This window comes from Blastococcus sp. SYSU D00669 (genome assembly GCF_054050715.1).
Window position 1 is genome coordinate 170,328 of record NZ_JBJGZV010000001.1, and the last position, 55,476, is coordinate 225,803.

General features: G+C 73.4%; 53 protein-coding genes and 2 tRNA genes (1 of these 55 cut by a window edge). 33 read left to right on the forward strand and 22 right to left on the reverse strand.

Features of this window, described 5'->3' with window-relative positions:
* The first annotated feature begins 149 nt into the window (after window positions 1–149).
* The gene (locus ACI8AF_RS00800) at window positions 150–1,379 is read left to right on the forward strand and encodes an O-antigen ligase family protein (protein ID WP_456538034.1); all 1,230 of its coding nucleotides are present in this window, start codon (window positions 150–152) and stop codon (window positions 1,377–1,379) included.
* Entirely contained in the window at window positions 1,342–2,280 is a 939-nt protein-coding gene (locus ACI8AF_RS00805; protein WP_456537750.1) for a glycosyltransferase family 2 protein, read from the forward strand. The genes ACI8AF_RS00800 and ACI8AF_RS00805 overlap by 38 nt, the downstream gene beginning before the upstream one ends.
* Here ACI8AF_RS00805 and ACI8AF_RS00810 read toward each other — a convergent pair.
* Window positions 2,275–3,081: a WecB/TagA/CpsF family glycosyltransferase gene (locus ACI8AF_RS00810; protein ID WP_456537751.1), complete on the reverse strand. Its 807-nt coding sequence runs from the start codon at window positions 3,079–3,081 to the stop codon at window positions 2,275–2,277. The genes ACI8AF_RS00805 and ACI8AF_RS00810 overlap by 6 nt on opposite strands.
* A gap of 95 nt (window positions 3,082–3,176) precedes the next feature.
* Window positions 3,177–4,190, reverse strand: coding sequence for a GDP-mannose 4,6-dehydratase (gene gmd, locus ACI8AF_RS00815; protein WP_456537752.1), 1,014 nt, complete (start codon window positions 4,188–4,190; stop codon window positions 3,177–3,179).
* Between the two features lie 89 nt (window positions 4,191–4,279).
* On the opposite strand from gmd, the gene ACI8AF_RS00820 reads away from it, so the two are divergent.
* From ACI8AF_RS00820 to ACI8AF_RS00850, 7 genes are all read left to right on the forward strand, one after another.
* The gene (locus ACI8AF_RS00820; RefSeq protein ID WP_456537753.1) at window positions 4,280–5,245 is read left to right on the forward strand and encodes a GDP-L-fucose synthase family protein; all 966 of its coding nucleotides are present in this window, start codon (window positions 4,280–4,282) and stop codon (window positions 5,243–5,245) included.
* A gap of 196 nt (window positions 5,246–5,441) precedes the next feature.
* The gene (locus ACI8AF_RS00825) at window positions 5,442–6,812 is read left to right on the forward strand and encodes a polysaccharide biosynthesis tyrosine autokinase (RefSeq protein WP_456537754.1); all 1,371 of its coding nucleotides are present in this window, start codon (window positions 5,442–5,444) and stop codon (window positions 6,810–6,812) included.
* A gap of 194 nt (window positions 6,813–7,006) precedes the next feature.
* Entirely contained in the window at window positions 7,007–8,509 is a 1,503-nt protein-coding gene (locus ACI8AF_RS00830; protein ID WP_456537755.1) for a sugar transferase, read from the forward strand.
* Window positions 8,510–9,008: 499 nt separating this feature from the next.
* Window positions 9,009–9,662, forward strand: a complete 654-nt coding sequence (locus tag ACI8AF_RS00835; protein ID WP_456537756.1) for an arsenate reductase/protein-tyrosine-phosphatase family protein — start codon at window positions 9,009–9,011, stop codon at window positions 9,660–9,662.
* Window positions 9,663–9,803: 141 nt separating this feature from the next.
* Entirely contained in the window at window positions 9,804–11,507 is a 1,704-nt protein-coding gene (locus tag ACI8AF_RS00840) for a hypothetical protein (RefSeq protein ID WP_456537757.1), read from the forward strand.
* Between the two features lie 90 nt (window positions 11,508–11,597).
* A complete protein-coding gene (locus tag ACI8AF_RS00845; RefSeq protein ID WP_456537758.1) occupies window positions 11,598–11,753 on the forward strand; it encodes a hypothetical protein in 156 nt (51 codons plus the stop codon).
* 72 nt (window positions 11,754–11,825) lie between these two features.
* Window positions 11,826–12,671 (forward strand): hypothetical protein, encoded by an 846-nt coding sequence (locus ACI8AF_RS00850; protein ID WP_456537759.1) that lies wholly within the window; start codon window positions 11,826–11,828, stop codon window positions 12,669–12,671.
* A gap of 287 nt (window positions 12,672–12,958) precedes the next feature.
* Here the strand turns inward: ACI8AF_RS00850 and ACI8AF_RS00855 are convergent, their stop codons facing one another.
* The 3 genes from ACI8AF_RS00855 to ACI8AF_RS00865 form a co-directional block, all read right to left on the reverse strand.
* The gene (locus ACI8AF_RS00855) at window positions 12,959–14,074 is read right to left on the reverse strand and encodes an LCP family protein (protein ID WP_456537760.1); all 1,116 of its coding nucleotides are present in this window, start codon (window positions 14,072–14,074) and stop codon (window positions 12,959–12,961) included.
* 88 nt (window positions 14,075–14,162) lie between these two features.
* Window positions 14,163–14,366 (reverse strand): hypothetical protein, encoded by a 204-nt coding sequence (locus ACI8AF_RS00860; RefSeq protein WP_456537761.1) that lies wholly within the window; start codon window positions 14,364–14,366, stop codon window positions 14,163–14,165.
* 51 nt (window positions 14,367–14,417) lie between these two features.
* Window positions 14,418–14,678 carry a hypothetical protein gene (locus ACI8AF_RS00865; protein ID WP_456537762.1) on the reverse strand — a complete coding sequence of 87 codons (261 nt, stop codon included), beginning with the start codon at window positions 14,676–14,678 and terminating at the stop codon, window positions 14,418–14,420.
* A 247-nt stretch (window positions 14,679–14,925) separates the two neighbouring features.
* Between ACI8AF_RS00865 and ACI8AF_RS00870 the strand changes: the two genes are divergently transcribed.
* Window positions 14,926–15,606 (forward strand): hypothetical protein, encoded by a 681-nt coding sequence (locus ACI8AF_RS00870; RefSeq protein WP_456537763.1) that lies wholly within the window; start codon window positions 14,926–14,928, stop codon window positions 15,604–15,606.
* 71 nt (window positions 15,607–15,677) lie between these two features.
* The gene (locus ACI8AF_RS00875; RefSeq protein WP_456537764.1) at window positions 15,678–17,015 is read left to right on the forward strand and encodes a UDP-glucose dehydrogenase family protein; all 1,338 of its coding nucleotides are present in this window, start codon (window positions 15,678–15,680) and stop codon (window positions 17,013–17,015) included.
* A 160-nt stretch (window positions 17,016–17,175) separates the two neighbouring features.
* On the opposite strand, the gene ACI8AF_RS00880 is transcribed toward ACI8AF_RS00875, so the two are convergent.
* Complete coding sequence (locus tag ACI8AF_RS00880) at window positions 17,176–17,307, reverse strand: hypothetical protein (RefSeq protein ID WP_456537765.1); 132 nt, start codon at window positions 17,305–17,307, stop codon at window positions 17,176–17,178.
* 496 nt (window positions 17,308–17,803) lie between these two features.
* On the opposite strand from ACI8AF_RS00880, the gene ACI8AF_RS00885 reads away from it, so the two are divergent.
* Window positions 17,804–19,066 carry a hypothetical protein gene (locus tag ACI8AF_RS00885; protein WP_456537766.1) on the forward strand — a complete coding sequence of 421 codons (1,263 nt, stop codon included), beginning with the start codon at window positions 17,804–17,806 and terminating at the stop codon, window positions 19,064–19,066.
* Window positions 19,067–19,345: 279 nt separating this feature from the next.
* Window positions 19,346–21,085, forward strand: a complete 1,740-nt coding sequence (locus ACI8AF_RS00890) for a sugar transferase (RefSeq protein ID WP_456537767.1) — start codon at window positions 19,346–19,348, stop codon at window positions 21,083–21,085.
* Here ACI8AF_RS00890 and ACI8AF_RS00895 read toward each other — a convergent pair.
* Window positions 21,079–22,125 carry a glycosyltransferase family 4 protein gene (locus ACI8AF_RS00895; RefSeq protein ID WP_456537768.1) on the reverse strand — a complete coding sequence of 349 codons (1,047 nt, stop codon included), beginning with the start codon at window positions 22,123–22,125 and terminating at the stop codon, window positions 21,079–21,081. The two genes, ACI8AF_RS00890 and ACI8AF_RS00895, sit on opposite strands and share 7 nt — an antisense overlap.
* Window positions 22,126–22,271: 146 nt before the next feature.
* On the opposite strand from ACI8AF_RS00895, the gene ACI8AF_RS00900 reads away from it, so the two are divergent.
* From ACI8AF_RS00900 to ACI8AF_RS00910, 3 genes are read left to right on the forward strand one after another with little or no spacing between them, the layout of a single operon-like run.
* Entirely contained in the window at window positions 22,272–23,513 is a 1,242-nt protein-coding gene (locus tag ACI8AF_RS00900) for a cytochrome P450 (protein WP_456537769.1), read from the forward strand.
* Window positions 23,510–24,676, forward strand: a complete 1,167-nt coding sequence (locus ACI8AF_RS00905; protein WP_456537770.1) for a GNAT family N-acetyltransferase — start codon at window positions 23,510–23,512, stop codon at window positions 24,674–24,676. The genes ACI8AF_RS00900 and ACI8AF_RS00905 overlap by 4 nt, the downstream gene beginning before the upstream one ends.
* Window positions 24,677–24,690: 14 nt before the next feature.
* The gene (locus ACI8AF_RS00910; RefSeq protein WP_456537771.1) at window positions 24,691–25,419 is read left to right on the forward strand and encodes a polysaccharide deacetylase family protein; all 729 of its coding nucleotides are present in this window, start codon (window positions 24,691–24,693) and stop codon (window positions 25,417–25,419) included.
* A gap of 9 nt (window positions 25,420–25,428) precedes the next feature.
* Here the strand turns inward: ACI8AF_RS00910 and ACI8AF_RS00915 are convergent, their stop codons facing one another.
* Genes ACI8AF_RS00915 through ACI8AF_RS00925 form a run of 3 tightly spaced genes read right to left on the reverse strand, consistent with a single transcriptional unit; the run spans window position 25,429 to window position 28,948 of the window.
* Entirely contained in the window at window positions 25,429–26,685 is a 1,257-nt protein-coding gene (locus ACI8AF_RS00915) for an oligosaccharide flippase family protein (RefSeq protein ID WP_456537772.1), read from the reverse strand.
* Window positions 26,686–26,693: 8 nt separating this feature from the next.
* Window positions 26,694–27,590, reverse strand: coding sequence for a glycosyltransferase family 2 protein (locus ACI8AF_RS00920; RefSeq protein ID WP_456537773.1), 897 nt, complete (start codon window positions 27,588–27,590; stop codon window positions 26,694–26,696).
* On the reverse strand, window positions 27,587–28,948 hold the full coding sequence (locus tag ACI8AF_RS00925) for an O-antigen ligase family protein (RefSeq protein WP_456537774.1): 1,362 nt from the start codon (window positions 28,946–28,948) through the stop codon (window positions 27,587–27,589). The genes ACI8AF_RS00920 and ACI8AF_RS00925 overlap by 4 nt, the downstream gene beginning before the upstream one ends.
* A gap of 146 nt (window positions 28,949–29,094) precedes the next feature.
* On the opposite strand from ACI8AF_RS00925, the gene ACI8AF_RS00930 reads away from it, so the two are divergent.
* A complete protein-coding gene (locus tag ACI8AF_RS00930) occupies window positions 29,095–29,832 on the forward strand; it encodes a hypothetical protein (RefSeq protein ID WP_456537775.1) in 738 nt (245 codons plus the stop codon).
* A 7-nt stretch (window positions 29,833–29,839) separates the two neighbouring features.
* Here the strand turns inward: ACI8AF_RS00930 and ACI8AF_RS00935 are convergent, their stop codons facing one another.
* On the reverse strand, window positions 29,840–30,460 hold the full coding sequence (locus ACI8AF_RS00935; RefSeq protein ID WP_456537776.1) for a hypothetical protein: 621 nt from the start codon (window positions 30,458–30,460) through the stop codon (window positions 29,840–29,842).
* Between the two features lie 192 nt (window positions 30,461–30,652).
* Between ACI8AF_RS00935 and ACI8AF_RS00940 the strand changes: the two genes are divergently transcribed.
* The gene (locus ACI8AF_RS00940) at window positions 30,653–31,807 is read left to right on the forward strand and encodes a hypothetical protein (RefSeq protein WP_456537777.1); all 1,155 of its coding nucleotides are present in this window, start codon (window positions 30,653–30,655) and stop codon (window positions 31,805–31,807) included.
* A gap of 173 nt (window positions 31,808–31,980) precedes the next feature.
* Window positions 31,981–33,090 carry a GNAT family N-acetyltransferase gene (locus tag ACI8AF_RS00945; protein ID WP_456537778.1) on the forward strand — a complete coding sequence of 370 codons (1,110 nt, stop codon included), beginning with the start codon at window positions 31,981–31,983 and terminating at the stop codon, window positions 33,088–33,090.
* Window positions 33,091–33,093: 3 nt separating this feature from the next.
* Here ACI8AF_RS00945 and ACI8AF_RS00950 read toward each other — a convergent pair whose 3' ends face one another.
* On the reverse strand, window positions 33,094–33,996 hold the full coding sequence (locus tag ACI8AF_RS00950; protein ID WP_456537779.1) for a glycosyltransferase family 2 protein: 903 nt from the start codon (window positions 33,994–33,996) through the stop codon (window positions 33,094–33,096).
* Between the two features lie 295 nt (window positions 33,997–34,291).
* Between ACI8AF_RS00950 and ACI8AF_RS00955 the strand changes: the two genes are divergently transcribed.
* From ACI8AF_RS00955 to ACI8AF_RS00965, 3 genes are all read left to right on the forward strand, one after another.
* A complete protein-coding gene (locus tag ACI8AF_RS00955; protein WP_456537780.1) occupies window positions 34,292–35,590 on the forward strand; it encodes a hypothetical protein in 1,299 nt (432 codons plus the stop codon).
* Between the two features lie 108 nt (window positions 35,591–35,698).
* A complete protein-coding gene (locus ACI8AF_RS00960) occupies window positions 35,699–36,091 on the forward strand; it encodes a hypothetical protein (protein WP_456537781.1) in 393 nt (130 codons plus the stop codon).
* Complete coding sequence (locus ACI8AF_RS00965; RefSeq protein WP_456537782.1) at window positions 36,088–37,140, forward strand: glycosyl hydrolase family 18 protein; 1,053 nt, start codon at window positions 36,088–36,090, stop codon at window positions 37,138–37,140. The genes ACI8AF_RS00960 and ACI8AF_RS00965 overlap by 4 nt, the downstream gene beginning before the upstream one ends.
* 122 nt (window positions 37,141–37,262) lie before the next feature.
* On the opposite strand, the gene ACI8AF_RS00970 is transcribed toward ACI8AF_RS00965, so the two are convergent.
* From ACI8AF_RS00970 to ACI8AF_RS00980, 3 genes are all read right to left on the reverse strand, one after another.
* A complete protein-coding gene (locus tag ACI8AF_RS00970) occupies window positions 37,263–38,312 on the reverse strand; it encodes a PHP domain-containing protein (RefSeq protein WP_456538035.1) in 1,050 nt (349 codons plus the stop codon).
* Entirely contained in the window at window positions 38,309–38,887 is a 579-nt protein-coding gene (locus ACI8AF_RS00975; RefSeq protein WP_456537783.1) for a DoxX family protein, read from the reverse strand. Before ACI8AF_RS00975 ends, ACI8AF_RS00970 begins: the two co-directional genes overlap by 4 nt.
* Window positions 38,888–38,951: 64 nt before the next feature.
* The gene (locus ACI8AF_RS00980; protein WP_456537784.1) at window positions 38,952–40,025 is read right to left on the reverse strand and encodes a glycosyltransferase; all 1,074 of its coding nucleotides are present in this window, start codon (window positions 40,023–40,025) and stop codon (window positions 38,952–38,954) included.
* 61 nt (window positions 40,026–40,086) lie between these two features.
* Between ACI8AF_RS00980 and ACI8AF_RS00985 the strand changes: the two genes are divergently transcribed.
* A complete protein-coding gene (locus ACI8AF_RS00985; RefSeq protein ID WP_456537785.1) occupies window positions 40,087–40,821 on the forward strand; it encodes a hypothetical protein in 735 nt (244 codons plus the stop codon).
* Here ACI8AF_RS00985 and ACI8AF_RS00990 read toward each other — a convergent pair.
* Together ACI8AF_RS00990 and ACI8AF_RS00995 are read right to left on the reverse strand one after the other, a co-directional pair.
* Window positions 40,790–41,290, reverse strand: coding sequence for a GAF domain-containing protein (locus ACI8AF_RS00990; protein ID WP_456537786.1), 501 nt, complete (start codon window positions 41,288–41,290; stop codon window positions 40,790–40,792). The two genes, ACI8AF_RS00985 and ACI8AF_RS00990, sit on opposite strands and share 32 nt — an antisense overlap.
* A gap of 119 nt (window positions 41,291–41,409) precedes the next feature.
* On the reverse strand, window positions 41,410–42,843 hold the full coding sequence (locus ACI8AF_RS00995) for a phosphatase PAP2 family protein (RefSeq protein WP_456537787.1): 1,434 nt from the start codon (window positions 42,841–42,843) through the stop codon (window positions 41,410–41,412).
* Window positions 42,844–42,898: 55 nt separating this feature from the next.
* Between ACI8AF_RS00995 and ACI8AF_RS01000 the strand changes: the two genes are divergently transcribed.
* From ACI8AF_RS01000 to ACI8AF_RS01010, 3 genes are read left to right on the forward strand one after another with little or no spacing between them, the layout of a single operon-like run.
* Entirely contained in the window at window positions 42,899–43,639 is a 741-nt protein-coding gene (locus ACI8AF_RS01000; protein WP_456537788.1) for an alpha/beta fold hydrolase, read from the forward strand.
* Window positions 43,636–45,159 (forward strand): Mur ligase family protein, encoded by a 1,524-nt coding sequence (locus tag ACI8AF_RS01005; RefSeq protein ID WP_456537789.1) that lies wholly within the window; start codon window positions 43,636–43,638, stop codon window positions 45,157–45,159. The genes ACI8AF_RS01000 and ACI8AF_RS01005 overlap by 4 nt, the downstream gene beginning before the upstream one ends.
* A gap of 31 nt (window positions 45,160–45,190) precedes the next feature.
* Window positions 45,191–46,303 carry a hypothetical protein gene (locus ACI8AF_RS01010; protein WP_456537790.1) on the forward strand — a complete coding sequence of 371 codons (1,113 nt, stop codon included), beginning with the start codon at window positions 45,191–45,193 and terminating at the stop codon, window positions 46,301–46,303.
* Window positions 46,304–46,382: 79 nt separating this feature from the next.
* Here the strand turns inward: ACI8AF_RS01010 and ACI8AF_RS01015 are convergent, their stop codons facing one another.
* Entirely contained in the window at window positions 46,383–47,363 is a 981-nt protein-coding gene (locus ACI8AF_RS01015) for a D-alanine--D-alanine ligase family protein (protein WP_456537791.1), read from the reverse strand.
* A 23-nt stretch (window positions 47,364–47,386) separates the two neighbouring features.
* Window positions 47,387–47,917 carry a CGNR zinc finger domain-containing protein gene (locus tag ACI8AF_RS01020; protein ID WP_456537792.1) on the reverse strand — a complete coding sequence of 177 codons (531 nt, stop codon included), beginning with the start codon at window positions 47,915–47,917 and terminating at the stop codon, window positions 47,387–47,389.
* A gap of 107 nt (window positions 47,918–48,024) precedes the next feature.
* Here ACI8AF_RS01020 and ACI8AF_RS01025 point away from each other — a divergent pair, with 107 nt between their 5' ends.
* The gene (locus tag ACI8AF_RS01025) at window positions 48,025–49,230 is read left to right on the forward strand and encodes an MFS transporter (protein WP_456537793.1); all 1,206 of its coding nucleotides are present in this window, start codon (window positions 48,025–48,027) and stop codon (window positions 49,228–49,230) included.
* A gap of 159 nt (window positions 49,231–49,389) precedes the next feature.
* A tRNA-Ser gene (locus ACI8AF_RS01030) sits at window positions 49,390–49,478 on the forward strand.
* A gap of 30 nt (window positions 49,479–49,508) precedes the next feature.
* Here ACI8AF_RS01030 and ACI8AF_RS01035 read toward each other — a convergent pair.
* On the reverse strand, window positions 49,509–50,819 hold the full coding sequence (locus ACI8AF_RS01035; RefSeq protein WP_456537794.1) for a flavin monoamine oxidase family protein: 1,311 nt from the start codon (window positions 50,817–50,819) through the stop codon (window positions 49,509–49,511).
* 211 nt (window positions 50,820–51,030) lie between these two features.
* On the opposite strand from ACI8AF_RS01035, the gene ACI8AF_RS01040 reads away from it, so the two are divergent.
* The 5 genes from ACI8AF_RS01040 to ACI8AF_RS01060 all read left to right on the forward strand — a co-directional run bounded on the left by ACI8AF_RS01040 (window position 51,031) and on the right by ACI8AF_RS01060 (window position 54,196).
* Window positions 51,031–51,936, forward strand: coding sequence for an ABC transporter ATP-binding protein (locus tag ACI8AF_RS01040; protein WP_456537795.1), 906 nt, complete (start codon window positions 51,031–51,033; stop codon window positions 51,934–51,936).
* Window positions 51,933–52,751, forward strand: a complete 819-nt coding sequence (locus ACI8AF_RS01045; RefSeq protein WP_456537796.1) for an ABC transporter permease subunit — start codon at window positions 51,933–51,935, stop codon at window positions 52,749–52,751. Before ACI8AF_RS01040 ends, ACI8AF_RS01045 begins: the two co-directional genes overlap by 4 nt.
* A gap of 25 nt (window positions 52,752–52,776) precedes the next feature.
* Window positions 52,777–53,727: a zinc metalloprotease HtpX gene (locus tag ACI8AF_RS01050; protein WP_456537797.1), complete on the forward strand. Its 951-nt coding sequence runs from the start codon at window positions 52,777–52,779 to the stop codon at window positions 53,725–53,727.
* 76 nt (window positions 53,728–53,803) lie between these two features.
* Window positions 53,804–53,876 (forward strand) — tRNA-Arg (locus ACI8AF_RS01055).
* Window positions 53,877–54,019: 143 nt separating this feature from the next.
* Entirely contained in the window at window positions 54,020–54,196 is a 177-nt protein-coding gene (locus tag ACI8AF_RS01060) for a hypothetical protein (protein WP_456537798.1), read from the forward strand.
* Here the strand turns inward: ACI8AF_RS01060 and ACI8AF_RS01065 are convergent.
* Entirely contained in the window at window positions 54,172–54,954 is a 783-nt protein-coding gene (locus tag ACI8AF_RS01065) for an alpha/beta fold hydrolase (protein WP_456537799.1), read from the reverse strand. The two genes, ACI8AF_RS01060 and ACI8AF_RS01065, sit on opposite strands and share 25 nt — an antisense overlap.
* Window positions 54,955–55,018: 64 nt before the next feature.
* Window positions 55,019–55,476, reverse strand: the end of a protein-coding gene (locus ACI8AF_RS01070; protein ID WP_456537800.1) for a DegT/DnrJ/EryC1/StrS family aminotransferase. Its footprint extends 757 nt past the window's final position; the window shows 458 of its 1,215 coding nt (coding positions 758–1,215); its start codon lies beyond the right edge, outside the window — the gene reads right to left on this strand; its stop codon occupies window positions 55,019–55,021.

Below are 55,476 nucleotides of genomic sequence, written 5' to 3' on the forward strand. Positions count from 1 at the left end.
GATGAATGCTCCATACCCTGGGGCGGCATCGGGACCTGTACCTGGTGGCGGTCCTGCTCATCCTTGCGTCTGGCCTAGCTTTGGCCGGCTCTCTCAGTGACTTGGGCGCAGTGGTGGCGCTAGCCGCTGCTGGAGCGCCGTTGTTGTTCGTGCTGCCCTCGCACTGGCTCTTGGTCAGTGCTCTAGGACTGGCCTTGGTCGAGCCGACCGTCCAAGAGCTGCTCGGCGCCCCGACGTCCGTGACGAAGGCGCTGGTCATCGCACTGGCCGGTGTCGCCGTGTTGCGCTGCGGGTTGGCCCGGCTTGGGCCGCCTGCCCTGGCGTTCATGGCTCTGTGGGTGTTTGCGCTCGGCTGGTCGCTGCTATCCCCAGATCCGTACCGACTTGGAATCGTTGGCATGGTCACTGCCTGGTTGGGGTTCCTCTCCGGCTGGGTGTTCCTCTTGCCACGGATCAGCCCTTCAAGCAGAGCTGTCGTGCTCAAGGCGCTGGCCTTCGGACCATTGCTGATAGGCGGCCTTGGTTTCCTGATCTGGCCGGTGACCGGTCGTAGCCCGTTGTCGCTCGACGAAACAGGGGTGCTACGACTGCAGGGCTTGTCGATAGCCCCCCACCTCGCCATGGCTGCTTTCGTCGCAGCAGCGGCCAGCCTGTACGGCATGAAGGTAGGGGTGATTCGTCGGGGCTACCTGTGGGCGCTGGTCAATGCCGCAATCGCCAGCGCCACTTTGTCCCGCGGGGCGATCGCGGCAATTGCCGTCCTTCTCCTGTTCGGGGTAGTCCTTCGGGCCGCACCGGCGCACCGTCGCGGCGCCAAGGCGGTAGCCGTCATCGCACTCGGGGCGATCGGCGTGGCTGCCACGGTCGGCGCGGTGCAGAGAAATGCCGGCAACTCCTATGAAGGCAGCTTCAACACGAGCGGGCGGCTGCAAGCTTGGCAGTTCTTCCTTGCTGTGGCAGAGCGGCATCCTTTCGCGGGCAACGGACTGGGAGCCAGTTCGGTAGCCAACGCGGCAGAGAGTCCCGTGGGTGTCCAGCCCGCGTTCATCGCGCCCCACAACGAATACATCCATCTCTTCGTGGATGTCGGTTGGCTGTTCGCTGCCCTTCTAATGGGCAGTGTGGCATGGTTGGTTATCAGCGCCTTCTGGCGGGCGATGGGTTGGCAGGTGGTCGTCGGAATCCTGGGGGGACTCGCGGTCCTGGCGTCCGTCGACAACCCCCTGTCGACGCCGAGCATCCCGCTCATGCTGGCACTGCTGCTCAACCTTGTCGGGGAGTGGAACGAGGAGGGACATGTCCGAGCACCCGGACGGCTCCGCGTCGAGGGAGCCCATCACCGTGTTGCTTCCCGTGCGCAACGGCTGGCCCCACATTGAAGAGGCGCTGCGTAGCTGCCTCGAGGACCTCAACACTGACGACCGTCTGTTGGTCCTCGACAACGGGTCGACGGATTCCACCGTGACCTTCGTCGGCCGAGTAGCAGCCGAGGACGCCCGGGTGCAATTGGTACTCACGGGTGCAGCCGGACTGGCGGAGGCGTTGAATGTCGGGCTGCGCCTCGCGGACACCGCTCTTGTCGCGCGGCTGGACGCTGACGACGTCGTGCTCTCAGGCCGGTTCAGCGCGCAAGTCGCTGCCCTGATGGCGGATCCAGAGCTGGTGCTCTGCGGCACGCAGATCAAGCGCTTCGTCCGAGACGTCGACCAGAGTACGTCCGTGAGCGCCCTGCCATCGGAGCACGAGGACATCGTCTCTGCTCTGCGGCGCGGCCGGCACGCGCTCAGCCATCCGACGGTCATGTTCCGCCGCGAGGCTGCGCTGCGAATCGGCGGCTATTGGACGCACGGAGTGAGCGAGGATTGCGACTTCTTCCTAAGATTGAGCCGGGTCGGCAAGCTCAGCAATCTTCCCGTGTGCGGACTTGGGTACCGATTCCATGGTGGCAGTCTGAACGCGCGACGGCAGGTCGACATACTGATCGGGATGCGCTATGCGGCAGCAACCTATGAACAGCCTCGAGAGTCCGCAACACCATATGACACGTTCCGCGAAGCAATACTGTCGAGCCCGTGGGAACGGTTCCGGCTGAGAGTCGCCGCGGCGAGCGACCGCCTGTACCGCGATGCGCAAGTGCGACTCCTGGAATCCAGGTTCTCGGCCGTTGGCGGCGTTCAGTTGGCAGCGGCGGGTCTTCTCCGGGCCGACAAGGCTATCGAGCGCATGCTGCGGTCGCTATCTCTCCTCGTGCGACCATCCCGCCCGCAGCATCACTCATGACCGGATGCTTCGACGAAACTTCCGCTGGGCGCCGTGGCGTAGCAGTAGGCCGATAAAGAAGGTGTTTCCGAACAGATAGCGCCGCCATAGTCGAGAGGGCTCGCTGTACAAGCGGAAGACCCACTCAAGGGCCAACGCCTTGAGAATACGAGGCGCCTCCGGCTTTCGGCCCGCGGAAAAGTCGAACGCGGCACCAACCGCTACCGAAGTGATGCGCAGCGAACGCGTGAGGTCGGCAGCTTCCACATCTTGCTTCGGTGTGCCCAGGCCGACCCAGACGATGTCCGGATCTGCTCGCCGGACATGGTCGCGAAATTCTTCTCGGTCATCCTCCTCTAGTCTCTTGAAAGGGGGGCTGTAAGAGCCGGTGATCAAGATGCCGGGATACCGTTGCTCCAGGGCATGGATGAGTTGCTCGAGCAGATCTGGGGTGCCACCCAGGAGGAAGTGCCGTAGGGATGCACTGCGTCCCTTGTCCAAGCAGTACTCGAACAGACTCGGCCCGCGCACCTGCTCGACGTTGCGGCCCTTGTTCCAACGCCTCATCGCCAGCGCCAGTGGCTTGCCATCGATGAAGTTCACGCCAGGGCCACGGAGTACATCCCTGTACATGGGCGTCTGATCCGCGCAGTACAGGCTGTAGGCGTTGATGAGGCGAAAGGAGGTCGATTGTGCGGCACCCGGGTTCGAGAGCACCATCTGAGCGGCCTCTTGAAGGCTGCCGAGCCACAGAGGGATGTCCCCGAACTCCGTCACCGAGGAGGGCGGCAGTGGAACTTCCTTCCAACGGTCCGGTTGCATCGTCCGTCCTTCTGTGAGCGAGCACATGATCTGAGCGCCCCGCGGCTGGTGCGGGTGGATCTCGGCGCGACAGGAAAGCTGCACGCCAAGTGCATTCAGCGGTCGACTCGTACGCGTCGCCCGGAACGCTCGTCGTCGAGGAGTTGGACGTCTGCCTCGACCATGATCTTGACCAGTTCCGGTGTGAGGACCTTGGGCTCCCAGCCGAGTTCCTTCTTCGCCTTCGAGTAGTCGCCGATGAGAGCGTCCACCTCGGTCGGCCGCTCGTAGCGCGAGTCGTGCTCGACGTACTTTTCCCAGTCGAGGCCGACGTGCTCGAACGCCATCTGCACGAAGTCGCGCACGGAGTACGCGGTGTTGGTGGCTAGCACATAGTCGGCCGGCAGCGGGGCCTGGAGCATCCGCCACATGCCCTCGACGTACTCCGGCGCGTAGCCCCAGTCGCGGACGGCGTCGAGGTTGCCCATGTAGAGCTTCTCCTGGATGCCGGCCTGGATGCGGGCCACGGCGCGGGTTACCTTGCGGGTCACGAACGTCTCGCCGCGACGAGGGGACTCGTGGTTGAAGAGGATGCCGTTGACTGCGTAGATCCCGTAGGCCTCGCGGTAGTTGCGGGTGGCCCAGTACGCGTACACCTTGGCCACGCCGTACGGGCTGCGCGGGTAGAAGGGGGTCTCCTCGTCCTGCGGTGGGGGGGTGGCGCCGAACATCTCCGAGCTCGACGCCTGGTAGATCTTCGTCCGCAGCCGTGCCGCTCGGACCGCCTCAAGCAACCGCATCGCAGCGACACCCGTGACGTCACCGGTGAAGACGGGCTGATCAAAGGACACCCGGACATGCGACTGCGCGCCCAGGTTGTACACCTCGTCAGGGTTGACGTCCCGCAGGAGGTTCGTCAGGGTCGCGCTGTCGTTCAGGTCGCCGTAGTGCAGGTAGAGATGCCTATTGGAGACATGGGGGTCCTCGTAGATGTCATCGAGGCGGCCGGTGTTGAACGTGGACGACCGGCGGATGAGCCCGTGGACCTCGTAGCCCTTACTCAGGAGCAGTTCCGCCAGATAGGAGCCATCCTGGCCGGTGATACCGGTGATCAGAGCCGACTTCGCCACAGAGCCATTCCTCACTTTCGAGTGCATCCCGGGCCACCCGGGATCCCCGCAGTTAGCCTAGGGAGCCAGCAATCGCGGGGAGGACAGATATGGCAATAGCACCACTCGACCGGGGTGCTCGCACGTTCGTCGCCGGACACCGTGGTCTCGTGGGGGGCGCCGTGCTGCGGAACTTTCGCGACGCCGGCTTCACCTCCTTGGTGACCAGGACTTCTACCGAGCTGGATCTTCGCGACCCGGCCGCCGTCGAGGCCTTCTTCGCCAGCGAGGAGCCGGCAACCGTCGTCATGGCTGCCGCCAAGGTGGGCGGTATCGTGGCTAACAACACGTACCCGGCCGATTTCATCAGCGACAACCTGCGCATGCAGGTCAACGTGCTCGACGCGGCCGCGCGGCATGGAACGACCAAGCTGCTGTTCCTGGGCTCCAGCTGCATCTACCCGAAGTTGGCCGCCCAGCCGATCCGCGAGGACAGCCTGCTCACTGGTCGGCTTGAGGAGACCAATGACGCCTACGCGATCGCCAAGATCTCCGGCGTTCTACAGGTGCAGGCTCTACGACGGCAGTACGGCGTCCACTACATCTCGGCGATGCCGACCAACCTGTACGGACCTGGCGACAACTTCCACCCGACCAACTCGCATGTGCTGCCTGGCCTGATCCGCCGCTTCCACGAGGCGAAGGAGCAGGGTGCCCCGACGGTCACCGTTTGGGGCACTGGCACGCCTCGGCGAGAGTTCCTGCACGTCGACGACCTGGCCCGAGCGTGTCTGCACCTCCTCCAGCACTACGACGAGCCCGAGCCGATCAACATCGGCGTCGGTGAGGACCTCTCCATCCGGGAGCTGGCGGAGCTCGTGGCCCACGTCGTCGGCTATGAGGGCGAGTTGCAGTTCGACACCAGCAAACCTGATGGAACCCCGCGCAAGCTGCTCGATGTCAGCAAGATTCATGACCTCGGATGGCGAGCGGAGATCGGGCTTCGCGAGGGGCTCGAGCAGACCTATGCCTGGTACGTCGAGCAGTTGGCTGCAGGGGCCCTACGGGCGGCGTGATCAGCCGAGGTCTGGGGGAGAGTGCTCGCTCGTACGGGCCGGTACCTGCTCGGAGTAGGGCTGCCGTCTACCCGTTTCGGGGTAGGTCTGCTGTCCGGACAATAGATCCCGCCCTCCAGCGTCACCTATCGTCCGGAGATCGGGCGCAGGAGCGCCGTCTTGGCCACCGCGGGCCGGCCGAGGAAGCGGGGGAAACGTGGAACTGAGAAATGTCCTTTCAGCCCTGCGTGCCGCCTGGTGGCTACCGGTGCTCGGACTCTTGGTCGGGGGCGCGGCGGCGCTGCTCGCAAGCCTGCTGCAGACGCCGCAGTACACCTCTTCCACACAGCTGTTCGTCTCCACCCGCGACACTGCAACGACCTCTGACGTGTTCCAGGGCAGCCAGTTCTCCCAGCAGCGTGTGGCGTCGTACGCACGGCTGCTTACAGGAGACGAGCTCGCCGGGCGGGTGATCGACAGGTTGGACCTGGATCTATCCCCCCAGGAGCTGCGGGAACGGGTCACGGCAACGGCGGTGACTGACACCGTCCTCATCGACGTCACTGTGACCGACCACTCGGCAGAGGGGGCCCAGGCCATCGCTGAGGCCTTCGGTGATGAATTCACGGACTTCGTCACGGAACTAGAAACGCCGGAGGACGGCGGCGCGTCACCCGTCAAGGTCGTTGTCACCGACGCACCTGAGGTTCCGACCAGGCCAAGCTCGCCGCAGACTACGCGCAATGTCGCGCTCGGGCTGCTCGTGGGACTTCTTGTGGGTGCCGGTCTAGCGATTGCCCGGGCAGGGTTTGACCGGTCGGTCAAGGATCCTGATGAGGCGGCTGAGCTGGCCGGTGCACCAGTGATCGGTTTCGTCCTGAGAGACGACGGCCTCGAAAAGCAGCATGTCATCGATCGGCGCAGTGCCACACGCACGGCCGAGGACTACCGGCAACTGCGCAACAACCTGCAGTTCCTCAATGTTGACCACCCGCCCACCGTCATCATGGTTAGCAGCGCCATCCCGTCGGAGGGAAAATCGACGGTTGTCGTGAACCTCGCACTGGCGCTGCTCGACGCTGGTCGCAGGGTCACCATCATCGAAGCGGACCTTCGCCGCCCGAAGGTGACTCGCTACCTCGGCATGGTGGGCGGCGTGGGTCTCACCAACATTCTCGCGGGCAACGCCGAGTACGACGAGGTCGTCCAGCGCTACGGCGACGGAGATCTTTCTGTCGTCGGCGCCGGCCCGCTCGCACCGAACCCGGGCGAGCTGCTTGCCTCGTCGCACATGGCGGAGCTCATCGACAAGCTCCGCGGCGAGAACGATTTCGTCCTCGTCGATGCGCCGCCCTTGCTTCCCGTTGCGGACGCATCGGGGCTCGCGGTTCATACGGATGGCGTGCTTCTTTCTGTGCGCTACGGCAGCACCCGCAAAGAGCAACTGCGGCAAGCCGCCGCCACTCTCGACCGAGTCGGGGCCAAGGCGCTCGGCGTCATCCTCAATATCGTGCCGCCGAAGGCTCAGATGGCGACCGCCTACGGCTATGGGTACAGCTATGGCTACGACGCCAAGCACGGGGCCTGAGGAAGACGAACCGCGTCTTCTGTCCCCCCGAGAGGGGACAGGGCAATCTGCAGGTTGTGTGAAGGCTGTCTCGCTCTCAGGTCGTGCAGGCGTTACCTTGGGGTAGGACTGGTTGAACTGCGTAGTTCCCAGTCTGTCCGGGGGGATCGCAAGGGCGCGCCGGCGCCCGACTGGCACGGGGGCCTTCCATTTCCATGCTCGACGTTCGTGACGGATCCGTCCGTCCCCAAGCGCTGTCGCCCGGCCGCGGTTGGTATCCGTTTGCCGCGCGCCTTCGTGGGGAGGGCACGGTTGCCCGCCGCGCCTGGCGCGACCGGTACGTCCGCAACTCGGTCATCGGCGACGCCGTCTGTGCCGGCTTTGCCGGCGCCGTCGGCTACCTCCTCCGCTTCGGCCCAGTAGCCGAGGCGAAGGTTGCTCTCGCGATCGCGCTCCTGCTGCCTCTCGTCTGGGTCGCGGCCATGCTGGTCGCCCGCAGCTACGAGCAGCGCTTTCTCTGGATCGGGGCCGAGGAGTTCCGGCGCGTTTTCGCGGCCGCCGTCATGCTGCTCGCCACGGTCGGCACGGTATCGTGGGCGTTCAAGCTCGACGTCGCTCGTGGCTTCGTCGTCATGGCGTTGCCGCTGGCGACCGTCCTGACGCTGGCCCAGCGTTACGTGCGCCGGCAGCGGCTGCACCGCCAACGCGCGCACGGGCGCTTCCAGCAGACGACCCTGCTGGTCGGCCATCGGAGCGGCGTGGGCGCCCTCGACGAGCAGCTCGACCGCGAGGCCTACCACGGCTACCGGGTCATCGGTTGCTGCCTCCCAGCGGACCAGCAGCGACCTGGCGAGGACGTCTTCAACGGCCTGCCAGTCCTCGGCGACCTCACCGACGTCGCCGAGGTGGTGGCCCGCTACGAGGTCGACACCGTCGCAGTGCTGCCCTGTCCGGAGCTCGACGGCCCGGCCCTCCGCCGGCTCGGTTGGGAGCTCGAGGACACCGAAGCCGAACTGCTGCTCGCGCCGGCCGTCACGGACGTGGTCGGTTCGCGAGTCCGGATCCGACCGGTGAGCGGCCTGCCGCTCATGCACATGGAGCGTCCGGAGCTGAAGGGCGTTCGCCGGCTCACCAAGGATCTCTCCGACGCCGCCGCATCCTGCCTCGGCATCCTCTTCCTGTCGCCGCTGCTGCTCGCCATCGCCTTGGCCGTGCGGACGACCAGCAGCGGGCCGGTGCTCTTCCGGCAGGAGCGCGTCGGCAAGGACGGTCGCACGTTCTCGATGCTCAAGTTCCGCAGCATGGTGACCGGCGCCGATCGCATGGTGGAACAGCTGGCGGCGGACAGCGACGGCAACGGCGTCCTGTTCAAGAAGAAGGACGACCCTCGGGTGACGCGCGTCGGCCGGGTCTTGCGGCGGTACTCCCTGGACGAGCTGCCCCAGCTGTTCAACGTGCTCCGTGGCGAGATGTCGCTCGTCGGTCCGCGTCCCCCGTTGCGGTCCGAGGTGGAGAAATACGGTCGCGACATGCACCGCCGCTTCCTCGTCAAGCCCGGCCTGACCGGGCTGTGGCAGGTGAGCGGGCGCTCCGATCTGTCCTGGGACGACTCGGTGCGCATCGACGTCCGGTACGTGGAGAACTGGTCGTTGACCTTCGACCTGATGATCCTCTGGAAGACCATCGGCGCCGTCATCCGCGGGTCGGGCGCGTACTGACCCGGGGCGAGCGGAGAGCCCCCGACCGGATCGGCCGGGGCTCTCCGCCTAGGTGGGACTCAGATTCCGGGGCGCACGGTGCCGCAGCGGCAGGCGTACAGGCTGGACCCGCTGAACGGGTCTTCCGACTGCCAGCGGAACCAGTGGACGTGCAGAGGGCTGTGCCGGGCCGAGGAGTCCCGGCGACCGTCGGGACGGGCAGCCAGGCGCCGTTCCGGTCTCCGCGCCCACTCGTGGCGCGTGGAGACGGTGTCGGTGAGGCGCTGTCTGTCCGTGCCCCGCTGACCGCTGGTGTCCACGGTCGCCACCTCCTCGTGCCGGCCGAGTATTCGCTGGATCGGGTGATCGAGAGTCGCCCGTGAACGGTAACGCCGGTAGCTCACAGTGGCCACGGCACGAGGAGGGTGCAGGGGGAATGCCACATCCCCATCCGTCCCATCAGCCCGAGGCGTTTGGCAGATTCCGTGCTCAACCAGTGCGGGAGTCGCACACTGTCCTGGTGTCGACTGCCGTGTCCCCGAGGGACGTCTTCACCGTCCTCCTCGTCTGCACGGGCAACATCTGCCGGTCCGCGCTCGCCGAGCGGCTCGGCCAGGCCTACCTCGACGAGGTTCTCGGCGACGACGCCCACCTGATCCAGTTGCACAGCGCCGGCACCGGCGCCGTCGTCGGTTCCGCCATGCATCCCGACAGCGCGCTCGTCCTCGCCGGCTTCGGCGGTGATCCGGGCGGCTTCGTCGCCCGGCAGCTCGAGGTCGAGCACACGCTCGGCGCGGACCTGATCCTCGCGATGACCCGCCCGCACCGGCAGCACGTACTGCAGCTGGCCCCCCGGGCGCTCGCCCGCACGTTCACCCTCCGCGAAGCAGCCGGGATCCTCGCCGAGCTGGGCGACGCCGACCCGCAGGGCGACGACCTCCCGGGGCGGGCGCGCGACCTGGTGCGGGCCATGGCGACCGCCCGGTCGCGGCACACCAGCAGCGAGGACGACGACGTCCCCGACCCGATCAACCGCCCGCTCGAGGCGCACCAGACGGCCGGGGACCTGATCGCCGAATCGCTGCTGCCCCTGCTCCAGCGCTTCGCCGAGCTCGCCGGCGAGCCGTCGTTGGCTGGTAGGGCCGGCGACGACGGCCGAGCGGGCGTCGCCTGAGGCCCCCACCTCACCCGCACGGTTCACCCCGATCTTCACCCGATCGGGGACAGTTGATCACCCGAGCCCGTGACCGGCTCGGATCACGCTCCGTCACCGGTATCTTCCGGCCGCCGTGCCGCCGATACGCAGGAGACGCTCGTGACTGCTGGGACCACCTTCGAGGAGGTCGCCGGGGCGCCACGCTCATCCCGCCTGGGCCGCTCCGCTCTGCGCTGGTACGTCGGCTGCGGCCTCATCGGTGCGCTCCTGGGCGGCGGCATCGCCTACGCGATCACGCCGCTGCTGCCCGCTGACTACGCCGCCTCGTCACAGGTCGTCGTCCGCAGCCCCGGCGAGGTGGTGCTGTTCGGCGGCGCGGCCGGCGCCAACGGAGCCCTCAACTCGCAGACCGCCGCGCAGATCCTCGCGTCGCCCGAGGTCGCCCGCGCCGCGAGCGAGCTGCTCGACGGGCGGCTGACCCCCGGCGAGGTCGGTGCGCAGACCGTCGTCGACCCGATCACGAACTCATCCGTCATCACCATCGAGGCGCACGCCTCGAGCCCGGCGCTGGCCGAGGACCTCGCGAACGCGCTCCCGCAGGCCTACCTCCAGGTCGAGGCCGGCTCCTACGCGCAGCGGGCCGCGCAGATCACCGAGGTGCTCACCGACCTGCGCAGCAGCCAGGAGGCGCGGTTGACCGAGGTGCAGCAGGCCCTGGCCGACGAGGTCGCCTACGTCACCGGGTTCGCCGGCGCGATCGTCAGCCCGACCGAGCGGGCCAACTGGATCCAGGCCACGCTCGAGACCGACGTCGAGTACCAGCGTCTGCAGAACGAGGCCGTCGCGATCACCGCGAGCATCAACGACACCAACGACACCATCCAGCAGGCGACGGCCGACTACACGATCCTCGAGTCCGGCGTCGACCGGGTGATCGCCGCCGAGCGTCCTCAGGCCACCACCACGCCGGCGGTCGAGAACCTGGCCGCCGGCATCCTCGGCGGGCTGCTGCTCGGCCTGGCCGTCGCCTACAGCTCGGTCGAGCGGCGCCGCGGTGTCGACCTCAGCCAGGCCGCGATGATCCTCGGCGCCCCGTTGCTCGGCACGGTCGGGCACGACCGCAGGCTGCGCAAGGGACCCGGGTTTGCCGACCTCGGCGACGACACCCGCCTCAGCAACGAACTCAAGGTGCTCTCGTCGTCGATCGTGCTCAGCGCGCGGCGCCGCGGCCTCGGCTCGGTCGTCGTCACCAGCGCCCACCGGCGGGAGGGCACGAGCGTGCTCACCCGCAACCTCGCCGCAGCGGCCGAGTACATCGGCCAGCCGGTCGCCCTGGTCGACACCGGCTTCGGCTGCCCGACCACCACCGACCTGCTCGAACTGCAGGACTCCCCGGGGCTGGCCGAGGTGCTCGAGGGCGGCCCGCTCGCCCAGGTCCTCCACTACATCCCCTACGGGGGCGGGCGTGTGCCGGTCGTGCCGATAGGCCTCAACGGGTTCGCCACCGAGCGCGGCCGGCGGCTGAGCGATCACCGGCGTGGGAACTGGGCCCGTGTGTTCGGCGGTGGCGACCGGCTCCTCGCACTGGTCGACTCGCCGGCCGTCAACGACCACCCGCTCGCGCTGCAGCTCGCGTCGGCCGGTGGCCTCGTGGTCATCGCCTCACCGCGCACCACGCTGCACGACCTCGAGGTGATCCGGAACCGCGCCGAGGTTGCCGACGTCCCGGTGCTCGGCTTCGTCGTCAACGAGCACCGCACCGGTCGCCGCAAGGGCCGCAGGGGCAAGGCAGTCGCACGTCCGGCCACCGGCAACCCGCGCGACCTGGTGCTCGACGACGGGGACAAGGTTCTCGCCGGCTGACAGGTGGTGTCCGTGCGGCAGGAGTGCCGGACGGGTCAGGAGGGGACGGCGACGGTGCCGTCCGGGCTCCGGCCAGCCGATGACCACGGCATGTGGATGCTCTGGGTCCTCGCCGCCTGGCTGCTTGTCGCCGTGCTGGTCGGTGTGGTCATCGGCCGCGGCATCCGCCTGGCGGACCGGCGGACCGAGGAAGGTGCCGTCCTGACCACGGCCGACCTCCCGGTGGGCTTCGTCGCCGTCCCCTGAGACTCATTCGTCACTTACGGGCGTTGCCGTTCAGGATTCTCGCGCGATCTGCCGATAGTTCGCCTCGTGTGGATGTGGTGGGTTCTGGGCGGGCTGCTGGTGTGGCTCGTCGTCGGTGCGCTCGTCGCCGTTGTGATCGGTCGCGGTATCCGGCTCGCTGAGCGTCGCGAGCTGGGCACCGAGGCGCTCGCGGAAGCTGACCTCACCGCCGCCGTGGCGGCGCCTCGTCGGCGCATCCCGCTGCCCCCGATCGGCGTGGCCCTCGCCGCGACCGCCGTCGCGCTGGAGACCGTCGGCTTCGTCCTGCGGCTCACCGGCAGCTCCTCGCGGTCGCTGTCGATGGACGCCCCGTATTCGGCGCCGCGCCTGTTCGTCGCCCTGCTCTTCGCCGCCGCCGCGCTGGCCGCGCTCGCCGGAGCCGGCGCCATCCCGGGTCGCCGCACCTGGTGGACCGGCGTCGGGCTCGTCGGCGGCGTGATCGCCGCCGTGAAGGCCGGGAGCACGGTCCACTCCGACGCCATGTCGGGCCTGAACGACGCGGTCGGCACGGCCGCCGCCACAGCGCTCAGCGTCGCCGTCGCCGTCGCCGTGGTCGCCGCACTCTGGTTCCTCAGCCGCACCGAGCGGCGTGACCGCCGGCGCGTTCTCGGCTCGCTGGTCGGCTACGCCGTCGCCGCCGTCGGCCTGTCCGCCGTCTCGGCCGTCGCCGGCCCCGGCTGGTACGTCACCGCCACCTATGTCGAGGAGTCGGGGGAGGCGCTGGCCGCTGTCGCCTTCCTCATGGCCGTCCTCGCCGGCGTCGCCCCGCGCGTCGTCCTGCCGGCCGGCTGGCCGCTGCGCCGCGAGGTCGACGCGCGGACCCTCGACCTCCCGGAGTCGTTGCCCCGCCGCGCCGCGCCTCGTTCCGTCGAGCGCTGAGCCGGTACTCGGGGTCCGCGTACGGGCTCCTTGGCGGTAGGTGGGAGCGGCCCTATCCTTCCGCTCTGTGCAGCCGCAACGGCGTCGCGTCGAGCGCGGGGTCGCCGGGCTGCCGTGTGCGCTCTGCGGGAGCGCGGACGTGGTGGCCGTGGAGTCCCGGCCCGTCCCGCGGGGAGTGGCTCGGCTGGTGCCGGTGCCGCGCGAGGCGGTGCGGACCTATGACCTCTGCCGCGCATGCGGCGCCAAGCACACGACCGTGAACGGCCGGCGCGTCTGACGCGGTGCCGTCAGCGGGGGACGTCGGGCAGCGCCTGCTTCTCGAACTCCGCGGCGTTCTGCCCCAGCGAGTCGCTCCGCAGGTAGGTCCACATGCGCTCGCCGGTGACGCTGTCGAGGTAGACCACGCTGGCGGCGCCCTCCATGCCGGTCCCGAGCACCGGTGCGGTGAAAGACGCGACGTTGTCGGGCGTGAGCCCGCGCATCGAGTACGCCAGCTGCAGCAGGTCGGTGCTGCTGAGGGTGTCGCTGATGCTCACCGAGCCGGTGAGCGCCCGCAGCGCGGCGTCGAGCTTGCCCGGGTCGGTGAACGTGTCGGAGCTGAACAGCTTCTCGAACACCGCCTGCAGGTACTGCTGCTGTCGCCTCACGCGGTCGAAGTCGCCACCCGGCAGGTCGTAGCGCTGGCCCAGGTACCAGCGGGCCTCCTCGCCGGTGATGTGGTTGACCCCGGCCTCGAAGGTGTAGTCGCCGTTGGTCGTGGTCTCGGCGACCTCGACGTCCACACCGCCCAGCGCGTCGGTGACCTCGGCGATGCCCTCGAAGTCGATGGCGACGTAGTGGTCGATGCGCACCTGGGTGAGCTGCTCGACCGTCTGGATCAGCAGCGTGGGTCCGCCGAACGCGTAGCTCGCATTGATCTTGTTCATCCCGTGCCCGGGGATCGCCACCCACGAGTCGCGGGGGATCGAGATCAGCTGGGCGTGCTCCCGGTCGGCCGAGAGGCGGACCAGCATGATGGCGTCGGAGCGCCCGCCCGGGTTCTCACCGTCGGCCGTCGACGCGCGGGTGTCGGAGCCGACCAGCAGGAAGGTGACCGGGGCGCCGGCCGGGTTTTCCACGGTGGAGGTGGCCGGCGCCGGACGGTTGCTCTCCTCGAGGCCGCCGAAGACGTCCTCGATGCGGTCGACGTTCCCGGCGTAGCGCTGGGTCACGAACCACAGGCCGCCGCCGATGAGCACCACGAGCACGAGCACCAGCACGCCGGCACTGACCAACGCCCGGCGCACCAGCTTCCGACGTCGTCTGGGCGAGAGGTCCTCGTCGGCCTGCTCGGCGGGGGACGTCTCCTCGACCTCGGTCGCGAGTGCCGCGGAGCCGCGCTCGTCCGACTCGTCGGTGTTCATGGGATCCCCCGTCGTCCAGGCTGTGGATCGAGGGTACGAGCGGGATGAGCTGCGCGAACGACCTTCCCACCCGGAGGGGTGACCCGGCCTACCGGTGCAGTGCCTCGAACGACCGCCGGATCCGCCGCCCCAGCAGGACGCAGGCCAGCAGCGCGACGACGAGCATCCCGGCGCCGACGGCGATCGTCTCGGGCGAGCCCATCCAGAACAGCACGCCGGCGATCACGATGACCGCGAGCAGCTCGAGGACGACGACGAACCCGAACAGCGTCATCGCCAGCTTCGTGCCCACGGCCCGACTCTCGCGCACGGGATGGCCGTCCGCCATCCCCTGGTCGTGGGGTCAGCTGTTCCCGGGGGTCCGGGTGTGCGGGGAGCGTTCGTGAGCCCGGGTCGGATCGGCCGCGGGTGCCTCGGGCGACAGCAGCGTCACCGAGCCGTCGGGGTGGCCCAGCAGGACGAGGTCACCGGAGGGCAGGCGCTCGACGGAGTCAGCGGTCTCGCGCTGCCGGCGCTCGGCCACCTGGATGGCGCGCGCGATCACCCGGGCCAGCACGGCGGCGATGGCGAGCCACGCGGCTCCCACGATCAGCAGCCAGGTCATCGCGCGTTCCTCGGTCGGGCGGGCGGCGCTGCGGTCGTCCGTCGGGAAGATCCGTCGGTGCTGTCCCTGCCAGCTTGTGCCCGGGAAGGGACGTGTCCAACCGCGCGCGGATGAGCATCGTGTGAACGATGGGGAAGCTGGTGCGGTGCCCGGCTGCGGGTCGGCGCGTCAGAGCCCGCAGTCATGGCTGCCTGGATAGACAGCGGATGTGAACCGGTCCGTCCCAGTGCATCCCGCCGTGCCGCCGGTGGCCGCCCTCCTGGCCGCCGTCGCCGCGCTCTTGGAGACCACCGGCCTGGCGATGCGCCTGCTCGACGTGGACGGCGACTTCGGCCGGCTGCTCTCCATGGACGGGCCCGGCTCGCTGGCCCGCCTGTTCGTGGTCGGCGTCCTGCTCGCCGCGGCGGTCGTGTCGGCGGTCGCGGCCGTCCGTCGGCCCGGACGGCGGGCGTGGTGGTCGGCGGTGGCGACGGTCGCCGCGCTGCTCGGCGTCGTCAAGCTCAGCAGCGAGCTGCACGTCGGCCTGGTCCACGTGCTCGGCTCGGGGGTGGGCGTGTGGCGCGGGGCCGCCGTCCTCGGCGCCGTGGGGGTGGCCGGGCTGGTCGCCTTGGGCCAGCTCAGCGGCGAAGAGTGCCGCGCACGACGTCGGCTCGTGCTGGCACTGGCGGCGCACGCCGTCGCGGCGATCGGGCTCTCCGCCGTCTCCGCCTACGCCCGGCTCACCGGCGGACCGGTGTCGGCGGCGTTCGCCACCTTCGTCGAGGAGAGCGGCGAGGCGCTGACCGCAGCGGGAGTCCTGGTGGCCGTGCTCATGGCGGTGCTGCCGCGGCTGACCGTTTCGGCGGCAACGCTAGCCCGCCGTGGCGACGATGACGCACCCGCGAACTTCCGGCCTCTCGCCGGTGTCGCCTCGGTGCACGCCGCCTAGCCCGGCGTTTCCCCGCCCTGCAGCAGGCTTGCCGTCGTGATCCACTTCGGGTGCGAAGTGACTCGCGGCGGATGGCAGGGGAGGCGGCGTTGCGGATCTCGGTGGTGGGCTGTGGCTACCTCGGAGCCGTCCATGCGGCGGCGATGGCCGAGCTCGGCCACGAGGTGGTCGGCATCGATGTCGACGAGCTGAAGGTCAAGTCGCTCCGCCGGGGCGTCGCGCCGTTCTACGAGCCCGACTTCAGTGACCTGCTGAACCACTCCCTCGCCTCGGGCAGGTTGAGTTTCGGCACCGACATCACCGATGCCGCCGGAGCGAAGGTCCACTTCATCTGCGTGGGCACCCCGCAGAAGCACGGGGAGTACGCCGCGGACATGCGGTTCGTCCAGGCTGCGGCGGAGTCCCTGCTTCAGGTCGTCCACGACGGCGACCTGGTGGTCGGCAAGTCCACGGTGCCGGTCGGGACGGCGTCCAACCTCGCGGCGATGTTCGGCGAGAAGGTCCCGGGCACGATGCTCGCCTGGAACCCGGAGTTCCTCCGCGAGGGCTTCGCCGTGCGGGACACGCTCCACCCTGACCGGCTGGTCTACGGCCTACCGCCCGGCCGGGACGGCGAGATCGCCGGGACGCTGCTGGACGAGGTGTACGCGCCGATCGTCGCGCGGGGGATTCCGCAGGTCCGCACCGACTTCGCCACCGCGGAGATGGTGAAGACGGCAGCCAACTCCTTCCTGGCCACGAAGATCTCGTTCATCAACGCCATGGCCGAGCTCTGCGAGGCAACGGGTGGTGACGTCAAGCAGCTCGCCGACGCGATCGGCTACGACGACCGGATCGGGCGGAAGTTCCTCAACGCCGGGCTGGGCTTCGGCGGCGGGTGCCTGCCCAAGGACATCCGGGCGTTCATGGCCCGGGCCGGGGAGCTGGGGGCGGACCAGGCGCTGACGTTCCTGCGCGAGGTGGACAACATCAACATGCGCCGCCGGATCCGGATGGTCGAGCTGGCCCGGGAGGTCTGCGACGGGTCGCTGCTGGGCAAGCGGGTGGCGGTGCTGGGGGCGGCGTTCAAGCCCGATTCCGACGACATCCGCGACTCGCCCGCGCTCAACGTCGCGCAGCAATTGCAGTTGCAGGGCGCGGTGGTACGGGTGACCGACCCGGCCGCGGTGGACAACAGCCGCCGGGAGTGGCCGCACCTGGACTACGTAGCCACCCCCGAGGAAGCGGCCGAGCGCGCCGACGCCGTCCTGGTGCTCACCGAGTGGAAGCAGTACCTCGAGCTCGACCCTGCGGATTTTGGCACGGTGGTCGCGCAGAAGCGCGTTCTCGACGGTCGCAACGCCCTCGACCGCGACGCCTGGGTGGCCGCCGGCTGGACCTACCGCGCCCTCGGCCGCCGCGGCAGCTGAGGTGCGAACGCCCTGCTCCATGGCGGAGCAGGGCCTTCGTCGTTGGAAGGTCGATCGATCCGGACCAGGCGGCCGCGCCAACCCGATCTTCATGAACCCGGGCGCCAGCGCGGTGACCTTCGCCGTCCTCGCCGCCCTCGTGGCCGTGTGCCGTGCACCGTCAGCGGCCGGGCGGGACGATGCCCCAGAGGCAGGCGTAGAGGCGGGCGGAGCCGGCCTCGTCCCAGCGCAGCCGGCGGAACCGGTGCACGTGCCGCGGGCGACCCGGCCGGCTGTGCCGCGAGCGCGGCACAGTCGCATCCCGACGCTCGCCTACGAATGACCAGGTGACCGGCCGGTTCGTTCCCCGGCGCCCTACCGCTGTACCCCTTCGGGGGGACGTCTCGACCGCCTTCGTCCGGGCGTCACCTGAACGGATTGCGACGTCTCGGATACCGCTCGCCGAGCCGGTGACCTGCGCTTCCGGCCGACGATCGGGTGTCCGGTGACTGAACGTCACATGATCGATCAATTTCTTGCGCGTGACCTAAACCTTGAGTGCGCCCGACTTCCGGCATCCCCGCTGCCAGAAGCCGCGTACCCTGTGAGACGGCTATGAGGGGAACTGACCGGATCCGATCGTGACTGGTTACGCAGAGTGGCGTACACGCCGCGTCAACCAATCGCAAAACGATACGGGTTGACCCGTACGGACTCCCGCACGAAGTCTCGGCCGGAGACGGCGGCGGGGTCGGGTCGCTCCGATGAGTGATCGCCCCGGCGGGTGAACCAGCTAGCGGAGGACGACGGTGCGTGCAGCGACAGCGGCGGCGGCATGCCGTCCCGCGCTGCCCGAGCACCTGCGCCGCTGGCTCGGCCGCAGCGTCGTGGCCGGGGTGCTGCTGCTGGGCTGCTGGGTCCTCCTGGCCGTCTTCGCCGGTGGCGCCCGCGCCGAGGAGGTGCCGTCCGGGGGCCTCCCGCAACCCTCCGCCGGCCCGGTCGACCGATGGCGCGTGGACACCGCCCAGTGGCCCTCCGCCACCCACGAAGTCGTCTCGCACGTCGTCACGGCGCTGACCTCGCCGACCCACCAGGAGCCCGCCCAGCCACCGCCTCCTCCGCCACCCGCGCCGGACCAGCCCGCCCCTCCCGGCGACGGCCACGTCCCCGCGGGCGACGAGCCGTCCCAGGACGACGTCCCTCCCCAGGGCGGCGCTCCCGAGCACCAGCCCCCGGCCGAGCAGCCCCCGGCAGAGGAGCCGCCGGCCGAGGAGCCGCCGACCGACGAGCCAGTGGCCGACCCGCTCCCGTGCGACCTGCCCGACGCGGTCGACGCCGTCACCGACGCGGCGGACCTGGAGCTCCCCGCCTGCGCCGACGACGAGCAGCCGGCCCCGACGACGCCGGTGGCCCCGGCGGCGCCCGCCGAGCCGGCGGCTGCACCGCCCGCTGCCCAGCCCGCCCCCGCCGAGCCCGCCGTCACCGAGTCCACGACCACCTCGTGCGCCACCGCCGAGACCACGGACACCACTGCCACTGACGCCACTGCCACCGACGCCGCCGGCACGACGGCCGACGCGGCGGCCGGTGAGAGCACCCCCGACCCCTGCGCCGAGCCGGCCGAGGTGGTCACCGAGGAGCCCGCGGTCGACGAGACCGCCGCTCCCGCGGACCCCGCGCCGCCCGCGCTGCCTGCCGTCGACGACCCGGACCGCCGGGACGGCCCGCGGTACGGCCCCCCCTCGCACTCCGTCGTGGAGAACCCCGCCGCCGACCGGTCCGCGGCCCCGGCACGGGCCGCTCCCGCGACCGACCCCGCCGACACCCTGCCGATCGCGCCGCACCCGGTGCCGGTCTCCCCGGTGCCGTCCGTGCCGGTCGCGCCGACGACGAGCATCGGCGGCGGCGGGCACGGGTCCAGCAGCGGCGGCTCCGACCAGGACGACCCGCTCGCCGTCGTGCCGGCGGCCCTGGTGGGTGTGAGCGGCGCCTTCGTCTGCCAGGGGGCCGGCGTGGACAGCGCCGGCCACGTCCAGCGCACCGCCGGGGACGTGGGCGTCCGGCCCGACTGACCGGGTCCTCCGCCACTCCACACGCGCCCGCGGGCAGTTCTCGCCCGTCGCCGTGAACCGCCGCCCGGCCTCGCGCCGAACGCGGCGGAGGGCAGTGGCCCGCTGACCGGACCCGCTCCGCGCAGACATCGCTGCGCTCGCTCCCCGAGGACTCGAAGACATGACCCCGAACGCGCCCCGTCGATGGCGCGCGGCCTCCCGCGCCGCCGCCTCCGGGCACCCGCGCGTGCCCGGCGCCGTCGTCCCGTCTCCCGCCGACCGGGAGAGGGGGACGTCGTCGTGACGCTCGCCCCCGACCTGCCCGCCCCCGAGGACGACGGTGACCGCCGGCGCGCGCTGCGCCGCCGCACCGCCGCCAAGGAGCGCCTGACCGCCCTGCACCCGGCGCCGGACGCGGAGGCCGGCGCCGACACCGGGCCGGAGACGCGACCGAACGTCGTCCTCGACCCCGCCGACCTCCCGGCCGAGCTGTCGGTCGAGGCCGTCGAGCAGCTCGACGTCGAGGTCCGCCGGGTGGAGAAGCTGCGCCCCGTGCCGCCGGTCGAGCGCCCGGCACCGGCGCGGCCGGCCGCCGAGGACCACCGCATCGCCGTCCCCGCCTGGCCGGTCTACGACCCGTACGCCCAGCGCCGCCGGCAGTCGCCGGAGTGGCTGGTGAGCCACACCGCCACGCTCGTCGTCGTCGACTCCGTGCTCGCCGCGGCCGCCGACGTGGTGGCCATGTACACGCTGGGCGGCGGCTTCTTCGGCTGGAGGTACGTCGTCGCGGCCGCCGTCCTGTGGCCGGCCCTGCTGGCCCTGGTCGGCGCCTACGCCGAGCGCAGGCTCGGCACCGGCGCCGACGAGTTCCGCCGGGTCGCCCTCGCCGGGCTGATCGCCACCTCCGGCGCCGCGGTCGTGAGCGCCGCGCGCAACGGCATCCTCGACTGGTGCGTGCTGGTCGCGGTGCCCCTGGCCACCGTGCTCACCCTGCTCGGCCGCGGGGTGAACCGCTGGCGGCTGCACCGGGCCCGCCGGCAGGGCGAGATGACCAAGAGCGTGGTCGTCGTCGGCCGCGAGGGCGCCGTCGTCGACCTGGTCCGGCGGATCCGCCGCGACCCCACCGCGGGTCTCCGCGTCGTCGGCGCCTGCGTGCCGCGGCCGCACGAGTCCACCCGGCTCGTCGCCGACGGCATCCCCGTGCTCGGCGGCCTGGACGACGTCGTGCGGGTGATCGACCAGGTCCGCGCCGAGTCGGTGCTCGTCGCCTCGACCAGCGAGTCGGCGGGCGGCTACCTGCGCCAGCTGGCCTGGCGGCTGGAGGGCACCGGCATCGACGTGCTCGTCGGCCCCGGCGTCATCGAGGTCGCGCCGAGCCGCCTGCAGGTGCGCCCGACGGCGAGCATGCCGCTCATCCAGATCCGCGAGCCGGAGTTCCGCGGCCACCGGCGGGTGCTCAAGACGCTGCTCGACAAGCTGGTCGCCGCCGTCGTCCTGCTGCTCACCTCGCCGGCCTTCGCGGTCATCGCCGTGGTGATCAAGGTCACCAGCCCGGGACCGGTGCTGTTCCGTCACCGACGGATCGGCAAGCGGGGCCGCGAGTTCACCCTCTACAAGTTCCGCAGCATGACCGTCGACGCCCCGTCCGACGTCGAGCTGATGGCGCACAACGAGGGCAACGAGGTCCAGTTCAAGATGCGGCGCGACCCCCGGGTCACCGCGATCGGCCGGGTGCTGCGGCGGTACTCGATCGACGAGCTGCCCCAGCTGCTCAACGTGCTCAAGGGCGAGATGTCGCTGGTGGGCCCCCGCCCGCACGTCACCCGCGAGGTCGAGCAGTACGGCCCCGACATGCACCGGCGGCTGCTGGTCAAGCCGGGCCTGACCGGGCTGTGGCAGGTCAGCGGCCGCTCCGACCTCAGCTGGGACGAGGCGGTCGAGCTCGACACCCGCTACGTCGAGAACTGGTCGATCGGCATGGACCTGTGGATCCTCTGGCGGACCGTCCGGGCAGTCCTGCGCAGCAGCGGCGCCTACTGAGCCGCGGGCCCGTAGACCGCCAGCAGCGCGGCGCGCTGCTCGGCGACGGTGTTGTGCCGGAGCACCTCGGCCCAGCCGTGCACGTTGGCGGTCGCGGTCGGGGGATCGACGAGCAGGTCGAGCGCCGGCCGCACGTCGTCGCCGTCCAGGGTCAGCCGGTCGGGGACGTCGGCGAAGCTGGGCAGCCGGCGCACCAGCGTCGGCACCCCCAGCCCCACGGCCTCGGCGACCATCAGCGGGAAGCCCTCCCAGCGCGCGGAGTGCAGGTAGAGGTCGGCGCGCCCCAGCTCCTCGAGGATGGCGCTGCGGGGCAGCCAGCCCGACACCTCGACGCCGGCCGCCTCGAGCGCCGCCGCGCGGCCGGGGTCGCCGTCGCCCAGCCACACCGCGCGCAGGTCGGGCAGCTTGCCGCGGAGCCGCTGCACGGCGGCGAGGAAGAACTCCGGGTCCTTCTGCGGCCGCAACCGCCCGCCGCCCACCACGAGCGGCGGGCCCGGCTCCCGCTCCGCGGTGCGCACCCCCTCGGGCGGGGCGATGTTGGGCAGCAGCACGCGCGGGGCGCGGCGCCGTCCCGGCCAGGCCGACAGCTGCACCTCCCGCGCCGAGCAGCCGGCGAACGCCGACGTGTTCTGCGCCAGCAGCCCCTCGGTGACCAGGTAGGCGGCCCGCTCCCATCCGGAGATGTCGCGGCGTTCGAAGGCGTAGCAGTGCGGTGTGTAGACGAGGTACGGGGCGCCCCGCCGGACGGCGAGGCGGGCGTAGCCGCCGCCGTGGCTGGAGTGGGCGTGCACGACGTCCGGCCGCAGCTGCCGGACCACCTCGCGCACCCGGCGCACCTTGGCCAGCGCGCCGCCCTGCATGCGGTGCGTGGAGGCGAAGTCGGCCTGCTCGGCCAGGTCACCCTCGGCGTCGACCGGCGTGCCCGACAGCAGGTGGTGCTCGGCCTCGGGCAGCGACCGGGTGTACTGCGCGATCGCCACACCCACGCCGCTGCTGTACTTCTGGACGACGTGGAGGATCCGGAGGGACGGGACGGGCACGGACCGATCCTCTCCCGGCGCCCCGCCGGGACGCCCCTGGGGGGCGTCTATTTCGCCCGGTCGGGGACACCCGCGGCCGGGGCCGCGCAGGAACCGGCCGTCCTGCTGCATGCTCGTGCACCGATCCGTGCCGAAACGAGGAGCAGATGACCGAGGCGCACTCCGAGGTGGACCTCGCCGACCCCGGCTTCTGGGCGCTGCCCCCGGCCGAGCAGCACGCCGCGTTCGCCGCGCTGCGCCGGCTCGACGCCCTCCGCTGGTTCGCCGCGCCCGACGAGCCCGGCGGCGGCTTCTGGGCGCTGGTGCGGCACGCCGACGTCGTCGCGGCCAGCAAGGCCCCGGAGCTGTTCAGCAGCGAGCCGAGCGTGACCACCCCGCCGCCGGAGCGCTGGGTGCGTGCCGTCTTCGGCGAGTCGATGGTCAACATGGACGGACGCCGGCACACCGACCTGCGCCGGATCGTGCAGAAGGCGTTCACCCCGCGCCGGGTCGCGCTGATCGAGGAGTCGATCCGGCGGATCTCCACCGAGCTCGTCGACGACGTCCAGCGCCGCGGGTCCGGCGACTTCGTCGAGGCGGTCGCCGCCCAGCTCCCGACCCACGTCATCTGCGAGATGATGGGCATCCCGCCGGAGCGCCGCGGCATGGTGCTGCGCCAGGTGATCGGCTCGACCGAGCTCATCGGCGTCGAGGGGGAGCAGCGGCCGAAGCTGCGCATCCCCGGCCGCAACCTCGCCGCCCTGGCCCGGCTGCACCTGCTGGTGCGGGTCATCGGCGCCCAGCGCCGCCGCAAGCCCGAGAACGACCTGGTCTCCAGCCTGGTCACCGCCGACGTCGACGGCGAGCGGCTGGGCAGCCGCCAGCTCGGCGCGTTCTTCTCGCTGCTGCTGGTCGCCGGCATCGAGACCACCCGCAACGCCATCGCGCACGGCCTGCGGCTGCTCGACGAGCACCCCGACCAGCGCGAGCTGCTGCTCGCCGACCTCGACGCCCACCTGCCCGGCGCCGTCGACGAGATGCTGCGCGTCTCCACGCCGATCGTGCAGTTCCGCCGCAACGTCACCCGTGACGTCGAGTGGCACGGGTACCGATTCCGGCAGGGCGAGCGCGTCGTGCTCTTCTACGCCTCGGCCAACCGCGACGAGGACGTGTTCACCGACCCCGACCGGTTCGACATCACCCGCAGCCCGAACCCGCACGTGGCCTTCGGCGGCACCGGCCCGCACTACTGCCTGGGCGCCTACCTGGCCCGCACCGAGCTGCAGACGCTGTTCCGCGAGCTGCTCACCCGAGCCCCCCACGTGCGGCTGACCGGGGAGCCCGAGCGCATCCCGTCGAGCTTCGACAACCGCATCCGGCGCATGCCGTTCACGGTGGAGCCCGCGTGACCGGGAGCTACCGCACGCAGGTCGTCACCTCCGCGGGGGAGCTGACGGCCCTGGCCGCCGACTGGACAGCCCTGTACCGGGCCGCGCCGCGGGCCACGCCGTTCCAGACCCACGCGTGGCTGTCGTCGTGGTGGGCCGCCTACGGCGGGCCCCGCGGCCGGCTGCGGGTGGCGCTGGTCCGCGACGGCGCCGGCCGGCTGGTGGCCGCCGCCCCACTGCACCTGCGCCGGCGCGGGCCCGCCCGGGTGCTCGCGCCGCTCGGCGGGGCGATCACCGACTTCACCGACGTCCTCGTGGCCGAGGACGACGTCCCCGACGGCGAGCTGCCGGCGGTGCTGGGCGCGCTGCAGGACTGCCTGCTCGGCATCCGCGGCTGGGACGTGCTCGACCTGCCCGAGGTGCGCGAGCCCTCCGCCGCCGACCTGCTGGCCGCTGCCTGGCCCGGGCCGCGGTGGACCTTCGAGTCCTCCACCTGCATGGAGCTGCGGGTGGGCGGCTTCGACGACCTGCTCAAGCGGATGAGCGGCAAGCGGGCGGGGGAGGCCCGGCGGCGGCTGCGGCGGGCCGACGCGCTCGGCCTGGTGGCCGCCGAGGTGCCGCCCGGCGAGGTCGAGCAGGGGGTGGCCGATCTCATCCGGCTGCACACCCAGCAGTGGGAGAGCCGCGGGGTCACGCCCGAGCACGTGCGGCCCCGCTTCACCGCGCACCTGCAGGGGGCGCTGGCCGGCATGGTGGCCGACGGCTCGGCCGCGCTCACCTGCTTCTCGCTGGACGGCGAGCCGGTCCTGGCCAGCCTCGACCTCGTCGGCCACGACATGGTCTGCGGCTACCTGCTCGGCGTCACGCCCGGCCTCTACGAGAAGATCGACGTGACGACGTTCGTGCTGCGGCACGAGCTCGAGGAGCTCTCCCGGGCCGGGAAGTCGACGTTCAACATGCTGCGCGGCCGCGAGTCCTACAAGGACCGGTGGAAGCCCGTCGTCGTCCCGAACCGCCGGCTGCTGCTGGGGCGCCCGCGGGCGCCGCTGGCCGCCGTCCACGCCGCCGCCGTGCGGGGCCGGGCGCGGGTCGTGGCGCTGTCGCGGAGCCGGGCGCCGTGGCTGCGGGAGGCCTACGACCGGGTGAACGCGGTGCGTGCGGCGGTCCGTCGTCCCCGCGGCTGAGGCAGGATCCCGCCGTGGACCCCGCCCTGCCGCCGGCCCCCCGGGTGCTCATGTACCACTCGATCAGCCCGTCGACGGCGCCGGACCCGCACTTCCTGCGCGTGTCCCCGCCGCGGCTGGACCGCCAGCTGGCGCACCTGCGCCGCCGCCGGCTGCGCGGGGTGTCGGTGCGCGAGTGGCTGGCCGCCGTCGCGCGCGGCGAGGCCGCGCGGCTGGTCGCGCTCACCTTCGACGACGGGTACCGCGACTTCGTCGAGCACGCCATGCCGCTGCTGGCCCGGCACGGCATGACGGCCAGCGTCTACGTCGTGGCCGACAAGCTCGGCGGCGCCAGCGACTGGGACCAGCCGCCGAGCCAGCCGCTGATGACCGCCGACGACGTCCGCGCCGCGGCCGCCGCCGGGCACGAGGTGGGCAGCCACAGCAGCACCCACGTGCGCCTCGCCGGGGTCGCGCCCGAGGTCCTGGCGCACGAGGTCGCGCACAGCCGCAAGGTGCTCGAGGAGGTCCTCGACGGCGCCGTCCCGGGCTTCTGCTTCCCCTACGGCTCGTTCGACGACGCGGCGGTGCGGGCGACCGTCGAGGCCGGCTACGACTACGCCCTCGTCACCGACGACCACGTGGCCCCGCGCCGGCACGCGATCCCGCGGTTCTTCGTGGGGGAGCAGGACACCGCGCTGCGGTTGGAGGCCAAGTTCGTGCGGCACCGCCTGCGCGCCCGCGCCCACGCCCCGGCGTCCTGATCCGGCGCTTCATCCCGATGGAGCACCCTTGCGGCGACGGCGGAGGAGCAGGGCGAGGGACTGGGTGGTGACGACGCCGAGCTCGGCCAGCAGCACCGACAGCGCAACGCCCTCGACGCCGTAGCGCGGCGCCAGCAGGACGACGCTGACCGCGGCCACCACGATGCTCACCGCGGTGCTCACCGCCAGCCAGCCGCTCATCTTCAGCGGAACGAGGTGGTGGAAGCCCAGTGTGGTGCCCAGCGCCACGCAGACGATCACGCCGGCCGAGAACCAGATCGCGGCGTCGGGCACCTCGATCTTCGCGGCGAACAGCACGCGCAGCAGGAGGTCGGCGGCGAGCAGGAAGCCGGCGGCGAGGACGACGCCGACGCCGGTGGTGACCAGCAGCGCGGTGCGGCGGCGGTGCGCCGGGTCGGCGCTGGGCTCGGCCACCCAGCCCTGGAAGGCCTGCCCCACCGGGCTGAGCACGAAGATGACGAACTTGGTCACCCGCTCCAGCGCCGCGTAGCCGGCCACGACGCCCGGCGCCACCCAGGCCAGCAGCGCCATGGGCAGCGTCGTGTTCAGCGCCGCCTGCACCGAGACGCCGACAGCGGCCCACTGCTGCCGCACCACCTGCCCGGTCGTCCGCAGCGGCGCGAACGGGACGCGCGCGCCGTACCGGGCGGTGGCCAGCGCGGTGGCCACCCCGGGGACGGCGATCAGCGCGGCCGGGTACAGCCAGGCCCAGGGCACCAGCGCCACCAGGAGCGCCGCCAGCGCGGCCGCGGCCACCCGCGGCACCGTGTCGTACGCGGCGATCGCCGACGGCCGGCCGGTGCCGATGAAGAACCACGACGGCGACAGGCCCAGCACTGCCATGGCCAGCGCCATGAGCGCCGCCGAGACCCGCTCGTCGGCCGGCGCGAGCACCGCCGCGAGCACCATCGCGGCGGGCGCGGCCACCGCGAAGACCGTGAGCCGCGAGACCAGGCTCTGCGTGTAGAGCGCGCGCTGCCGGTCGGGGGACTCCGCGACCAGCGCCGGGCCGACGACGGTCCAGCCGAGCAGCACCAGCGTCGACGCGCCGGTGCCGATGGACTGCCCGATCGCGATCGCCGCCCACGCCTCGGTACCGACGAAGCCGAGCAGCACCGGCAGCACCAGGAACGGCGCGATCGCCGAGATCAGCGGCAGGCCCAGGAACCCGGCCAGCCGCTTCAGCGGGATGCCGGGCAGGCGGCGGGAGGGCGGCGCGGGGGTCCCGTCCAGGTCGGCGGTCATGCCCCGCGTCAGCCGGCGTCGGGGCGGGGGAGCCGCGGCTCGCGACCGGTCACGATCGCCCGGATCGAGCGCGCGATGCCGCGCAGGTGCTTGCGGGGGTCGGCGCTGCCGCCGAGGCACAGCGGTGCCCGGATCACCAGGGCCAGCACGCACAGCGCCCGGGCCGCCGCCGCGGGGACGCCCAGCAGCTGCAGGTAGACCACCGACGACCAGGCGATCACCGGCAGCACGACGTCGATCCGCGAGCCCGTGGTGGCGGCGATGAAGTGGTGCACGCCCAGGTCGAAGGTCGTCATCCGCACCCCGCCGGCCGACGCACGGGCCTGCCGGGCGAACCAGGCGTCCTCGAAGCAGAACGGCAGCGATTCCTCCAGGCCGCCGACGTCCTCCCACAGGTCGGCGCCGATGGCGACCAGGCTCAGCGGGGGGTAGAGGTCCGGCGAAGCGGGCTCGGGATCGGTGCTGAGCTGCCGGCCCAGCCCGTACGCCACCTTCTCCAGCAGCGACAGGCTGGTGAACACCCCGGCCACGCCCGGGATGTGCCGCCAGGGCATCTCCTGCGTCAGCCTGATCATCCGGTGCCCCTCGGCCGGCTCCCCGGCGAGGTGCTCGGCGAGGGTGACGAAGGTGGCGGCATCGAAGTCCTGGTCGTCGTTGACCACGACCAGCCAGCGGAACGGGCCGCCGGCCCGCACGCCCTGGTTGATGCTCACCGCGAAGCCGGCGTTCTCGCCGCGGACGACGAGCTCGGGCCACCGCTCGGCGAGCGCGTGCGTGCTCGCCGAGTTGGCGACGAGGACGGCGCGCAGGTCGGCGCCCTTCTCCACGGCGGCGGCAGCCGCCTCGCAGAACCGTTCGGCGTGCTCGGCGGTGATGCTCGGGCAGACGAGCAGGACGCTGGTCACGAGGGGTACCCGGGAGAGGTGGCCACCCGGTCGGGCGGCTCGAGGTCGACGTCGGCGGCGGCCCAGCCGGCCAGCCCGAGCACGACGCCGGTGAGGATCGATCCCGGGCCCCCGATGTCACCGCTGACCATGGACACGAGCTCGTAGCAGAGCAGGCCGACGCCCATCAGCGCGACGGTCGTCGACAGGTCGGACCGGTGGCGCGCGGTGCGCACCAGACCGCGGACCAGCAGGACGGCGAGGACGGTGCCGAAGACGAACAGCGCCAGCAGGCCCTGCTCGCTGGCCACCAGCAGGTACATGCTGTGCGGCGACTTCAGCTCGACCCGCTCGAAGCTGCCGCCGAAGGAGATGTCGCTCGACCCCAGCAGGGTGAAATCGGCGTAGGCGTCGCGGTGGTCGGGGAAGCCGCGCAGACCGACACCGGTGAGCGGGTGGTCCAGCGCCATCTGCGTCGCCGCGGCCCACAGGGCCTCCCGGTCCATCAGCGACTGGTCGGGCTCGGCGTCGGCGACCAGCAGGCTCTGCACCCGGTCGCCGATCGGGGAGCCGCTGGCCACGAGGGGCGGCAGCACCAGCGCGGCGGCGACCAGCGCCGCGGCCACGGTGAGCAGCAGCCGAGCCGGGCGGCCGCGGCTGAGGACGACGAGCGCCGCCAGCGCCATGGCCACCCACGCGCCGCGGCTGAGCGCGGCCGCGTTGGCCAGGGCGAAGAAGACCGTGCCGGCGGCGCCCCACCACCGCTGCGCCCCCCGCTGGACGACGGCGTAGGCCAGGCAGATGACGAAGCCCATCGCGGTGAGGTGGGCGAGGGTGCCGATGTTGTAGGCGCCGAAGGTGCCCACCGCGCGGATGGCCTCCTCGCCGAAGCCGGCGCCCGTGCCGGTGGCGAACTGGAACAGGCCGAGGGCGCCCTCGACCGCCGCCAGCCCGAGCACCGAGCCGAGGACGACGGCGGCGTCGGTCCGGTCGCGCAGCGCCACCATGACCGCGAGCGGGGTGAGGAAGAAGAGCTCGACGAACCGGACCCCGCCGATCAGGTTCTCGGGGAGGTTGTGGGCCAGGACGGCGGCGACGACGCCCAGCACGGCGATGGCGAGGAAGCCGAGCGCCGGGACGCTGCGCACGACCGCGAGCTGGTGCCCCCGCAGGACCACCCGGGCGGCCAGCAGGGCGGCGACGCCGATCGCCAGATCGCTGGGTGCGATCGCCGCGGTGGCCGAGTCGCCCTCCGCCGGGGCGGCGGCGAGCAGCAGGATTGTGAGCGCCACCCAGGTGCCCGGTCGACCCGCGAACGCGAGCACCGCGGCGGGGCTGAGGGACGGGCTGCGCCGGCGCGGGACCACCGCCGTCGTCATCGCTCTCCTCACCCTGCGTGGCTGTCGCAGGCGAGTGTGCCAGCCGGACCCGTGCCGCACCGCCGGCCGCGGGCACGGGAGGCGCCAATCACCTGTTGGTGTGGTGACCTGCCCGCCTCTCCGGTCACGTCCTTAGGATCGTCGTCGTGGCTGGTGAGGTGGGGACGGACGAGGAGCGGGACGTCGCGGAGGCGGACCGCGCGGCGGACGACGCCCCGACGGCCCATGACCGGCCACCGGCCGATGACCGGCCCCCGGCCGAGGAGGAGCCCCTGGCCGCCACACCCGCACCCGAGCCGCCGGCCGCGCCGGTCGTCACCGCCCGTCGTCGCCGGCGTGCGTGGCCGTGGCTCGTCGCCCTCCCGCTGATCGGCGCGCTGCTGTTCGGCGGCGCGGCGTTCGCCGCCAACCAGCTGACCGACCCCACCTACACGGCCACCGCCCTGATCGCGGTGCTGCCCGACGACGACACGACCGACGTGTCGATCCCGGTGGCCGGCATCTGGGCGGAGATCGGCAACTCCGAGGCGCTGCTGGCCCGGGCGGCGGAGGAGCTGGACGTCGACGAGGCGACGCTGGCCCGGAGCGTGACGGTCACCACCGCCGCGAACGCGCCCGTCCTGTCCGTGACCGCCACGACGACCGACCCGGAGCGGTCGGCCGACTGGGCCAACGCCGTGGGCGGCGAGCTGGTCGCCGAGGAGGCGGCCAACCCCGTGCCCCGGTACGGGCTGCAGTCGGCCGCCATCGCGGTCCCCCCGGCGACCGGCACCGAGCTGGTCAGCCCCCTGCTCATGGTGGCCGCCGCGGTGCTGGGCGCGCTGGTCGGGCTGGTGCTCGCGCAGGCGGTCGTCCGCCGTCGTCGGCGGCGCGCCGCCGCCTGACCGCCGCTCAGGCGGGGCGGTCGCCCGCCCGCCGGCCCGGTCGTCGCGCCGGCACGGTCGCCGCCAGCACGATCGCCAGGGCGGCGCCCAGGCCGGCGCCGCCGGCCGGCACGGCCCACCACGGCGTCGTCGGGCCGGCCGGCAGCGGCGCCTCGGCCACCACCGAGCTGCCGAACGGTGAGAACGGGCCCACCCCGGCCAGCGTGTCGCTGACGGTCGCGGCGATCTCCTGCGCGGTCTCGGCGTCCTCCGCCGTCCCCGTCACGCGGATGATCGGGGCGTCGGGGGCGGCCTGGACCTCCACGAAGTCGCGGGGCGAGGTGGCTGCCTCGTCGAGACCGGCCTCGCGCAGGGGCTCGCCGACGACGCCGGGCTGCGTGGCCAGGCGGGCCAGCGCCTGCGCCGCGCGGGACAGGTTGACCGGGTCGGTCGTGGTCGCCGAGGAGACGGTGAGGATCGCCGTCGACTCGTAGGTGGGGGGCAGCGCCTGCGCCGCGGCGAAGCCCCCGCCGAGACCGACGACCAGCCCCACCAGCACCCACGCGGAGCGCCGGAAGAGCAGGCGCAGCCCCGGCAACCCGTCCGGGACGGCGCCGTCGGCCGAACGCTGGGGGGTGGCGGTGGCCATCGCACCTCTCCGCAGATTGTTGAAGGTTGATGGATATCGTGCGCTCGAGCCGCGGGGAACCGCGGAACGCGGGGTATCGTCCCGGCCATCATCGCAGGTCGGACGGCGTCGGTCGGCCGGGCCGACGGACGATCGGAGAGGTTCGCCCATGCGTGTGACGGGGCCGTCCGGCCGCGCTGGGCGTGGTCTGTGATGGGCGCGCACGCGCGGCACCGCCACCGCCCCGGTCCCCGCCGTGGCCGCTGGATCGGCCTGGCCGCCGTCCTGGCGCTCGTCGTGCTCGGCACCGTCGCGGTGACCCTGGCCCGCGGCGACGAGCCCGGGACGCCCACGACGCAGCTGGACTCGACCGTCCCCCCACCGCCCGAGACCGGCACCAACGTCATGGTGCTGTGGGTGAACCCGGTGGGCGGGCAGGTGCCCGGCGGGGGGACGCAGACCGTCCAGAGCGCCCGCGAGGAGATCGACGCCGCCGCCGCGTACGGGGCCGTCGGCGTGCGGGTGACGGCCGACCTGAGCTGGCTGTGCCCCACCCGGGAGTGCCGCACGGCGCCGCTGGAGCCGCTGGTCGACCGCGCCCGTGAGCTCGGTCTCGAGGTGTACCTGCACGTCAACAGCACGCCGGCGTGGATCGACGACCGCGGCACCTGGTACGGCCCCGAGGGCGAGGGCGCCGAGGAGTGGGCCGACCTGTTCGCGCAGCTCGTGGCCCGGTGGGGCACCCAGGTCGTCGGCTACGAGGTGTGGAACGAGCCGAACATCCGCGAGGCCTGGCGGCAGGGCCCCGACCCCGGCGCCTACGCCGACCTGCTCAAGGCGGTGTGGACCGCCGTCCAGGACGTCGAGCCCGACGCGCAGCTCATCGGCGGCGTGCTGAGCAACAACGACCTGGGCTACATGCACGCCCTCAGCGAGGCGCTGGCCGAGCGCGGCGGCAACGCCGAGAACGGCTTCTTCTACGACCAGCTCGGCGTGCACCCCTACGCCGGAGCCGAGGGCATGGGCTACGACCCCAAGGTCGTCCCCGGGCAGCACGACGTCGAGACCGGCTTCGGCGTCAAGGACATGACCTTCCTCGGCGTCGAGCGGCTGCGCGACCAGGTGTACGAGGACGAGGGCATCCGGCGTGACGTCGTCATCGGGGAGTTCGGCTACGACACCACGCCCGGCACCTGGTACCACGTGCCGGAGCCGGAGCGGTCCGAGTACCTCTCGGAGGCGCTGCGCATCGCGGCGTCCTGGGACTGGGTCGAGGCGTTCACGGTGTACACCGGTGACGGCTTCGCGGTCGAGGGGACGCCGAGCGAGACGGCGCTGCGGCAGACGACGGCCTCGCTGAGCAACTGACCGCCCGGCGCGTCGGCTGCCCGATCGGGTGATCCAGGAACGCGCTCGCGTGTGCCTTCGTCCTCTCCGGGAGAGGCTGGGAGATCCCTGCGCCCGCGAGGTGGCGCCGGCGAGGAGAGGGACGAGTGGTCGGGACGGCGTCGTCGGGGCAGCACGGAACGGGATCGGCGGTGGTGTCCGAGGTCGTCCGGGACCAGGCGGCGTTCGACGCCCTCGCAGGCGAGTGGGCCGCCCTGTACGCCGCGGCGCCCGCGGCCACGCCGTTCCAGAGCCACGCCTGGCTCTCGGCCTGGTCCCGGGCCTACTGCCCGCCGGGGCGGCTGCGGGTGGTGCTCGTGCGGGAAGGTGCCCGGCTGGTCGCCGCGGCGCCGCTGCACCTGGTCCGTCGGGGGCCGTGGCCGGTGCTGGCACCGCTCGGCGACCCCATCAGCGACTTCACCGACGTCCTCGTCGCCGCCGGTTCGGACTCCGCCCTGCCCGCGCTCGCGCGGGCGGTCGTGGCCGAGCCGGGGTGGTGGCTGGTCGACCTGCCGCAGGTGCGTCCCAGCAGCGCCGCGCAGCGCTGGGCCGCGGCCTGGCCCGGCCGCGTCTCCCGGAGCCCTTCGGACACCGTGCTCGAGCTCCCGGCTCTCCCGCTGCCCGAACTGCTCGCCCGGGTGCCGAGCAAGACCGGCAACGTGCTGCGCCGCAAGCTGCGCAAGCTCGAGGCCAGCGGGGTCAAGGCGACGGTCGTCCCCCCGCACGAGGCGCGCGACGCCGTGGGGGTCCTCCTCCGGCTGCACGCCGAGCAGTGGGCGGGGCGCGGCATCAACCCGGAGCACCTGAGCGACCGGTTCGCCGGACACCTGCTCGAGGCGGTGCCGCGGATGGTCGCGGACGGCTCGGCGGCCGTGGTCGCCTACAGCGTCGGCGGTGAGGTGCTCGGCTGCCAGCTCGACCTGCTCGGGCACGACTTCCTGGGGTACTACCTCGCCGGCATCTCTCCACGGCTCAAGCAGCTCATCGACGTGGCCTCGATGCAGGTCGGCAACGACGTCGAACTGGCACGGGCCGCCGGCCTGCCCCGGTACTCCATGCTGCGGGGCACCGAGGACTACAAGCTGCGCTGGCGGCCGGACGTCGTCCCCAACCAGCGGCTGCTGCTCGGCCGGCCGGGAGTCCTCGGGGCGCGGGGGTATCCGCACCTGGTGCGCGGCCGCACCGCCGCCGTCCGGTTCGCCAAGGACCGGGCACCGTGGGCGCGCACCGTGCGGGACCGGCTCGCGGGGTGGCGGGCCGGCTGACGTTCACGCCCGGACGGGCATCCCCGGCGCGGGCAACCGCGGCTCCCGGCCGGTGGCCACCGCCCGGATCGCCCGCCCGATGCCGAGCAGGTGCGGCCCACGGGCGGCTGAGGCGAGGAGCGAGAGCGGGGCGCGCACGATCAGCGCCGCGACGCACAACGCCCTCGCCGGACCGGCCGGCACGCCGAGCAGTCGCAGGTAGACCAGCGCCGACCAGCTGATGACCGGCAGCACGAGGCGGATGTTGGCCCGGGTGGTCGAGGACTCCCGGTGCCGGACGCCGAGGTCGCGCGTGTCCAGTGCCAGCCCGCCCGCCGAGGCCCGGGCCCGGCGCACGAACCATGCGTCCTCGAAGCAGAACGGCAGCGTCTCCTCCATGCCGCCGACGTCGTGCCACAGGTCGGCGCTGATGGCCACGAGGCTGAAGCCGGGGAACGCCGATCCCGAGGGCGCGGCGACGGAGGGGGGAGGGATGCCCGCGCCGCGTCGCGTCACCTTCTCCAGCAGCGAGAGGTTCGTGAACACGCCACCGACCCCGGGCAGTCGCTGCCAGCCCTCGTCGTTGAGCCGCAGCATCCGGTGGCCTGTCGCGGGTTCGGCCCCGAGCACCTCGGCGAGCTGCCGGAAGGTGCCCGCGTCGTAGTCGAGGTCGTCGTTGGCGACCACCAGCCAGCGGAACTCACCACCCGCTGACACGCCACGGTTGATGCTCGCGGCGAACCCCGCGTTGTCGCCGGGGATCACCAGTTCCGGCCATTCGGCGACCAGTTCCTGCGTCGCGGTGCTGTTGGCCACGAGCACTGCCCGGAGGTCGGCACCGGAGTCGATCGCGGCCTGCGCCGCGGCGCAGAAGCTCCGAGCGTGCTCCGCGGTGATGCTCGGGCAGACGACCAGGATGTTCGGCACTCGCGGCTCCAGGGGATGGCACCGCCCGGGGGCTTCCGGGCCGAGCGCACGGTACGGATGGTTGCGGACGCAAACAAGTCTGCGAGACGAACAGCGAGCGCGTCCACGTCCAACGCTATCCGCTGGCGGCGACGCTGAGTTGGCGCACATCACGGTCCGTCCCGGCGATCACGCGTGTCGTCCGGTGCAGGATCGGATCGTTTGCGGCCTGGCCGGCCGGGTCACAGGGTCGGCGAGGGCACGGTCCGACCACGTCCCGTCGCGCGAGGGGGACGCGCGGCGACCGGAAGCAGGCATGCGCGACGACCACTCTGCGCGGCGGTCCCGCGGCACCGAGCAGGAGGTGCCGCCGGACGAGGTCGCTGCCTGCGGTCCCGGGACCCGCCTGGTCCTCGCGCTCGCCCTGGTGCTGGGCGCCTGGGTGCTGCTCGCCGTCGCCGGTGGACCGGCCCGCGCCGAGCAGCCCGCCACGCTGCCGGCTCCCGCCTCCCCGGCCGCGCCCCCGCACGACCCGGGGCCACCGCAGGACCCCGGGCCACCGCCGGAGCCTGGACCCGCCCCCGTCGCGCCGGAGCCCGTGGCCGAGGCGGTCGTGCCGGAGCTGGAGCCGGAGCCCGCGGTGGCCGAGCCGCCCCCGGCCGAGCCCGCCGGTGGCCCGCCGCCGGACGCCGGTCCGCCGCCGCACGCCGCGGCACCCGAGGACCCCGGGCCGCCGGACCAGGAGCCCGCCGCCGAGCCCGAGCCCGCCGCCGAGCCGGAGCCCGGTCCGCCGCCCGGCACCGGTCCACCTCCGCACGCGGGCCGGCCCACCGACCCGGCTCCTGCGCCCGCCGAGGACGACGCCGGTCAGCCGTCCGCCGAGCCGGCCGGGCACCGGCCCCCGCACGCCGGGCCCACGGCCGAGCCGGGCCCGCCCGAGCAGGCGGAGCCGGAGCACCCGACCCCAGCCCCCGGGGTCGGGGCGCCGCCCGAGGGACCCGGACCGCAGCGCCCGTCGCACGCAGGCCGGCCCGGGCCCGCCCCTCTGGCCGCGCAGCCGGCGACCGCCCCGCCGACCGGCCAGCCGGGGGACGCGCAGGCCGCCGGACCTCCGCCGCACGCCCAGGCCGCCGCCGCGCCGGGCCGCCCGGCCGACGTGCCCGCGGCGGTGCCGGACCGGCCCACCTCGCCCGCGGGGCCCGCTGCCGGTCCGCGCGCCGATCCCGCGCCCGCCGCGCTGCTGCGCGCCGCTCCCGTCGGCCCGTTCGCGCAGCCGGTCGCCGTCCCCGACCGGGACGAGCCGCGCAGCGGTCCCGACTGCCGGCTGCCCGGCACGTCGACGGCCGTCTCGTCCTCGTCCGCAGCTCCGCCCCCGGGGCCGGGCACGGCCGCGCCCGAGTCCCCGGTCTCGAGCCCGCCCGCGCCGCGGCAGCCGGCGCCCGACGGCGCCTGCGGGTCAGGGGTCGCGCCGTCCGCCGGCGGCACCGAACGAGGGGTGGCCGGCGTCGTGCCGGCCACCGGCGCGGAGCCCGTCGCGGACGGTCTGCCGGGTGCGGCGGGCTGCACTGCCGGCGTCCTCGTCCCCGCGCGCGACCCGGGCTTCTCGCCCGACTGACCGGGCCACCCCCGCGACCGACGCGTCGCGGGGCGCTCCGCCCTGCCCGGTTCTCCCACCGCGCCGCGCCTCCGTGCGCCCCGGTGACACCTTCTGCAAGGACCCCTCATGGCCTCGTCCACCCTGGGTGAGCAGCGCGCAGCCGACCTCCCGGACTTCCTCCTCTCCGGTCGCCGCCGGCGGCGCCTGCGCGCGGACGGGATCACCGCCCCCGTCGCCCCGGCGGTGTCGCCGGTGTTCGCCGTCCTCCACACCGCGCTCGCGGTCGCATGCTCCCGGCGCCGGGCCGTGTCCCTGCCCGGCGCCGGGCCACTCGTCACCGTCCTGGTCCTGCCGCTGCTGTGCACTCCGCTCCTGCTGCACGCTTCCCGCTGGACGGCGCTGCGCGGCGCGCGGGTGGGCCGGAACGAGCCCACCCGCTCCGCCGCCGTCGACCACCGGACCGTCGTCGAGGGCGACGTCGTCGTCGACGACCGCGCCCCGGCGGCGGTGGCGTCGTGAGGCGGTGGATCGTGCTGGTCACCGCCCTCGTGGTGCGCACCGGCGGCGCGGCCGCCGTCCTCCTGCGCCCGTGGTCGCCGGGGGAGCCGTCGCACCGGCTGGTCGCCGCGGCCTGGCTGCCGGTCTGGGACCCCGGCGCCGCCGACTCGGTGTCCGAGGCGGTCGAGGTCGGCGGAGTGCGGGAGGTGAGCCCGACCTGGGCCACCGTCCGTCCCGACGGCACCCTGGCACTGACCCCGCCCCCGATCGACGTGGTCGACCGGGTGCGCGAGGCGGGCGCACGGCTCGTCCCCGTCGTCCAGAACGTCGCCGCGGGCGTCTGGCAGGGCGACCTCGTCGCCCACCTGCTGGGCAACCCGGACCGGGCGGAGGCGCACCGTGAGCTCCTCGTCGAGACCGCCGTCCGGGAGCAGTGGGACGGCGTCGACATCGACTACGAGGCGTTGCCGCCGGAGGCGGGGCCGGCGCTGACCGAGTTCGTCGAGGCGCTCGCCGACGACCTGCACGCTTACGACCTGCAGCTCACCGTCTCGGTGCCCGCGCGGACCGGGGAGGAGACCCACGCCGCCGCCTACGACTACCGGGTGCTCGGCGCGGCGGCCGACCAGGTGCGCGTCCTGGCCTACGACCACGCCGGCAGCGGCAGCCCCCCCGGCCCGGTCGCCCCGCTGGGCTGGGTGCGCGACGTGGTCGCCTATGCGGTCGAGCAGGTCCCGGAGGACAAGCTGATGCTCGGGCTGGCCACGTACGGCTACGACTGGGCCGGCGGGCAGGGCGCCGCCGTCACGGCGGCCGAGGCGGCCGCGCTGGCCCGGCGGGTGGGCGCGTCGCCGCGCTGGGACGCCGACGCCGCGGGCGTCACCTTCACCTACGAGGCGGACGGCGTCGCGCACACCGTGTGGTTCGAGGACGCCCGGTCGCTGGCCGCCAAGCAGGAGCTCGCGCGCGACGCGGGGCTGCGTGGTGTCGCGGTCTGGCGGATCGGCGGCGAGGACCCGCGGGCCTGGACGACCCTCGCCGGGGCGACCGGGGGTGCCGAGGAGCCGTGAGGCGCCCCGACGGCCGGCCGGCGCTGCTGCCGGCGTCGTCGGTCGTCGGTCGCGAGTTCGACGTCGTGGAGTCGCCGTACCCCGTCGCCGTGCGAGCCGGCGGTGGACCGCGGGCTGCGCGGTCAGCCCGCGGTCCACTCCAGCAGTTCGTCCGCCGTCCACGTGTTGACCACGCGGTCGGGGTCGACGCCGCACTCGACCGCCCGCTCGCAGCCGTTGCCCTGCCAGTCCAGCTGGCCGGGCGCGTGCGCGTCGGTGTCGATGGCGAACTCGCAGCCGGTCTCGACGGCCAGGCGCAGCAGCCGCCGCGGCGGGTCCAGCCGCTCGGGGCGGGAGTTGATCTCCACCGCCGTCCCGAACTCGACGCAGGCGGCGAACACCGCCTCGGCGTCGAACTGCGACTCCGGCCGCGGCCGCTGGGTGCCGTTGCGCTGCCGGCGGCCGATGACCAGCCGGCCGGTGCAGTGGCCGAGGACGTCGGTGTGCGGGTTGGCGATCGCGGTGAGCATGCGCCGGGTCATCGTGGCGGCGTCGGCCCGCAGCTCGGAGTGCACGCTCGCGACCACGACGTCGAGCCGGCCGAGCAGCTCGTCGGTCTGGTCGAGCGAGCCGTCGACGTTGATGTCGCACTCGATGCCGGTGAGGATGCGGAACGGCGCGAGTTCCTCGTTGAGCGCGGCGACGACGTCGAGCTGCCGCTCCAGCCGCTCGGCGGTGAGGCCGTTGGCGACGGTCAGCCGGGGGGAGTGGTCGGTCAGCGCCAGATACTCGTGCCCGAGCGCCATCGCCGCCTCGGCCATCTCGCGGATCGAGCTGCCGCCGTCGGACCAGTCCGAGTGGCTGTGCAGGTCGCCGCGCAGCATCGCCCGGAACGCGGCGACGTCGTCGGCCAGGGGCACGAGCTCGGCGAACTGCTCCTCGAGCTTGGCCAGGTACTCCGGCACGTCGCCCTTCGCGGCCTGGACGATCGCGGTCGCCGTCTTCGGGCCGATGCCCTTGAGGTCGGTCAGGGTGCCCGTGCGGATCCGCCGCTCCAGCTCGGCGTCGTCCATCGCGTCGACGACGGCGGCGGCCGAGCGGAACGCCTGCACCCGGTACGACGGCTCGCGAGCGCGCTCCAGGAGGAAGGCGATCCTCCGGAGCGCCCCCGCGGGTGACTGCGGCGAGGTCAGCTGCTGACCTTCTTCGCCTGCTTCTTGGCCTGCTTGCGGGCCGCCCTGGCCTGCTTGGCCGCCCTCTTCTGCACCTTCTCGGCCCTCTTCTGCGCCTTGGCCAGCTGGCGCTCCGTGGCGTCGCCAGCCCGGCGAGCGGCGCGGCGGGCCCGCCAGCCGACCGACGGCTTGCCCTCGGTGTCGACGGCGGCGATCAGCGTGGCGCCGGCCAGGCCGACGTTCTTGAGGAAGTGGATCAGCTGCTGCTGGCGCTCGGGGCCCTGCTTCTCCCAGAAGCGGTGCCCGGCGAGCGTTGTCGGGACGATCGAGCCGGTCAGCGCCAGCGCCGACAGCCGGGGGAACCGGCCCAGCGCGAGCAGGCCGCCGGCACCCACCATGACCCCGGCGTTGATCTTGACCCACTGCTCGGCGTCGCGCGGCACCTGCACCGGCAGCTGCTTGTCCGCCTGCTCGGCGACCTTCTCGACGACCGGCCGCGCCGCGGCGACGCGGGGCGCCGGGTTGCGCAGCGCGTCGACCCCGAGGACGACGAACGGGGCGGCGAGCAGCGGCCGGGCGATCCGGCGGACCAACATGGGAACCTCTTTCCGTCGGTGGATCTCCTGGTGGGGACCGTAGTGCCGTCGGCGCCCGCCCGCCTCAGCGCTCGTAGAGGTCGTCCACCCGGGCGGCCACGGCGGCGATGCCGAGCGGCTGCAGCTCCTCGGGGCGGTCCCGGCGCTCCGGCAGTGCGGCGAGCGCCTTCTCGACCGCGCCGGCCAGCTCCTCGTCGTCGTCGGGCAGCCGGACGGCGGTCGCCGGGACGGCCGGGAGCTCGTCGAGCCCGGGGCAGCGGTGGTAGAGCACGGGCAGGCCGGCGGCGAGCCCCTCGAGCACCGCCAGCCCGAACGTCTCGTACCGCGACGGCGAGACGAGCACGTCCATGGCCGACAGGTGCGCCGCCACCGGCTGCTCGCCGGCCAGGTGCACCCGGTCGGCGACGCCGAGCTCGGCCGCGAGGGCCTCCAGGGCCGGCCGCTGGCCGCCCTCGCCGACCACGAGCAGGTGCCGCCCCTCGCGCAGCGACCCGGCCAGGCCGCGGAGCAGGACGTCGAACCGCTTGTCCGGGTGCAGCCGGCCGACCGCGCCCACCACCGCGGCGTCGTCGGGGATGCCCCACGTGCGCCGCACCTGCTCGCGGGCCCGTTCGTCGAACGCGAGCGCGCCGAGGTCGAGCCCGTTGGGGACGGTGACCACGCGCCCTGGGGCGACGCCCCAGCGCAGCAGGTTGTCGCGAGTGGCCCCGGAGACGGCGATGGTGAGCCGGCCGAGCCGCTCGGCCGCCCGGTAGAGCAGCCGCAGACGCGGGCCGGCCGGCCGGTGCTCGAGCTGGTCGTCGACGAGGGAGTGCTCGGTCGCCACGACCGTTCGGACGCCGGCCAGCCGCGCGGCGATCCGCCCGTACAGGCACGCCCGGAACAGGTGGGTGTGGACGACGTCGTAGCCGCCCGCGCGGATCAGCCGGGTCAGCCGCAGGACGGCGCCGAGCTCCTTGTTGCTGCGCATGCCCAGGTCGGTGACGGCGACCCCGTCGGCCCGCAGCGCCGCGGCGATCGAGCCGGCGTTGTAGAGCGCCACCACGTCGGCGTCGTGGCGGCTGTGCGCGACCAGCAGCCGTAGTTGCGTCTCCGCGCCGCCGGCGCCCAGGCCGGTGATGACGTGCAGCACCTTCACGCGCGCATTCTCACAGGCGACCGGCACCCCTCTCGGCGCGGAGGCGGGGCAGGATCGGGAGATGACCACGAACGGGGGACACGCGGCCGCGCTCCGGCCGCGGTGGGTCCTCGCGCTGGCCGGGGTCGCGCTGGTGCTCTACGTGGTCGGGTACGCGGTGCGGCTGCACTGCGGGTGGGGGCGCTGCGGCGGCTCCGCGGTCGCGCGGCTGGTCGACCTCGACGCCCTCGGCGGCCTGCCCCGGCTGTTCACCACCGGGCTGTTCGTGGCCGTCGCCGTCCTGGCCTGGCGGGCCCGGCGGCGGCTGCAGGCGGGGCCGGCGGCGTGGTGGGGGCTGGTCGCCCTGGCCGGGGTGGCCCTGGCGCTGGCCAAGCTGATCAGCGTCCACGGCTTCGCCAAGACGGACATGTCGCCGGCGCTCACCCTGGCCGCCGGCCTCGGGCTGACGGTCGCGGGGCTGGTCGTCCTGCAGGTCACCGGCCGCCGGTGGGCCGTGCCGGGTGCGGGCGCGGTCGTGCTCGCGATGGCCCTCTACGCGGCCGCGGCGCTCGGCCTCGACGTCGTCACCGGTGCGGTCGGCGCGATCCGCGGCTCCTGGGGACCGCTCACCGACGCCACGGCCACGTTCGTGGAGGAGCTCGGCGAGGCGCTCACCGCGCTGTTCCTGCTCGCCGTCGTCCGCCGCCAGTCCTCCCGGGTCCGAGCCCCGTCTGCCGCTTTCGGCCCCGAAAGCGGTCCCGCTTTCGGCGCCGAAAGCGGAGTGGTCAGGCGGGGGTGGCCGCGAGGCGGCGGGTGAAGAGGTCGACGACGGCGGTGGCCAGGGCCGCCAGCCGGTCGCACTGGTGCAGCGTGAGGTTGCGCGGCCGCTCGTCGAAGACGCAGAGCGTGCCGATGGTGGTGCCCTCGACGACCAGCGGGGCGCTGGCGTAGGCGCGCACCCGGGCGAGGCGGCCGTCGACCCACGGGTTGCCGATGAAGCCGGTCTCGGTGGACAGGTCGGCGAAGGCGTAGACGTCGGGCTCCCAGCCGGTGACCTGGGCGCACAGCGAGTCCTCGCGGGGGGTGTCGGCGCCCTCGAAGCCGTAGGTGCCGATCTGGCACTGGCTCGTGCGGTGCAGCAGGTTGATCGTGCCCTTGGCCATGCCGGTGGCCACGGCGGCCTCGTGCACCAGCGCGTGCAGCTGCGGGTCCTCGGCGACGACGGCGTCGAGCAGACCGAGCTGGTCGATCAGGGCGGCCTGGCGGGTGGGGAGGGCGGCGTCCACGGGTTCTCCTGCGGTCGGTGGCCGCTGCTCGTCAACGACCTCGCCCTGGAGATCGGCGCGCTCGTGGGGGTACTTGAGAGTTGGAGCCGTTCTTGTCGCGCGCAACACAACCCGGTGGCTCAGTCGGTGCGGCAGCAGTAGACGGTCAGGCTCGCGCCCTTGCGGAAGCGGAACTCGGCGGCCGTCTCGCCGGTCTCGCCGTCGTAGGCCACCTGCTGACCGCCCAACCGGCTGACGACGTCGAGCGACTCCACCTGCAGCTGCTCGTAGCCGGAGCTGCGCTCGCTGACGCCGAGCAGGCTGCCGGCCACCGCCCGGGTGCGGCTGAACCGGACGTCGGCGCGCAGGAACTGCACGTCGAGCAGCCCGTCCTCCAGCCGCGGCCGCCAGGCCGGCGCCAGCCCGCGCGGGGTGTAGCAGCAGTTGCCCACGAAGAGGATCCACACCCGCACCGGGCGGCCGTTGACCAGCAGCGAGACCGGCTCGTGCGAGCGCAGCACCTGGGCCGAGGCCACGGTCATCGCCGCCCACCTGCCCATGCGCCCGGCCAGCTCGTCGCGCCGGCGGACCATCGCCGGGTAGGCGCCGATGCTGGCGGTGTTGAGGAACGTCGTGCCGTTCACCGTGGCGACGTCGACCTTGACCGCAGAGCCCCGGGTCACCGCGTCGGCCGCGTCCTCGAGCGTGGCCACCCCGACGTCCCGAGCGAAGTGGTTGAGCGTCCCGGCCGGGACGACGGCCAGCGGCAGCCCGTGCTCCACGGCCACCGCGGCGGCCGCGGCCACGCTGCCGTCGCCTCCGGCCACCCCGAGCGCGCGGGCGCCGGACGCGGCCGCCTCCTGCAGGATCTCGGTCACCCCGTCGTCCTCGCCGATCTCCCGCACCCGGGCGCGGGGCAGCAGCTTCGCGATCTCCGCCACCGGGTCGTAGTCGTCGGTGCCCGACCGCGGGTTGACGGCGATCACCATGCCCTCGCCGTCGGGCAGCGCGGGTGCCGAGTGCGCCGGCCGGACCCGCGCCGGGGTGCGCGGGCGCACCTTCCACCAGTGCTCGGTGGCCGCGGCCACCGCGGCGCCCGCGACGAACCCGGCGGCGACGTCACCGGGGTAGTGCACGCCCACGTGCACCCGCGAGTAGCCGACCGCGGCGGCCACCGGCGCCAGCGCCGTCCCGGCGAGCGTGTTCTCCATCGCGACGCCGGTGACGAACGCCGCCGCCGAGGCCGAGTGCCCGCTGGGGAACGACAGCGTCACCGGGTCGCGGCGCAGCTTGCGGTCGGAGCGGAGGTTGGCCATGTCGGGCCGCACCCGGCCGAAGAACCGCTTGAGCAGCAGGTTGACGACGGCGCTGGAGACGGTCATCGAGCCGAGCCCGCGGATCGCCCCGCGGCGCAGCGATCCCTTGCGCAGGCCCAGCACGACGGCGAGCACCATCCACAACCGCCCGTGGTTGGCCGCGTTCGACAGCCGGCGCAGCCAGCGGTCGGCCGGTGAGCTGGGCAGGCGCCCGATGAACGCGTGCAGCCGCGCGTCCCAGGTCCGGGGGTGAGGCACGGGTGGACCGTAGTGCCGAACCTGCCGTCCCGCGCCCGGCCGGTAGCCTGCGGGGGTGCTCGTGAGCCTCCTGGACGACCGCTACGTGGCCGAGCGCTTCGGCCGCGGACCGGACCGGGTGCTCGCGCTGCACGGCTGGGGCCGCACCCGCGCCGACTGGGCGCCGGTGCTCGCCGGCCTCGACGCGCTGGCCGTCGACCTGCGCGGCTTCGGCTCCTCGCCGGCGCCCGGCGAGGGCTGGGGCACCGCGGAGTACGCCGAGGACCTCGTCCCGCTCGTCGAGTCGCTGGACCGGCCGGTGCTGGTCGGGCACTCCTTCGGCGGCCGCGTCGCCGCCCGCCTCACCGCCGCCCACCCCGACCTGGTCGGCGGGCTGCTGCTCACCGGCGTCCCGCTGATCCGCCGGGCGACGGGCGCGAGCCGGGCGCCGCTGGGGTACCGGGCCGCCAAGCTGGCCCGCCGCGTCGGCGTGCTCAGCGAGGCGCGCATGGAGGCGGCCCGGCGCAAGTACGGTTCTGCCGACTACAAGGCAGCGGAGGGGGTCATGCGCGCGGTGCTGGTGCGCACGGTCAACGAGACCTACGACGACGTCCTCACCCGCCTGCGCGGGTACGACGGCCCGATCGAGCTGGTGTGGGGCGAGCACGACACCGCCGCGACGGTGGACACCGCGCGGGAGATCGCCGAGCGGACCGGCGGCACGCTGACCGTCGTCGACGGCTCCGCGCACCTGCTCGACACCCCGCTGGCCAAGACGATCAACGAGCGGCTGCGCGCGATGGTGGACGCCGCGTGAACGGTTGGCTCACGGCCGCGGAGTGGGTCGCCACCGCCGCCGGCTCGGCCGTCGCCGGCCTGACCTGGTGGCGGGTCGCCCAGCGCGAGCACTACGAGCCGGGCCGCTGCACCTCCACGCTGCGGCTGTGGCTGACCAAGAAGCCGTCGTCCGGCGCGCCGTACGCGCTCGGGGCCGCGTTCGCCATCGCGTCGGCCAGGGTGCCCGGCCTGGTCGCGCCCGCGGCGCTGTCGTTCGCCGCGGCCCCGACCGGGCTCGTGGTCCGCAAGCCGTTCCCGCGCCCGGCGTTCACGCCGCGGCTGCGCCGGCTGGCCGGCGGCTGGGTGCTGGTGCACGCCGCCGTCGCCGTCGCGTTCCGCAACCCGACGGTCAACGCCGTCCTCATCCCGTTCGGCGCGCCGATCACCGACGGCGTCCTGGCGGCGCTCAAGCCGCTCGAGAACGCGCTGTCGAAGAAGTTCGTGACCAGCGCGCAGGCCAAGCTGGCCCAGGTGGCGCCGGACGTCGTCGCGATCACCGGCTCCTACGGCAAGACGTCGACCAAGGCCTACACCGAGGCTCTGCTGGCCGGCCAGACGAGCGTCTACGCCAGCCCGGCGAGCTTCAACAACCTGATGGGCCTCTCGCGCAGCGTCAACGACGGCCTCGCACCCGGCACGAAGGTCTTCGTCGCCGAGATGGGCACCTACGGCCCGGGCGAGATCTCGCGGCTGACCAAGATCTTCCCGCCCAAGGTCGCCGCGATCACCACGATCGGCGAGGCGCACCTCGAGCGCATGGGCAGCCGGGCGACGATCGTCCGCGCCAAGCTGGAGATCGTCGAGCAGGCGGAGATCGTCGTCCTCAACGTCGACGTCCCCGAGCTGGCGGCCGCGGCCGACGAGCTGGCCGCCACCAAGACCGTCGTCCGTGTCTCCGCGCAGCCCGACACCGGGGCCGACGTCGCCGTCGTCGCGCACGGCGGCACCTGGGAGGTGCGCGACGCCACCGAGCAGCGCGCGGTGATCGCCGAGCCGCCGGGCACCGGGCACCCGACCAACCTGGCGGTCGCGATCGGCATCGCCCGCGCCCTCGGCGTCGGGTGGACCGGCATCGTGGGCACGCTGCGCCGCCGGCTGCCCGGGGTCGCCCACCGCGCCGAGGTGCAGGCCGACGCCAGCGGCATCTCGATCATCGACGACACCTACAACGCCAACCCCAACGGCGCGAAGCAGGCGCTCGACCACGCCGCGGAACTGAGCGAGGGCCACCGGCTGTGGGTGGTGACGCCGGGCATGGTGGAGCTCGGCGACCAGCAGGACGCGCGCAACGCCGAGTTCGCCCGCCAGGTGATGGCCGTGCCGCAGGCGACGCTGGTCGTGGTGGGCGAGACCAACCGGCGGCCCCTGGTGGAGGGCTCGACCGAGGACCGGCGCATCCTGGCGCGCAGTCGCAGCGAGGCGATGACCAAGGTCGGGGCGGCGGCCGGACCCGGCGACGTCGTCCTCTTCGAGAACGACCTACCCGACCACTACCCGTGACCGGGGTGGTCGACCGATGGCAGGAGGAACCATGCAGCGGGTAGCTGTCGCGTTCGGCGGCCCCTCGTCGGAGCACGACATCAGCATCCTGACCGGCCTGCAGGCAGCGCGGCTGCTCGAGAAGGCCGGCAAGGAGGTGCTCCCGCTCTACTGGGACCGCTCCGGCGCCTGGCACCTCGTGCCGGTCGAGAGCGAGGCGCGTGACTTCGTCGACGGCGCGCCCAAGGCGGCCACCCGGGTGGAGCCCGTGCTCGGCCCGGACGGCGGCTGGCGGACGACGAAGGGCCTGCGCCCCAAGCACCACCGGCCGGAGGCCGTGCTGAGCTGCTTCCACGGGGGCACGGCCGAGGCCGGCGGCGGGCGGGCGATCTTCGACGCGATGTACGTGCCCTCGACCGGCGGCAGCCTGTACGCGGGCGCGCTGTCGGTGGACAAGCTGTCGTTCGGCTCGACGGTCGCCTCGGCCGGGCTGCCCTCGCTGCCGCGGGTGGCGCTGGGCAAGGGCTTCCGGGAGCCGGAGTTCGACGGGCCGTACATCGTCAAGCCGCGCTTCGGCGGCTCGAGCATCGGCATCGAGATCGTCGAGGACCTCGCGACGGCGACCGGGCTGGTCAAGCAGAGCGTGCACCTGCAGGCCGGCGCCGTCGTCGAGCCGTACCGGCCCGACCTCTTCGACCTCAACATCGCCGTGGTCACGCACCCGCGGTTCCGGACGTCGCTCATCGAGAAGCCGCTGCGCGAGGGCGACGACTCCTTCTACAGCTACCGCGACAAGTACCTGCACGAGTCGGGCATCAACCGGGCCCCGCGCGAGATGCCGGCGCCGATCTCCGAGGAGCTGGCCGACCGCATCCGCACGCTCGCCGAGCAGGTCAGCGACCTGGTCGGGCTGGGCAGCCTGGCGCGGCTGGACTTCCTCAGCAACGGCGAGGACGAGCTCTACGTCAACGAGGTCAACAACATCCCGGGCGCGATGTCGCTGTACCTGTGGCCCGACGACTCGCCGTCCCAGCTGCTGCTCGACGCGCTGGACCAGGCGGTGGCCTCGTTCCGCTCGGGCCAGGAGGTCGCGGCGTTCGCCCGCGGTGAGGCGCTGCGCGCCGCCGGCGGGATCGCCGCCAAGCTCGCCGGCCTCGGCCGGTAGGGGGCTGCACTCCCCGACCGAGTGCGCTGAGGGGTGGTTCCGGACGCCGGAACCACCCCTCAGCGCACGTCGTCGCGGGTCAGGCGGGCTTGGTGCGCTCGATCGCGCGGCGGAGCAGGGTGCCGAACACCTTGCCCAGCGGCCAGCCGGCGGCCTCGACGCTGAACGGGAACAGCGAGGTCTCCGTCATGCCGGGGATCGCCGCGACCTCCAGCAGCACGAAGGTGCCGTCGTCCTTGACCAGGAAGTCGGTGCGCGAGAGGTCGCGCAGGCCGAGCACCCGGTGCGCGGCGACAGCTGCGTCCTGCAGCGCCTTCTTCGTGCCGTCGGCCAGCGGCGCGGGTGCGAGCACCTGGATGCGGGCGGCGTCGTAGCGCGCCTCGAAGTCGAACCGGTCGGTCTTGTCGTACTCGAGCCCGACCGGCTCGGCGGCCTGCGGCTCGCCGTCGAGCTCGACGACGGCGACGCTGACGTCGAGGCCCTCGGTGAAGCTCTCGATGACGGCGGTGTCGCCGTAGGCGAAGGTCTGCATCAGCGCGGCGGGCAGCTCGTCGACGGTGTCGACGCCGCGGACGCCGAGCACGCTGCCGCCCCGGTTGGGCTTGGTGACCAGCGGCCAGGCGAGGTCCTCGACGAGGTGCCGCACGACCTCGTTGCCGCCGAGCTCCTTGAACGACGACGAGGTGAGCGCCGCCCACGGCGGCGCGGGCAGCCCGGCGCGCTCGGTGAGGGTGCGGGCGATCGACTTGTCCCAGGCCAGCCGGCAGGAGTCGCCGATCGAGCCGGTGAACGGCACCTTGGCGAACTGCAGGACGGTCTGCAGGGTGCCGTCCTCGCCGATGTCGCCGTGGATGGTCGGCAGGACGGCGGCGTAGGTGTGGTGGCGCAGCGCGCGCAGGAGCTCGGTGTCGGCGTCGACGACGTGCGCGTCGATGCCCAGGGCGGTCAGCTCCCGCTCGAGCCGCTCGCCGGAGAGCAGCGAGACCGCCCGCTCGTGCGAGAGGCCGCCGGCCACGATGGCCACGGGGCCGAGGTCGGAGAAGCTGTCGTCCAGCGTCATGGCGCAGACGCTACTAGGGCGGCTCAGGCCTTCCGGCGCGCGCGGTAGGCGGCCACCGTCGAGCGGCTGGCGCAGGTGTTGGAGCAGTAGCGGCGGCTGGCGTTGCGCGAGGTGTCGACGTAGACGTTGTCGCAGGCCTCGGCGGAGCACACGCCCAGCCGCTGCCAGCCGTGCTGGACGACGACCTGCGAGAGCCCCATCGCCACCGTCGTCGTCAACTGCTCGAGGGCCGGCGCGTCGGGGCGGGCGTAGTGCAGGTGCAGCTCGCCGTCGTGGTCGGTGGCGTAGGGGCGGGGGCGGGCCAGCGACAGCAGCTCGTTGAGGCGGTCCATGACCTCGGCCTGCGAGCCGGCGACGGCGACGGCCCGGACGAGCTGGGCGGTCTCCCGCGTCCGCGCCGTCTCCCTGGGGCCCAGCGCGAGCGACGTCCCCGGCGAGAACCACTCGTCGTGGGACGTGAGGAACGTCTCCACGCCGTCCTCGGGCTCGAGGTCGGCGTTGGCCAGGTCGATGGCCAGCTCGACCGCACTCGACCCGTAGGTGTCGTAGTCCATTTGACTCCCTACCCCCGGATCCCTAGTGTGGGAATCCTGTAGGGGGTCAACGCGGTTTGACCCACTACGTGTTCCTCTTCCCTCGCTAGACCGAAACGAGCTCCACCGTGCGTGCGTACCTGACCGTGTGGCGGCTGCCCTCCGCCCCGGTGCTCCTCATCGCCGGCTTCGCCGGCCGTCTGCCGTCGTCGATGGTGCCGTTGGCGCTGCTGCTCATGGTGCAGCAGCAGACCGGTTCCTACGCGATCGCCGGGCTGGCGTCGGCCACCCACGGCATCGCGATGGCGCTCATGGCGCCGGTCCTCGGCCGGCTGGCCGACCGGCGGGGTCCGCGCCCGGTGCTGCTCGCGCAGTCCGCCGTCTACCCGCTGCTGCTCACCCTGCTGGTGGCGGTGGTGCTCGGCGGTGCGCCGTCCCCGGCGATCGTCGCCGCGTCCTTCGCCGCCGGGACGGCGACGCCGCTGGTGTCCGGCACCGTCCGCGCCCTGTGGTCGCGGGTGGACCCGTCGGTGCGGGGGACGGCGTACGCGCTCGACGCCACCTTCACCGAGCTGGTGTTCGTGATCGGCCCGACGACGGTGGCCGCGCTGACCGTGCTGGCCAGCCCCGCGATCGCGGTCGGCGTCGCCGGCGTGCTCGCGACCTCCGGTGCCGTGGCCATCGCGACGTCGGCCGCGCTGCGCGGCTGGGCGCCCGGCCGCGAGGTGCGGACCAGCCTGTTCTCCACCGTGCTCGCCCCGGGCATGCCGCGGATCCTGCTCAGCGGCTCGGCGCTGATGCTCGGCTTCGGCGCCCTCGAGGTGGCCATCCCCGCGTTCGCCGACCAGGCCGGCTCGCCGGGCATGTCCGGCGTCCTGCTGGCGGTGTGGTCGCTCGGCTCGGTCGCCGGCGGCCTCTGGTTCGGCGCCCGCGTGGTGAGCGTCTCGCTGCCCCGCCAGTACCGCTGGGGCCTGCTGGGCGTGACGATCGGCCTCGCGCCGCTGGCGACGATCTCCAGCCCGCTCGTGCTGGGCGCCCTGCTGTTCCTCGGCGGGACGGCGATCGCGCCGACGCTGACCGTGCAGAGCAACCTGGTCGGCGCCATCGCGCCGGCGCACGCCACCACCGAGGCGTTCACCTGGCTGTCGACGATCGCCTTCGGGGCCTCGGCGATCGGCGCAGCGGTCGGCGGGGCGCTGATCGAGACGTCGCTCGGGGTGTCCGGCTCGCTCGCGCTGGCCGCCGTCGGCGCCGCGCTGGCGGTCGCGGTCACCCTGGTGCCCGGCCGCCGTCCTGCCGTGCCGTCGTCCTCCCGCGAGGCCGTCGCCGCCTGACCGCGGCGCGGCCCGCACCGCCCGCTCTCCTCCCGCCCGACCCGCTCTGCAGCGCGAGCGGTGCGGGGGAAGCGCGGGCGGTGTCGTCGGCGGCGGGCGGCTGGGGGAGCCCGGGCGCCCGCTGGTAACCTCGCCGTCGGTGGACCCGCCCGGTCCCCAGGAGGCTTCGCCTAGTCCGGTCTATGGCGCCGCACTGCTAATGCGGTTTGGGTTAACCCCCATCCCGGGTTCAAATCCCGGAGCCTCCGCATCGAGACCCCGCCCCACGTGGCGGGGTCTCAGCCTTCCCGGCCCCCGAGCACCCCGGCGACGGCGCGCGCGGCCCGAAGCCCCGACTCGACGGCCCCGTCCATCGTGCCGTTCCAGCCGCTCGCGCAGTCCCCGCCGGCCAGGACGACCCGTCCCTCCGGTGCCTGCAGCGCCGGCAGCGCGGCGTGCTGACCCGGGCGGAACATCGACCAGGTCCCCCGGGAGAACTCGTCGGTCCACCAGTCGTGGGCCGCGATCTCCTCGACGGCGGCCTCCGACGGCAGCAGCTCGGCGAGCACGGCGCGGACGGCGCGGTCGTCGGCGGGCGGCACCCGCGCGGCGTCCGGGCCGAAGGCGAACACGAGCTGGCGGCCGTCGTCGAGGACCTCCCAGGTCTGGACGACGGTCAGCGCCCGCTCGTCCGGCGCCAGCGCGATGAGCGGCTCCGCCGCCCCCGACACCACGGCCCACAGCTTGACGCCGTGGCTCGCCTGGCCCTCCTTGGCGACGGCCTGGACGGCGTCGCTCAGCCCGGGCGTGAAGCCCACCGCGCCGAGCGTGTTGAGCGGCACGGCGACGACGGCGGCGGCGGCGGAGAACCGCGCGCCGTCCCGGGTGCTCGCGGTGACCGTGCCGTCGTGCTGCTCGACCGTCGTCACCGGCGACGACAGGCGCACCTCCGGCTCCCCGTCGGCCACCAGGGCGTCGACGAGGTCCGCCGTCCGCATCGCGAACGAGCCCATCGCGTCGAGCCACAGCGGGAAGCTCCAGCCGGCCAGGGCGAACTCGCGCATCAGGTGCACGAGCCCGGACTCGTCGCAGCGCGCCGACGCCGACGTGCTGAGCATGGCGTTGGCCAGGTCCCGGTCGACCGGCGGCAGGTCGGTGGCCACCAGGCGGTCCAGCACCGACAGCCCGTCGAGGCGCGCGACGGCGTCGGCCGCGGCGAACGGCTGGTGCGGCAGCGGGAAGGCCTCCCGCGCGTCGGCGAACAGCGCCTCGAACGCCGCTGCCAGGCGTGGCGCCAGGTCCTCCACCGAGCCCTCGTTCAGCCGTCCCCCGCTCCAGTACGACCACCGCTCGGGGATCGGCAGGGGCCGGTACGCGATCCCGTACCGGGTGATCTCGGCGAACACGTGCGGCTGGAACCAGTGCACGTGCGCGCCGCCGAGCTCCACGTCCCGTCCGGCCAGACGGGAGGTGTACGCGCGGCCGCCGAGCCGGTCCCGCGCCTCGAGCACCAGCACGCGCCGGCCGGCGTGCCGCAGCTCTCGGGCCGCGGTGAGCCCGGCGAGGCCACCGCCCACCACGAGGACGTCCTGCTCCACCGACGAGGTCATCGCGGCCTCCCGCGCTTCCGGCTGCAGAGGCGGGCACGGTAGTGCGCTCGGGTCGGCGGTCGGCAGGTGCGTTCGGCCCTGCCCCGGCGCGGCGGTCGACGTCCGGTGCCGACGTCGTCACGAAGGGCCCGCGCTTTCCAGGGGCGTCCCCCATGCGGATCAGGGCGTTCCCCGATGGGCGCGGCGGCCGGACGACGACAGGCTCGTCCCCATGATCGTCGCCCAAGGGCTCACCAAGACATACGGCGAGAAGGTCGCCGTCGACTCCCTCGACGCCACCGTGCGGCCGGGCCGCGTCACCGGCTTCCTCGGCCCCAACGGCGCCGGGAAGTCGACGACGATGCGGATGATCCTGGGGCTGGACCGGCCCACGGCGGGCAGCGTGACCGTCAACGGCCGCCGCTACCAGGACCACCCGGCGCCGCTGCGCGAGGTCGGCGCGCTGCTCGAGGCGCGGGCGCTGCACCCGGGCCGCTCGGCGCGCGACCACCTGCGCTGGCTGGCCGCGAGCAACGGCATCCCCCGCGCGCGGGTGGACGAGGTGCTGGGGCTGGTCGGCCTCGAGGCGGTCGCCGACAAGCGGGTCGGCGGCTTCTCGCTCGGCATGGGCCAGCGGCTCGGTATCGCCGTCGCGCTGCTCGGCGACCCGCCGGTCGTCGTCCTCGACGAACCGGTCAACGGGCTGGACCCGGAGGGCATCCGCTGGGTGCGCACGCTCGCCCGGCGGCTGGCCGGCGAGGGGCGGACCGTGCTCGTCTCCAGCCACCTGATGTCGGAGATGGCGCTGACCGCCGACCACCTGCTGGTCATCGGGCGGGGCCGGATCCTCGCCGACTCCTCGATGGCCGACTTCATCACCGAGCACGCCGCGTCGTTCGTGCGCGTGCGCAGCCCCCGGCGCGCCGAGGTCGCCGACCTGCTGCGCCGGTCGGGCGCCGAGGTCACCACCGTGGACGACGAGCTGCGGGTGCAGGGCGTCGACGCGGCGACGATCGGCGAGACCGTCGGCCGGCACGGGCTGTACCTGCACGAGCTGTCGCTGGTCCAGTCCTCGCTGGAGGAGGCGTTCATGGCGCTGACCGCGAGCAGCGTCGAGTACGCGGCGGTGGCCCGGTGACCGCCACCCTCGACGTCGTCCGGCTCGACCCGGCGTCCGGCACCCGTGCCCCCGGTTTCGGCGCCACCCTCCGGTCGGAGTGGATCAAGTTCTGGTCGGTGCGCTCGACGCCCTGGTCGACGGCCATGCTGTTCGTCGTCGGCGCCGGGCTGACCACGCTGCTCTGCGCCGCGGTCGCCGGTGAGCTGGCCGACGGCAGCGCCGGCGAGTCGGCGGGCTCGTTCGTGACCTGGGGGATGATGGTCGCCCAGATCTTGGCCGTCGTCCTCGGCGCGATGGTCGTGACCAGCGAGTACTCCACCGGCATGGTCCGGGCGACGCTGACGGCCACGCCGCGGCGCGGCGCCGTCCTGGCCGCCAAGGCGCTGGTGCTCAGCGGCACGCTGTTCGTCGTCGGCACGGTCACCGCCGTCGTCGGCTACCTGGCGGGCAACTGGTTCCTCGACCGGCAGGGCGTCGGGCTCGCGCTCTCGGACGACGGCGTGCTGCGGTCGCTGCTCGGCAGCGGGCTCTACGTGGCCGGGCTCGGCCTGCTCGCCGCCGGCGTCGGGCTGCTGGTACGGCACACCGCCGCGGCGCTGTCGATCGTGCTCGGCACCGTCTTCGTCCTCGGCAACATGGCGATGCTGCTCCCCGGCGCGTGGGGGGAGTGGGTGACCAAGCTGATGCCGGGCAACGCCGGCGGCGTCGTCACCCAGCCGGTGCCGTTCAACCCGGATCTGCTCGACCCGTGGGTGGGTCTGGCGGTGTTCGCGGCCGAGACCGCCGTCGTGCTGGTCATCGGCTACGCCGTCTTCCGGCGCCGGGACGCCTGAGGGTCTCGCGTGGTCGGATGACCGCGTGCTCGATCCCGGCGCGCGGCGACGGCAGAAGGTGCGCAACGCCGTCCAGAGCGTGGTGCTGCTCGGCGGACTGGTGCTGGTCGCCGCCCTGCTGGCGTGGATGCTGTTCGGCCTCTCGGGGCTGGTCGCGATCCTCGTCGCGGGCGGCGTCCTGGCGTTGCTGCGGCCGCGGATGCCCGCCCGCGCCGTCCTGGCCATGTACGGCGCGCAGCAGCTGCCGTACGACGCGGCGCCGGGGCTGCACCGCACCGTCGCGGTGCTGGCCCAGCGGGCCGGGCTGCCGGCGGCGCCGACGCTCTACTACGTCGCGAGCTCGGTGCCCAACGCGTTCGCGGTCGGCCGGGGGGACGACGCCTCGCTGGCGGTCACCGACGGGCTGCTGCGGCGGCTGACCAGCCGGGAGGTGGCCGGGGTGCTCGCCCACGAGATCGGCCACGTGCGGGCCGGCGACACCACGGTGATGAGCCTGTCGGACGCCGTCGGCCGGCTGGTGCAGGGGCTGTCGTACCTCGGGCTGTTCTCGGTCCTGGTCACGCTGCCCCTGACGCTGGGCGGGGACCTGCGGCCGCTGGTCGTCTCGGGCGTGCTGATCCTGCTGCCGACTGCGGTGAACCTGGCGCAGCTGGCGCTGTCGCGTTCGCGCGAGTTCGACGCCGACCTGGAGGGCGCCGCGCTGACCGGGGACCCCGAGGGGCTGGCCTCGGCGCTGGAGGAGCTGGAGCGGGCGACCGGCCAGATCTGGGAGCGCACGATGGTGCCCCGCGGGCGGGTGCCCGACCCGCTGGTGCTGCGGACCCACCCGGCGACGGGGGAGCGGGCCCGCCGGCTGCGCGAGCTCGTGCCGCGGGACCCAAGCCGGCACCTGGGCGACCACCGGCACGCGCCACCCGCCGGCCGACCGCCGGTCGGCGACGCCCCGCGGCTGCGCGCTCCGGGGATCCGCTGGTGAGCGCGCCGGTCGAGGGCCCCCGGCGGCGAGGCGCCGGCGCCCGGTACACTGGTCCCTGCGCCGCTCGCGCGGTGCTGCGCCCGTAGCTCAACGGATAGAGCATCTGACTACGGATCAGAAGGTTAGGGGTTCGAGTCCCTTCGGGCGCGCGTCTGGTTGAGACAGCGCCGCGGCCCCGGTTCTTCGACGGAAGAGCCGGGGCCGCGTCGTCCTGCGGGGGCCTCGTCTTGTGGGCGGTCGCGCGCGGGAGAAGCATGCGGGACGACGGCACCGCCCTCTCCCAGGAGTTCTGATGGAGCCGAACAGCGACCAGACCGTCGGCGACTACGGCTACGACGAGGTGCACGCCGACGTGCGCCGGCCGGCCGCGCCGCAGCCTCCGCCGAGCCGTGAGCCGCAGAGGCCGGCCCCGCAGCGGACGCCGGAGCTCGACCAGGACTACGGCTACGACGAGGCCCACTCCTTCTGAGCCCGCCGGATCGGCGCCATCGTCGGCACCGGCTCGTTGGTCAGGAAGTCGGTCAGCAGCGCGTTGACCAGGTGCGGCTTCTCGCTGACCAGGAAGTGCGACGTCCCCGGGACGACGGCGAACTCGGCGTTCGGCAGCGCCTCGAACATCTCCACCGCGTGCGACAGCGTCATCAGGTCGTCGTCGGAGAACATCACCAGCGACCGCGCGCGCACCTTCGCCAGCTCCGCGATGTCCACGTGCGGCTCGTTCACCATCAGCTCGCCGATCTTGGCGACGACCACCGGGAAGTGCTCCTCGCCGTCGGGGGAGACCTCGCCGTACGACGAGCCGAGGAACTGCACCACCTCGTCGACGTCGAACTCCTGGTCGGGCGCCGCCTCGCCGGACTTGTCGAAACCTCCGCTGATCATGACCACCCGGTCGACCAGGTCCGGACGCTGGATCGCCACGAGCATCGCGATGAACGCCCCGTCGCTGTAGCCGACCAGGTCGGCCGGGCCGCCGACGACGGTGTCGAGGAAGGCGATCGTGTCGTCGGTCATCACCTGGTAGGTGATCGGCCCCTCGACGTCAGCCGTGCGCCCGTGCCCGCGCCGCTCGGGCAGGTAGACGTGGAAGCGCTCCACCAGCGGCGGCAGGATCGGCTCGAACAGGCGGGTGTCGACCAGTCCGCCGTGCAGCAGCACCAGCGGGCGCCCCTCCCCGCGCTCGTCGTACCAGGTGTTCACCGGCCCCAGCTGCACGTACGTCGCCATCGTCGGTCTCCTCGGTCCTCGTTCCCTCTCCGTGCTGACCCCCCGGCGCCGGAGATCTCAGCGGTCACCGGCGCCGCCGCCTCCTCTCCCGGCTGAGCACCTCGCTCACCCGGTCGACCTGCGCGTACGACATGGTCGGCGACAGCGGGAGGGACAGCACGCGCTCGGCCGCGCGCTCGGCGACCGGCAGCACGTCGTCGGCGAACTCGGCGAAGGCCGGCTGCCGGTGGCAGGGGACGGGGTAGTGCAGCGCCCACCCGATGCCGTCACGGCTCAGCGCCCGGGTGGCGGCCTCGCGCTCCTTCACCTGGACGACGACGTGGTGGTGCACCGACTGCGCCTGCGGGTGCTGACCGACCAGCGGGCAGTCGAGCGGCAGCCGCTCGCGGTACCGCTGCACCAGGATCCGGCGCGCCCGGTTGTCGTCATCGAGGTGGGCGAGCTTCACGCCGAGCACCGCGGCCTGCAGCGTGTCCAGCCGGCTCCGGCGGCCGCGCAGACCGTGCTCGTGGCGGTCGTCGG

Excerpts from the sequence above, each read along its gene's own strand:
- ACI8AF_RS00810 (WP_456537751.1), bottom strand. The coding sequence starts at position 3,081 with ATGCAACCGGACCGTTGGAAGGAAGTTCCACTGCCGCCCTCCTCGGTG.
- ACI8AF_RS00820 (WP_456537753.1), top strand. The coding sequence starts at position 4,280 with ATGGCAATAGCACCACTCGACCGGGGTGCTCGCACGTTCGTCGCCGGA.
- ACI8AF_RS00830 (WP_456537755.1), top strand. The coding sequence starts at position 7,007 with ATGCTCGACGTTCGTGACGGATCCGTCCGTCCCCAAGCGCTGTCGCCC.
- ACI8AF_RS00845 (WP_456537758.1), top strand. The coding sequence starts at position 11,598 with ATGTGGATGCTCTGGGTCCTCGCCGCCTGGCTGCTTGTCGCCGTGCTG.
- ACI8AF_RS00850 (WP_456537759.1), top strand. The coding sequence starts at position 11,826 with ATGTGGTGGGTTCTGGGCGGGCTGCTGGTGTGGCTCGTCGTCGGTGCG.
- ACI8AF_RS00855 (WP_456537760.1), bottom strand. The coding sequence starts at position 14,074 with ATGAACACCGACGAGTCGGACGAGCGCGGCTCCGCGGCACTCGCGACC.
- ACI8AF_RS00865 (WP_456537762.1), bottom strand. The coding sequence starts at position 14,678 with ATGACCTGGCTGCTGATCGTGGGAGCCGCGTGGCTCGCCATCGCCGCC.
- ACI8AF_RS00875 (WP_456537764.1), top strand. The coding sequence starts at position 15,678 with ATGGCAGGGGAGGCGGCGTTGCGGATCTCGGTGGTGGGCTGTGGCTAC.
- ACI8AF_RS00900 (WP_456537769.1), top strand. The coding sequence starts at position 22,272 with ATGACCGAGGCGCACTCCGAGGTGGACCTCGCCGACCCCGGCTTCTGG.
- ACI8AF_RS00915 (WP_456537772.1), bottom strand. The coding sequence starts at position 26,685 with ATGACCGCCGACCTGGACGGGACCCCCGCGCCGCCCTCCCGCCGCCTG.
- ACI8AF_RS00925 (WP_456537774.1), bottom strand. The coding sequence starts at position 28,948 with ATGACGACGGCGGTGGTCCCGCGCCGGCGCAGCCCGTCCCTCAGCCCC.
- ACI8AF_RS00935 (WP_456537776.1), bottom strand. The coding sequence starts at position 30,460 with ATGGCCACCGCCACCCCCCAGCGTTCGGCCGACGGCGCCGTCCCGGAC.
- ACI8AF_RS00940 (WP_456537777.1), top strand. The coding sequence starts at position 30,653 with ATGGGCGCGCACGCGCGGCACCGCCACCGCCCCGGTCCCCGCCGTGGC.
- ACI8AF_RS00955 (WP_456537780.1), top strand. The coding sequence starts at position 34,292 with ATGCGCGACGACCACTCTGCGCGGCGGTCCCGCGGCACCGAGCAGGAG.
- ACI8AF_RS00960 (WP_456537781.1), top strand. The coding sequence starts at position 35,699 with ATGGCCTCGTCCACCCTGGGTGAGCAGCGCGCAGCCGACCTCCCGGAC.
- ACI8AF_RS00975 (WP_456537783.1), bottom strand. The coding sequence starts at position 38,887 with ATGTTGGTCCGCCGGATCGCCCGGCCGCTGCTCGCCGCCCCGTTCGTC.
- ACI8AF_RS00985 (WP_456537785.1), top strand. The coding sequence starts at position 40,087 with ATGACCACGAACGGGGGACACGCGGCCGCGCTCCGGCCGCGGTGGGTC.
- ACI8AF_RS01010 (WP_456537790.1), top strand. The coding sequence starts at position 45,191 with ATGCAGCGGGTAGCTGTCGCGTTCGGCGGCCCCTCGTCGGAGCACGAC.
- ACI8AF_RS01015 (WP_456537791.1), bottom strand. The coding sequence starts at position 47,363 with ATGACGCTGGACGACAGCTTCTCCGACCTCGGCCCCGTGGCCATCGTG.
- ACI8AF_RS01020 (WP_456537792.1), bottom strand. The coding sequence starts at position 47,917 with ATGGACTACGACACCTACGGGTCGAGTGCGGTCGAGCTGGCCATCGAC.
- ACI8AF_RS01035 (WP_456537794.1), bottom strand. The coding sequence starts at position 50,819 with ATGACCTCGTCGGTGGAGCAGGACGTCCTCGTGGTGGGCGGTGGCCTC.
- ACI8AF_RS01040 (WP_456537795.1), top strand. The coding sequence starts at position 51,031 with ATGATCGTCGCCCAAGGGCTCACCAAGACATACGGCGAGAAGGTCGCC.
- ACI8AF_RS01060 (WP_456537798.1), top strand. The coding sequence starts at position 54,020 with ATGGAGCCGAACAGCGACCAGACCGTCGGCGACTACGGCTACGACGAG.
- ACI8AF_RS01065 (WP_456537799.1), bottom strand. The coding sequence starts at position 54,954 with ATGGCGACGTACGTGCAGCTGGGGCCGGTGAACACCTGGTACGACGAG.